This window comes from Humidesulfovibrio idahonensis, from assembly GCF_054657715.1.
Genome location: NZ_BAAHYE010000002.1, coordinates 1136495 through 1192384, shown reverse-complemented (window position 1 = coordinate 1192384; position 55890 = coordinate 1136495). Strand labels below are relative to the sequence as shown.

Annotated in this window: 60 protein-coding genes (2 of these 60 only partly in view); 34 read left to right on the top strand and 26 right to left on the bottom strand. The window is 62.1% G+C overall.

Annotated features, from left to right (window positions below; translation table 11 throughout):
* From pyrG to ACYQ4W_RS05785, 15 genes are all read left to right on the top strand, one after another.
* Positions 1-1293 carry the 3' portion of a CTP synthase gene (gene pyrG, locus ACYQ4W_RS05855; RefSeq protein ID WP_459853940.1) on the top strand. The gene continues 348 nt to the left of window position 1, outside the view, so only the last 1293 of its 1641 coding nucleotides appear in the window; the start codon falls outside the window, past its left edge; its stop codon occupies positions 1291-1293.
* Between the two features lies 1 nt (position 1294).
* Entirely contained in the window at positions 1295-2113 is an 819-nt protein-coding gene (gene kdsA / locus ACYQ4W_RS05850) for a 3-deoxy-8-phosphooctulonate synthase (RefSeq protein WP_459853938.1), read from the top strand.
* Positions 2103-2633 carry a KdsC family phosphatase gene (locus ACYQ4W_RS05845; protein ID WP_459853935.1) on the top strand — a complete coding sequence of 177 codons (531 nt, stop codon included), beginning with the start codon at positions 2103-2105 and terminating at the stop codon, positions 2631-2633. Before kdsA ends, ACYQ4W_RS05845 begins: the two co-directional genes overlap by 11 nt.
* Positions 2634-3212, top strand: coding sequence for an LPS export ABC transporter periplasmic protein LptC (gene lptC / locus ACYQ4W_RS05840; RefSeq protein ID WP_459853933.1), 579 nt, complete (start codon positions 2634-2636; stop codon positions 3210-3212).
* Positions 3212-4105: an LptA/OstA family protein gene (locus tag ACYQ4W_RS05835; protein WP_459853931.1), complete on the top strand. Its 894-nt coding sequence runs from the start codon at positions 3212-3214 to the stop codon at positions 4103-4105. The genes lptC and ACYQ4W_RS05835 overlap by 1 nt, the downstream gene beginning before the upstream one ends.
* Before the next feature lies 1 nt (position 4106).
* Positions 4107-4829 carry an LPS export ABC transporter ATP-binding protein gene (lptB, locus tag ACYQ4W_RS05830; RefSeq protein WP_459853929.1) on the top strand — a complete coding sequence of 241 codons (723 nt, stop codon included), beginning with the start codon at positions 4107-4109 and terminating at the stop codon, positions 4827-4829.
* Between the two features lie 280 nt (positions 4830-5109).
* Positions 5110-6555, top strand: a complete 1446-nt coding sequence (gene rpoN / locus ACYQ4W_RS05825) for an RNA polymerase factor sigma-54 (protein WP_459853927.1) — start codon at positions 5110-5112, stop codon at positions 6553-6555.
* A gap of 39 nt (positions 6556-6594) precedes the next feature.
* Positions 6595-7137, top strand: a complete 543-nt coding sequence (gene hpf, locus ACYQ4W_RS05820; protein ID WP_459853924.1) for a ribosome hibernation-promoting factor, HPF/YfiA family — start codon at positions 6595-6597, stop codon at positions 7135-7137.
* Positions 7138-7139: 2 nt separating this feature from the next.
* Positions 7140-7589: a PTS sugar transporter subunit IIA gene (locus tag ACYQ4W_RS05815; RefSeq protein ID WP_459853922.1), complete on the top strand. Its 450-nt coding sequence runs from the start codon at positions 7140-7142 to the stop codon at positions 7587-7589.
* A gap of 11 nt (positions 7590-7600) precedes the next feature.
* Positions 7601-8488: an RNase adapter RapZ gene (gene rapZ / locus ACYQ4W_RS05810; protein ID WP_459853919.1), complete on the top strand. Its 888-nt coding sequence runs from the start codon at positions 7601-7603 to the stop codon at positions 8486-8488.
* Between the two features lie 51 nt (positions 8489-8539).
* Positions 8540-8977 (top strand): PTS sugar transporter subunit IIA, encoded by a 438-nt coding sequence (locus tag ACYQ4W_RS05805; protein WP_459853917.1) that lies wholly within the window; start codon positions 8540-8542, stop codon positions 8975-8977.
* A gap of 13 nt (positions 8978-8990) precedes the next feature.
* The gene (locus ACYQ4W_RS05800; protein WP_459853914.1) at positions 8991-9452 is read left to right on the top strand and encodes a PTS sugar transporter subunit IIB; all 462 of its coding nucleotides are present in this window, start codon (positions 8991-8993) and stop codon (positions 9450-9452) included.
* Positions 9453-9477: 25 nt separating this feature from the next.
* Positions 9478-10152, top strand: coding sequence for a PTS sugar transporter subunit IIC (locus tag ACYQ4W_RS05795; protein ID WP_459853912.1), 675 nt, complete (start codon positions 9478-9480; stop codon positions 10150-10152).
* A 92-nt stretch (positions 10153-10244) separates the two neighbouring features.
* Entirely contained in the window at positions 10245-11168 is a 924-nt protein-coding gene (locus ACYQ4W_RS05790) for a manganese-dependent inorganic pyrophosphatase (RefSeq protein WP_459853910.1), read from the top strand.
* Positions 11169-11282: 114 nt separating this feature from the next.
* A complete protein-coding gene (locus ACYQ4W_RS05785; RefSeq protein WP_459853907.1) occupies positions 11283-11522 on the top strand; it encodes a DUF2798 domain-containing protein in 240 nt (79 codons plus the stop codon).
* A 53-nt stretch (positions 11523-11575) separates the two neighbouring features.
* Here the strand turns inward: ACYQ4W_RS05785 and dapA are convergent, their stop codons facing one another.
* The 13 genes from dapA to ACYQ4W_RS05720 all read right to left on the bottom strand — a co-directional run bounded on the left by dapA (position 11576) and on the right by ACYQ4W_RS05720 (position 23824).
* A complete protein-coding gene (gene dapA, locus ACYQ4W_RS05780) occupies positions 11576-12454 on the bottom strand; it encodes a 4-hydroxy-tetrahydrodipicolinate synthase (RefSeq protein WP_459853905.1) in 879 nt (292 codons plus the stop codon).
* Positions 12455-12466: 12 nt separating this feature from the next.
* The gene (locus ACYQ4W_RS05775) at positions 12467-13354 is read right to left on the bottom strand and encodes a UshA-like (seleno)protein family 2 (RefSeq protein WP_459853903.1); all 888 of its coding nucleotides are present in this window, start codon (positions 13352-13354) and stop codon (positions 12467-12469) included.
* Complete coding sequence (locus ACYQ4W_RS05770) at positions 13355-13630, bottom strand: HU family DNA-binding protein (RefSeq protein WP_459853901.1); 276 nt, start codon at positions 13628-13630, stop codon at positions 13355-13357.
* A gap of 116 nt (positions 13631-13746) precedes the next feature.
* Positions 13747-14568: a MinD/ParA family protein gene (locus ACYQ4W_RS05765; RefSeq protein WP_459853899.1), complete on the bottom strand. Its 822-nt coding sequence runs from the start codon at positions 14566-14568 to the stop codon at positions 13747-13749.
* Positions 14569-14579: 11 nt separating this feature from the next.
* Positions 14580-15302 (bottom strand): hypothetical protein, encoded by a 723-nt coding sequence (locus ACYQ4W_RS05760; protein WP_459853897.1) that lies wholly within the window; start codon positions 15300-15302, stop codon positions 14580-14582.
* A protein-coding gene (prfB, locus tag ACYQ4W_RS05755; protein WP_459853895.1) for a peptide chain release factor 2 occupies positions 15295-16420 on the bottom strand; the annotation gives its coding sequence in 2 pieces (ribosomal slippage) (positions 15295-16344 and positions 16346-16420; 1125 coding nt in all). Before prfB ends, ACYQ4W_RS05760 begins: the two co-directional genes overlap by 8 nt.
* 21 nt (positions 16421-16441) lie before the next feature.
* Positions 16442-17968, bottom strand: coding sequence for an apolipoprotein N-acyltransferase (lnt, locus tag ACYQ4W_RS05750; protein ID WP_459853892.1), 1527 nt, complete (start codon positions 17966-17968; stop codon positions 16442-16444).
* A 9-nt stretch (positions 17969-17977) separates the two neighbouring features.
* A complete protein-coding gene (locus ACYQ4W_RS05745) occupies positions 17978-18793 on the bottom strand; it encodes a hemolysin family protein (RefSeq protein WP_459853890.1) in 816 nt (271 codons plus the stop codon).
* Positions 18794-18897: 104 nt separating this feature from the next.
* Entirely contained in the window at positions 18898-20811 is a 1914-nt protein-coding gene (gene mnmG, locus ACYQ4W_RS05740; protein WP_459853888.1) for a tRNA uridine-5-carboxymethylaminomethyl(34) synthesis enzyme MnmG, read from the bottom strand.
* 11 nt (positions 20812-20822) lie between these two features.
* Entirely contained in the window at positions 20823-22049 is a 1227-nt protein-coding gene (locus ACYQ4W_RS05735) for a M20 family metallo-hydrolase (protein WP_459853885.1), read from the bottom strand.
* An 87-nt stretch (positions 22050-22136) separates the two neighbouring features.
* Positions 22137-22427: a PxxKW family cysteine-rich protein gene (locus tag ACYQ4W_RS05730; RefSeq protein ID WP_459853883.1), complete on the bottom strand. Its 291-nt coding sequence runs from the start codon at positions 22425-22427 to the stop codon at positions 22137-22139.
* Between the two features lie 125 nt (positions 22428-22552).
* A complete protein-coding gene (locus ACYQ4W_RS05725) occupies positions 22553-23302 on the bottom strand; it encodes an MTAP family purine nucleoside phosphorylase (protein WP_459853880.1) in 750 nt (249 codons plus the stop codon).
* Positions 23303-23314: 12 nt separating this feature from the next.
* On the bottom strand, positions 23315-23824 hold the full coding sequence (locus tag ACYQ4W_RS05720; RefSeq protein ID WP_459853878.1) for an adenine phosphoribosyltransferase: 510 nt from the start codon (positions 23822-23824) through the stop codon (positions 23315-23317).
* 88 nt (positions 23825-23912) lie between these two features.
* Between ACYQ4W_RS05720 and rsmA the strand changes: the two genes are divergently transcribed.
* From rsmA to cbiB, 9 genes are all read left to right on the top strand, one after another.
* The gene (gene rsmA, locus ACYQ4W_RS05715) at positions 23913-24725 is read left to right on the top strand and encodes a 16S rRNA (adenine(1518)-N(6)/adenine(1519)-N(6))-dimethyltransferase RsmA (RefSeq protein WP_459853876.1); all 813 of its coding nucleotides are present in this window, start codon (positions 23913-23915) and stop codon (positions 24723-24725) included.
* Between the two features lie 208 nt (positions 24726-24933).
* A complete protein-coding gene (locus tag ACYQ4W_RS05710) occupies positions 24934-25206 on the top strand; it encodes an HU family DNA-binding protein (protein WP_305571986.1) in 273 nt (90 codons plus the stop codon).
* A gap of 15 nt (positions 25207-25221) precedes the next feature.
* Positions 25222-25401, top strand: coding sequence for a hypothetical protein (locus ACYQ4W_RS05705; RefSeq protein ID WP_459853872.1), 180 nt, complete (start codon positions 25222-25224; stop codon positions 25399-25401).
* A 161-nt stretch (positions 25402-25562) separates the two neighbouring features.
* On the top strand, positions 25563-25766 hold the full coding sequence (gene rpsU, locus ACYQ4W_RS05700; RefSeq protein ID WP_305571985.1) for a 30S ribosomal protein S21: 204 nt from the start codon (positions 25563-25565) through the stop codon (positions 25764-25766).
* Entirely contained in the window at positions 25763-26209 is a 447-nt protein-coding gene (locus tag ACYQ4W_RS05695) for a GatB/YqeY domain-containing protein (protein WP_459853870.1), read from the top strand. Before rpsU ends, ACYQ4W_RS05695 begins: the two co-directional genes overlap by 4 nt.
* A 13-nt stretch (positions 26210-26222) precedes the next feature.
* On the top strand, positions 26223-28529 hold the full coding sequence (locus ACYQ4W_RS05690; RefSeq protein WP_459853868.1) for an endonuclease MutS2: 2307 nt from the start codon (positions 26223-26225) through the stop codon (positions 28527-28529).
* A 27-nt stretch (positions 28530-28556) separates the two neighbouring features.
* Entirely contained in the window at positions 28557-30332 is a 1776-nt protein-coding gene (dnaG, locus tag ACYQ4W_RS05685) for a DNA primase (RefSeq protein ID WP_459853866.1), read from the top strand.
* Positions 30329-32089 carry an RNA polymerase sigma factor RpoD gene (gene rpoD, locus ACYQ4W_RS05680; protein WP_459853864.1) on the top strand — a complete coding sequence of 587 codons (1761 nt, stop codon included), beginning with the start codon at positions 30329-30331 and terminating at the stop codon, positions 32087-32089. Before dnaG ends, rpoD begins: the two co-directional genes overlap by 4 nt.
* A gap of 69 nt (positions 32090-32158) precedes the next feature.
* Positions 32159-33127, top strand: a complete 969-nt coding sequence (gene cbiB, locus ACYQ4W_RS05675; RefSeq protein WP_459853861.1) for an adenosylcobinamide-phosphate synthase CbiB — start codon at positions 32159-32161, stop codon at positions 33125-33127.
* Positions 33128-33238: 111 nt separating this feature from the next.
* Here the strand turns inward: cbiB and proC are convergent, their stop codons facing one another.
* The 11 genes from proC to dut form a co-directional block, all read right to left on the bottom strand.
* Positions 33239-34033 carry a pyrroline-5-carboxylate reductase gene (proC, locus tag ACYQ4W_RS05670; RefSeq protein WP_459853859.1) on the bottom strand — a complete coding sequence of 265 codons (795 nt, stop codon included), beginning with the start codon at positions 34031-34033 and terminating at the stop codon, positions 33239-33241.
* A gap of 4 nt (positions 34034-34037) precedes the next feature.
* Positions 34038-34457, bottom strand: a complete 420-nt coding sequence (ndk, locus tag ACYQ4W_RS05665; protein WP_459853857.1) for a nucleoside-diphosphate kinase — start codon at positions 34455-34457, stop codon at positions 34038-34040.
* 159 nt (positions 34458-34616) lie between these two features.
* Positions 34617-35594: a flagellar motor switch protein FliM gene (gene fliM / locus ACYQ4W_RS05660; RefSeq protein ID WP_459853854.1), complete on the bottom strand. Its 978-nt coding sequence runs from the start codon at positions 35592-35594 to the stop codon at positions 34617-34619.
* A 176-nt stretch (positions 35595-35770) separates the two neighbouring features.
* A complete protein-coding gene (locus tag ACYQ4W_RS05655) occupies positions 35771-36970 on the bottom strand; it encodes a divergent polysaccharide deacetylase family protein (protein ID WP_459853851.1) in 1200 nt (399 codons plus the stop codon).
* A gap of 12 nt (positions 36971-36982) precedes the next feature.
* The gene (locus ACYQ4W_RS05650) at positions 36983-38293 is read right to left on the bottom strand and encodes a S41 family peptidase (RefSeq protein WP_459853849.1); all 1311 of its coding nucleotides are present in this window, start codon (positions 38291-38293) and stop codon (positions 36983-36985) included.
* Between the two features lie 40 nt (positions 38294-38333).
* Positions 38334-39443 (bottom strand): murein hydrolase activator EnvC family protein, encoded by a 1110-nt coding sequence (locus ACYQ4W_RS05645; protein WP_459853846.1) that lies wholly within the window; start codon positions 39441-39443, stop codon positions 38334-38336.
* Entirely contained in the window at positions 39440-40114 is a 675-nt protein-coding gene (locus tag ACYQ4W_RS05640) for an endonuclease III domain-containing protein (protein WP_459853843.1), read from the bottom strand. Before ACYQ4W_RS05640 ends, ACYQ4W_RS05645 begins: the two co-directional genes overlap by 4 nt.
* A complete protein-coding gene (locus ACYQ4W_RS05635; protein WP_459853840.1) occupies positions 40114-41001 on the bottom strand; it encodes a 50S ribosomal protein L11 methyltransferase in 888 nt (295 codons plus the stop codon). The genes ACYQ4W_RS05640 and ACYQ4W_RS05635 overlap by 1 nt, the downstream gene beginning before the upstream one ends.
* 30 nt (positions 41002-41031) lie before the next feature.
* Entirely contained in the window at positions 41032-41217 is a 186-nt protein-coding gene (locus tag ACYQ4W_RS05630) for a hypothetical protein (RefSeq protein ID WP_459853837.1), read from the bottom strand.
* A 102-nt stretch (positions 41218-41319) separates the two neighbouring features.
* On the bottom strand, positions 41320-42528 hold the full coding sequence (locus tag ACYQ4W_RS05625; RefSeq protein WP_459853834.1) for an aspartate aminotransferase family protein: 1209 nt from the start codon (positions 42526-42528) through the stop codon (positions 41320-41322).
* A 35-nt stretch (positions 42529-42563) separates the two neighbouring features.
* Positions 42564-43049, bottom strand: coding sequence for a dUTP diphosphatase (gene dut, locus ACYQ4W_RS05620; RefSeq protein WP_459853832.1), 486 nt, complete (start codon positions 43047-43049; stop codon positions 42564-42566).
* A gap of 170 nt (positions 43050-43219) precedes the next feature.
* On the opposite strand from dut, the gene glgP reads away from it, so the two are divergent.
* The 10 genes from glgP to secF all read left to right on the top strand — a co-directional run bounded on the left by glgP (position 43220) and on the right by secF (position 54548).
* On the top strand, positions 43220-45787 hold the full coding sequence (glgP, locus tag ACYQ4W_RS05615; protein WP_459853830.1) for an alpha-glucan family phosphorylase: 2568 nt from the start codon (positions 43220-43222) through the stop codon (positions 45785-45787).
* A gap of 8 nt (positions 45788-45795) precedes the next feature.
* The gene (locus ACYQ4W_RS05610) at positions 45796-46089 is read left to right on the top strand and encodes a hypothetical protein (protein WP_459853828.1); all 294 of its coding nucleotides are present in this window, start codon (positions 45796-45798) and stop codon (positions 46087-46089) included.
* On the top strand, positions 46055-47581 hold the full coding sequence (locus tag ACYQ4W_RS05605) for a glutamate synthase-related protein (RefSeq protein ID WP_459853825.1): 1527 nt from the start codon (positions 46055-46057) through the stop codon (positions 47579-47581). The genes ACYQ4W_RS05610 and ACYQ4W_RS05605 overlap by 35 nt, the downstream gene beginning before the upstream one ends.
* An 18-nt stretch (positions 47582-47599) precedes the next feature.
* Entirely contained in the window at positions 47600-48046 is a 447-nt protein-coding gene (locus ACYQ4W_RS05600; RefSeq protein WP_459853823.1) for a 4Fe-4S dicluster domain-containing protein, read from the top strand.
* A gap of 42 nt (positions 48047-48088) precedes the next feature.
* Complete coding sequence (locus ACYQ4W_RS05595) at positions 48089-49378, top strand: NAD(P)/FAD-dependent oxidoreductase (protein ID WP_459853821.1); 1290 nt, start codon at positions 48089-48091, stop codon at positions 49376-49378.
* A 56-nt stretch (positions 49379-49434) separates the two neighbouring features.
* The gene (locus ACYQ4W_RS05590; RefSeq protein WP_459853818.1) at positions 49435-50532 is read left to right on the top strand and encodes a class II glutamine amidotransferase; all 1098 of its coding nucleotides are present in this window, start codon (positions 49435-49437) and stop codon (positions 50530-50532) included.
* Positions 50533-50536: 4 nt separating this feature from the next.
* Positions 50537-51289, top strand: a complete 753-nt coding sequence (locus ACYQ4W_RS05585) for a GltB/FmdC/FwdC-like GXGXG domain-containing protein (protein WP_459853816.1) — start codon at positions 50537-50539, stop codon at positions 51287-51289.
* 57 nt (positions 51290-51346) lie between these two features.
* A complete protein-coding gene (gene yajC, locus ACYQ4W_RS05580; protein ID WP_459853814.1) occupies positions 51347-51694 on the top strand; it encodes a preprotein translocase subunit YajC in 348 nt (115 codons plus the stop codon).
* A gap of 145 nt (positions 51695-51839) precedes the next feature.
* Positions 51840-53444 carry a protein translocase subunit SecD gene (gene secD / locus ACYQ4W_RS05575; protein WP_459853811.1) on the top strand — a complete coding sequence of 535 codons (1605 nt, stop codon included), beginning with the start codon at positions 51840-51842 and terminating at the stop codon, positions 53442-53444.
* Positions 53445-53453: 9 nt separating this feature from the next.
* Positions 53454-54548 carry a protein translocase subunit SecF gene (gene secF, locus ACYQ4W_RS05570; RefSeq protein WP_459853808.1) on the top strand — a complete coding sequence of 365 codons (1095 nt, stop codon included), beginning with the start codon at positions 53454-53456 and terminating at the stop codon, positions 54546-54548.
* A gap of 82 nt (positions 54549-54630) precedes the next feature.
* On the opposite strand, the gene ACYQ4W_RS05565 is transcribed toward secF, so the two are convergent.
* Together ACYQ4W_RS05565 and tilS are read right to left on the bottom strand one after the other, a co-directional pair.
* The gene (locus ACYQ4W_RS05565) at positions 54631-55299 is read right to left on the bottom strand and encodes an adenylate kinase (protein WP_459853806.1); all 669 of its coding nucleotides are present in this window, start codon (positions 55297-55299) and stop codon (positions 54631-54633) included.
* 52 nt (positions 55300-55351) lie between these two features.
* Positions 55352-55890 carry the 3' portion of a tRNA lysidine(34) synthetase TilS gene (gene tilS, locus ACYQ4W_RS05560; protein WP_459853803.1) on the bottom strand. The gene runs 508 nt beyond the window's last position, so only the last 539 of its 1047 coding nucleotides appear in the window; its start codon lies beyond the right edge, outside the window; the stop codon is at positions 55352-55354.

The window sequence follows — 55890 nt, the reverse complement described above, 5'->3', positions numbered from 1 at the left end:
CCGCACATCACCGACGAGATCAAGGCCGCCGTGCTGAACGCCCCCCAGAACGACGAGGACGTGGCGCTCATCGAAATCGGCGGCACCGTGGGCGACATCGAGGGTCTGCCGTTCCTGGAGGCCATCCGCCAGCTCAAGAACGACCTGGGCAAGGAAAACGTCCTGTACATCCACCTGACGCTGGTGCCGTACATGCGCGCGGCCGGCGAGCTCAAGACCAAGCCCACCCAGCACAGCGTCAAGGAACTGCGCGCCATCGGCATTCAGCCCGACATCATCCTGTGTCGCTCGGAAGTGCCTCTGCCCGCCGAGCTCAAGGCCAAGATCGCGCTGTTCTGCGACGTGGACCGTGACGCCGTGTTCTCCGCCATCGACGTGAAGAGCATTTACGAGGTTCCGCTGGAGTACTACCGCGAAGGCGTGGACCAGAAGATCGCCATCCTGCTCAAGCTGCCCGCCAAGAACGCGGAGCTGGACGCCTGGAAGGAATTGAACCGCCGCATCGCCAATCCCAAGAGCCGCGTCAAGGTCGGCATTGTCGGCAAGTACGTGGATTTGAAGGAAGCCTACAAGAGCCTGCACGAGGCCCTTGTCCATGGCGGCGTGGCCAATGAGGTCGCCCTTGACCTCGAATACGTGAACTCCGAGGAGATCACGGCCAAAAACGTGGAGAAGCGCCTCAAGGGGCTCGACGCCATCCTGGTGCCCGGCGGCTTCGGCTCGCGCGGCATCGAGGGCAAGATCCTTTCCATCAAATACGCGCGTGAGAAGCAGGTGCCGTTCTTCGGCATTTGCCTGGGCATGCAGTGCGCGGTCATCGAGTACTCGCGCAACGTGCTGGGGCTTGAAAAAGCCAACTCCCAGGAGTTCGACGAGTTCACGCCCGATCCGGTCATCTACCTCATGACGGAATGGTACGACTTCCGCAAAAAGAAGGTCGAGAAGCGCAACGAGGAGTCCAACAAGGGCGGCACCATGCGTCTGGGCTCTTATCCCTGCAAGCTGGTGAAGGACACCAAGGCCTTTGAAGCCTACGGCGAGCCCCGCATCGAGGAACGCCACCGCCACCGCTATGAGTTCAACAAGAAATACGCCGAGGCGTTGCAGCAGAAGGGGCTTGTGCTTTCCGGCCTTTCTCCGGACGAGGCTCTGGTGGAGATTGTGGAACTGCCCGGGCATCCCTGGTTTTTGGGCTGCCAGTTCCATCCGGAATTCAAGTCCGGCCCCATGAAGCCGCATCCGCTGTTCCGCGAATTCATCACCGCGGCCGTGAAATACGCCCAGAGCAAGTAAGATGGCCCAGGACTCCTCCGCCCTTTACGCCAAAAGCCTGACAGGTCCGTTCATCCTGGCCGGGCCGTGCGTGCTGGAAAGCCGACAGCTGGCCCTGGATGTGGCGCGCGAGCTCGCGGCCATATCCAAGCGCCTGGACCTGCCCATCGTGTTCAAGAGCTCCTACGACAAGGCCAACCGCACCTCGGTGACGAGCTTCCGTGGGCCGGGCATGGACATGGGCCTTTCCTGGCTGGCCGAGGTGCGCGAGACCACCGGCCTGCCCATCGTGACCGACATCCACCTGCCGGAGCAGGCCGAGCCTGTTTCGCAAGTGGCGGATGTGCTCCAGATTCCGGCCTTTTTGTGCCGCCAGACGGATTTGCTGGTGGCCGCGGCCGAGACGGGACGCATCGTCAACGTGAAGAAGGGGCAGTTCGTGGCCCCCTGGGACATGAAGAACGTGACCGAAAAGCTGCGCAGCACCGGCAACGGCCGCGTGTGGCTCACGGAGCGCGGCGCGAGCTTCGGCTACAACAACCTCGTGGTCGACATGCGCAGCATCCCGCTCATGCGCGGCTTCGGCGCTCCGGTGGTGTTCGACGCCACGCATTCCGTGCAGTTGCCGGGAGGGCAGGGCAGCACCTCGGGCGGCCAGCGCGAGTTCGTCATCCCCCTGGCCAGCGCCGCCGTGGCCGCCGGGGCGAATGGCGTGTTCCTCGAGGTCCACCCGGATCCGGACCACGCCCTGTGCGATGGTCCGAACAGCCTGCCTCTGGCGCAGCTCGAAGGGCTTCTTAAACGTCTGCTGGCCATTTGGAGCGTTCCCAGTGCCGGATAACACGCCGGAAAAACTGGGCGCAGCGGTCAAGCTGCTCATCCTGGACGTTGACGGCGTGTTGACGGACGGCGGGCTGTATTATGACCATGAAGGCAATGTAACCAAGCGCTTCCATGTGCAGGACGGCCTTGGAATCAAACTTGCACAATCCTGTGGGCTCGACGTCGCCGTCATCACCGGCCTCAAACATGGCGCGGTGGAAAAGCGGGTGCGCGAGCTTGGCATTACGGAATATCATGCAGGGCACGTCGACAAGGTGCCCTTGATGGATGCGATACGGGGAAGGCTGGGCCTGACGCGGCCGGAAGTCGCCTACCTGGGCGATGACTGGGTCGACGCGGGCGTTATGCAGGCCGTGGGCTTGCCCATGGCCGTGGCCAATGCCCAGCCCGAAATCCTCGCCTTGGCCAAGTGGGTCTCCCGGCTCTCTGGCGGGCAGGGGGCGGTCCGAGAGGCCGTCATGTTCCTCCTGCGCTGCCGCGGTCAGTTCGAAGCAGCCTGGGAGAAGTGGAGCGGATGAATGCGCAAGCCTTTTGTCACTGTGGTTGTCATCTTTCTGCTGGGGCTGGCCATCGGGCTCGTCGTGAACCAGCAGAGAGGCACCCGCAGCACCCCTGCTGAGAAAGCGCAAACCAAGGCCGAGCCGCAAGTGCAGGCCGAGGATTTGGAGCTGGTGCAGGGCAGCGACGGCAAGGAGCTGTGGCGCGTGCGGGCCAAAAGCGCGGAGTACAGCCTCGACCAGCGCGTCGTGCAGGTCATCCGGCCCCAGCTTTCGGCCTACATCGGCCCGGAGCGCGAGGAAGTGTTCATCAAGTCCGACACGGGCGAGATAAACCAGATGGGCAACACCCTGACCCTGCGCGACAACATCGCCGGCAGGTTTGGGGCTTTCGCCCTCACCTCGGATGTGTTTGACTACATCGGGGCCATGAAGAAGGCGTATTTCAAGGGGCGCGTCGTGGTCACCCGCCCGGATTTCACGGTCAACGCCACCACGGTGGAGATTAATTTGGAAACCAAGGAATTGACCGCCGCCGGCGGGGTTGCCGCGGAATTGACGCCGGCCAGCTTGAACGCCCTCAAGAAGGAGAAGAAATAGTGCGGCAGCGCAGGAATAGCCTTCTCTTCACGGCATGTGCGGCCGTGTTCCTGCTCTTGTTCTCCATGCAGGGATTTGCGCAAGCTCCGAACTGGGGCGACGTGCGCGTTGTGGAGCATCCCGTGAGCGTCCACCACAAGCCGGACGGCGCCTCTCCCCTGGTGCGCACCCTCAAGGTGGGCGACAAGGTCCGCGTGGACTTTGTGCAGCCCAATGGCTGGGGCGCCCTGTTCGACATGACCGAAACCCAGCGTGATGTAACCAAGGCCATCGGCTACGCCGAGGTGCGGCTTTTGACGCCGCTGGCCCAGGCCAAGATTCCGGCTGCGCAACCCCAGGCCGGTCCGCGCAAGGCCGAGGCCAAGTCCTCGAATACATCCGAGGTCAAGAGCGAGGTCAAGGACCCTCCGAGTCTGCTCTCCGGCCAGGCGCCCAGCGGCGGCGCGCAGGACCCCGTGCGCATCACCTCGGACAAGATGGTGTACAGCCAGAACGACAACGCCGTGGTGTTTCTGGGCAATGTCCATGGCACGCAGAAGGACATGGCCATCTGGGCCGCCAAGGTCACGGCGTACTTTGCGGACAAGAAGAAAGAGCAGAAGGGCGGGGCGGACAAAGCTCCCGGCGACTTCGGCGACAAGATCGAGCGCATCGTGGCCGAGGGCAGCGTGCGGCTTGTGGCGGGCAAGAACGAGGGCGCGTGCAGCACGCTTATCTACTACGTCGCGGACGGCGTCATGCGCATGGAGGGCAATCCCATCCTGCGCGAAGGGCAGAACACCGTGCGCGGCGACGTGATCAAGTTCTACATCCGCGAGAACCGCAGCGAGGTTCTGAGCGGCGCGCAGCGCAGGGTCGAGGCCATATTCTTCTCACCCAAGGACAAGAAATAGCATGTCCGAGCTCACCGCCACCAATCTTTCCAAACGCTATGGCGAACGCGAGGTCGTGCGCCACATCAATCTGTCCATCCGCGACCGCGAAGTGGTGGGACTGCTTGGCCCCAACGGCGCTGGCAAAACCACCACGTTCTACATGCTGGTGGGCGTGGTGAATCCGACCACGGGCAATGTCGTGCTCGACGGCCAGGACGTGACCGAAAGGCCCCTGCACGAGCGCGCGCGGCTCGGACTTTCGTACCTGCCGCAGGAAAGCTCCATCTTCAAGAAGCTCTCCGTGCGCAAGAATCTGGACGTGATTCTGGAGCAGATGCCCATGACGCGCGCCCAGCGCGAGGCGCGGGCCGTTGAGCTGCTGGAGATGTTCAACATCACCAAGCTGGCCAACCAGCCGGCCATGTTCCTCTCCGGCGGCGAGCGCCGGCGCCTGGAAATCGCCCGGGCGCTCATTTTGAATCCCAAGTTCATCCTCCTCGACGAGCCCTTTGCCGGCATCGATCCCATCGCTGTCATCGACATTCAGGAGATCATCTCCGTGCTCAAAAGAATGGGCATCGGTATCCTCATCTCCGACCACAATGTTCGTGAAACATTGAATATTTGCGACCGCGCCTATCTGGTGTACGAGGGCATGGTCATCCTTGACGGCAGCCCCACAGAAATCGTGCAGAGCAGCAAAGCCCGCAAACTCTACCTGGGCGAGTCCTTCAGTCTCTGATCCTTGGAAATCCTGTTTGAATCACGCCGGTTATAAGGGCCTTGCCCCATCCTGCCGTGCCGAACTTCAGTTTTGTGGATTTACACAAGAGCAGAAGGTTGGTACACTTTTTTCATGTCTTTCCCCCGCTCTGGAATTGTGCGTATATTTGCAGGGTTATCAGAAAAATCTTGCACAGGCCTTCTGCCTGTGGCACCCTGAACACGCAAAAGCCCGCATGGGGTAAGTAAAATTTCGGCGTCCTGTACGCCTGTTCCGATGGAGGCAGCAGTTATCGACTATGGGTCTTGAGCTTCGCCAACAACTCAAGCTGACGCAGCAGCTGGTCATGACGCCACAGCTGCAGCAGGCCATCAAGCTTTTGCAGCTCTCTCGGCTGGAGCTTGTGGAGACCATTCAGCAAGAGCTGATGGAAAATCCGTTTTTGGAGGAGCTTGATCCGGATGTGGTTGATACCGCGCCCTCCACAGATACTCTAGACGATTACGAGCATGCCCACACCGACTCTGAAAGCCGCGCCGAGGAAGACCTCATGCGCACGGCGGACTGGGAAAACTACCTGGGCGAATTTTCGAGCGTCACCAAGCAGGCCATGGGCCGCGACCTCGAAGTGCCGGAGGAGGGCCTCTCCTTCGAAGCCCGCCTGACCTCAAAGCCCAATCTGGACGGCCACCTCTCGTGGCAGATGCGCTTGTCGAACTTCTCCGACCGTGACCTCTCCATCGGCGAAATCATCATCGGCAACCTCGATTCGCGCGGGTATCTTCAGGCCACGGCCGAGGAGATCTGCGAGCAGCTGCCCGGTGTGCAGCCCGCCGATGTCGAAACGGTCATCCGGCGCATCCAGCGGCTCGATCCTGTTGGCGTGGCCGCGCGCAGCGTGCAGGAATGCCTGCTGGTGCAGATCGAAGTCCTGAAGTACGACCGCGACCCCATCCTGGTTTCCCTGGTGCGCGACCACCTGGAGGACCTGGAGAAGCATCGCTACAAGCCCCTCACCAAGAAGTTCCGCATCAGCATGGAGGACCTGAAGGAGTATCTGGACGTCATCCAGACCCTTGAGCCCATGCCCGGCGCGCATTTCTCCTCCAACGACCCACAGTTCGTGAGCCCGGACGTCTTCGTCTACAAGCACGGCCAGGACTTTGTCATCGTGCTCAACGAAGACGGCTTCCCCAGGCTGCAGCTCAACAGTTTTTATGTGGATAATTTGAAGGCCAAGACCTCGACGGAAAAGGATTATTTTCAAGACAAGGTGCGCAGCGCGGAGTGGCTGATGAAGAGCCTTTACCAGCGGCAGCGGACCTTGTACAAGGTGATGGAGAGCATCGTTCGGTTTCAGCGCGACTTTTTCGAGTTTGGCGTCACCAAGCTCAAACCGCTGATCCTGAAAGAGGTTGCGGAGGACATCGGCATGCACGAGTCCACGGTGAGCCGCATCACCACGAGCAAGTATGTCGCAACGCCGCACGGCATTTATGAGCTGAAGTTCTTTTTCAACAGCGCCCTAGACCTTGACGACGGCACCCAGGTCGGTTCCGAATCCGTCAAGGCGCTCATTAAACAACTGATAAACGAGGAGAACCCCAAAAGACCACTCAGCGATGAACAGATAGGCGAGATCCTCAAGCAGAAATTGGAGGTGAACATCGCGCGGCGCACGGTAGCCAAATACCGCACCGCGATGAACATCGAATCCTCCTCCAAGCGCAAGCAGGTCTTCTAAACAGGCGTCGCCCGCCATCAAGCATCACGGAGGTATTGCATGAACATTTCTTTCGCCTTCAAGAATTTCGAGCCCTCTGACCACTTGAAGGAATATGCCTCTTCCCGCTTTGAGAAGATGGGCAAGTTCATTGGCGATACCGTTGAGACGGAGCTGCAGATCAGCCTTTCCGTGGAGAAGTTCCGCCACAAGGCCGATGTTGTCCTGCTCTCGGACAACCTGCACATCTCCGCCTACGAAGAATCCGAGGACATGTACTCCACCATCGACCAGGTGCTGGACAAGCTGGAGGCGCAGCTGAAGCGCATGCGCGAGCGCCACAAGGAGCGCCGCCGCGGCGGCACTCCCCGGGCAGCCCGCATGGATGTCATCAGCTTTAGCGAAGAGCCCGGCGGCCGCACTCCGACCATCAAGGAGACGGACAACTTCGAGCCCAAGCCCATGAGCGTCGATGAAGCGGCCATGCAGCTTGAGAGCAGGAAGTTCGAGTTTCTCGTGTTCCGCAATGCGGACACCTCACGCGTCAATGTGCTTTACCGCACCAAGAACGGAGACTTCGGTCTCATCGACCCTGGAAACTAACGATGCGCCTTGACGAGTACCTTGACCGGGATCTGGTGCTGCCCGAGCTTGCCTCGACCACCAAGCCCGATGTGTTGCGGGAGATGACGGGCGCCATTGCGGCCCGCCATCCCCATTTGGACGCCGAACTCGCCCTCTCGGTCCTGCTGGACCGGGAGGGTCTCGGCACCACGGGCATTGGCGACGGGGTGGCCATTCCCCACGGCAAACTGCCCGCGCTTGAGAACATCATCGTGCTCGTGGCGCGCAGCAAAATGGGCGTGGACTTCGAAGCGCTGGACTTCAAGCCCTGCAACATCTTTTTCCTCGTGCTCGCCCCGGAGCAGATGACTGGAATACACCTGCGCATACTGGCGCACATTTCGCGCCTCATCAAAGACGAATCCTTCCGCAAGGACTTCTTCGACGCGCCTGACCGCGACGCGCTGTTCAAGCTCCTGCAATCCTATTAAAGGACAGGCTCGTGGCGCAGGCTCCTCAGGAATCGCTCTCCGTCGTGGTCGTTACCGGGCTTTCTGGCTCCGGTAAAAGTACCGCGCTCAATGTCTTTGAGGACTTGGGCTACTTCTGCGTCGATGGTTTGCCGGCCTCCATGCTGCCCAAGCTGGCCTCGCTGTTCTTGGGCAAAGATTCCAAACACCGGGGCTTGGCCCTGGGCATGGACCTGCGCCAGCATGATTTTTTGGAGCAGTGGAACGACGCCGTTCAGGAGCTTTCGGCCAAGGGCGTTTTTGTGCGCGTGCTTTTCGTGGAGGCCAAGTCGGCCGTCATCATGCGCCGCTATGCCACCACGCGCCGGCCGCACCCGCTGGAAAGCGGCGAGCTTGGCCTTGAGCAGGCCTTGGTGAAGGAACGGGCCATGCTTGCGCCCCTGCGCAAGGATGCCGAACTCGTCCTCGACACCAGCGAATGCTCCATCCACGACCTGCGCCGCCTGATCCAGGAACGCTTCATGGCCAAGGACCAGGCCTGCCACGGCATGCGCGTGCACGTCATCTCCTTCGGCTTCAAGTACGGCGTTCCGGCGGAAGCGGACCTTGTCTTCGACCTACGCTTCTTGCCCAATCCATATTTCGTGCCGGAGCTTCGCCCCTTGTCCGGCAAGGACGCCGCCGTGGCCGACTATGTGCTGAAGGGCGAGCCGGGCCTGACCTTCAAGCAAAAGCTTCTTGATTTTCTGCAGTACATTCTGCCTCTTTATGCGGCCGAGGGACGGTACCGCATTGCCGTGGCCATTGGCTGCACCGGTGGCCGTCACCGGTCCGTAGCCATGAGCGAGCTGCTGTTCGCCACTTTGCGCGACACCGGCTATTCCGTGACCCTGGAGCACCGGCACTTCGATCTGGGCTAACCGGTTCGTGCCAGAACATGTGCGCGTTTTGACGCGCATGCAGGCGAGACAATGGCTGAGACAAACGAAACGCAGGCGGATGTGAAGCAGATCGGCGTGCTCGTGGTCACCCACGGGGCTTTTGGCGCCGCCTTGCTCGACGCCGGAAAGATGATCGTCGGCCCTCAGGAGGGCACGGATTCCGTGAGCGTCCTCGTGTCACGCGGGGTGGACGAGATCGTCGCCGAGCTCAAGGCCGCGCTGACGCGACTGGAACGCGGCATGGGCGTCCTGGTGCTCACGGATCTTTTCGGCGGCACGCCGACAACCTTGAGCCTCTCCCTGCGCAAGCTCGGCAACATCGAAGTGGTGGCCGGCGTGAACCTGCCCATGCTGCTCAAAGTGCTGCAAGGCCGCAACACGACCCTTTCCGAACTGGCCGCGCAGGCCAAGGCCGCAGGGCTGCAGGGCATCGTTGTCCCTGGCGAAATGCTGCGCAAGAAATCCTAGGAGCCGGACGCAAGTGTTTTGGGTGCGAGTGGACAACAGACTCATCCACGGACAGGTGGTGGAAGCTTGGGTGCCGTACATCGGGGCGCACAACATACTTGTGGGCAACGACGACCTGGCCCAGGACGAGCTGCAGCAGGAGATCATGTCCCTGGCCATTCCGCGCGCCGTCGAAAGCGCCTTTCTGTCCATCGACGAACTACCGGGCGATCCGCGCCTTTCCGTTGCCGGGCGCGAAAACACGCTGCTTCTGTTTTCCACCTGCCTCGATGTGCGCCGCGCCTTTGAGAAGGGCCTGCGGCTGCCGGTGCTGAACGTGGGCAACCTGCATTACTCCACGGGCAAGCGCCAGCTTTCGCCCAGCGTCTCACTCGGACCGGAGGACGAAGCCTGCCTGCATTTTCTGCTGGAGCAGGGCGTTGAGTTGGATTTCCGCTGTGTGCCAAACGATCCCGTCACCGTGAGGTTCGCATGATGGAAGTGAGCATGACCGGCCCCGTGTGGTTCGCCACGGTCGGTTTTTTTTTGCCCTGTTCTCGCTTTTCCGCTTCTCCGTCAGCCTGGGGCTGATTGAACGCCCGCTGGTGATCGGCCTCTTCTGGGGGCTTTTTGTCGGCAATCTCGAATCCAGCCTGTTCATCGCCATCTTCTACGAGCTGCTCTGGCTCGACTTCATCCCGGTCGGCACGTTCATTCCGCCCCACATGACCGCGGCCTGCTTCACTGCGCTGGCCATCAGCAGCTATTGCGGGCTCGATTCCCTGCCGCTCATCGTGCTGCCGCTCGTGTTTGGTCTGCCCATGGCCTGGCTTGGCGCCAAGCTGGAGCGGACCATGCGCGACAGGCTCAACCGCTCCTACGGCGGGGTGCTGCAATGGGTGCGCAAGCCGCTGGACACCAACGTGCCCGGCAAGCTGCTCATGGGCAGCTTGGTGAGCAAGATCTTGGCGAATTGGTTGTTCTTTTTGGTCGGCGCCGGGGTTTTGACCTTGCTCTCCCGTTTTGTGCTCAGCCATTACGGCCCGCTTTTGGCTTCCATCAAAATTTCCTGGACACATTTGCTCATTGCCGCCAGCGTGGGCGGAATGCTGGCCCTGCGCCTGCGCAGCCTGTATGTATCCGTTGCGGCCGGGGCGGTTGTCCTCGGTATTTTACGCTTCATTGGCATCTTCTGACTTGGCAAAGCCCATGTCTTGTGATAAATGGAACAATCGTCCGTGACGAATGGACCTTTCCTGGCATACACATAATTTTGAGGAGGACTTACATGGCTATTATTGTTTGTGGTCACAAAAATCCCGATTGCGACTCCATCACCGCTGCCATCGCCGTTGCCGACCTGCTGAGCAAGCGCGGCATGGAAGCCACCCCTGTCGCTCAGGGGCCCGCCACCCCGGACGCCGCCTTCGTGCTGAACAAGTTCGGCCTGGCCGCTCCCGCCATCGAGACCGACGCCACCGGCAAGGACATCGCCCTTGTCGACCACTCCGATCTCGCTCAGGCCCTGGACAACCTCGACAAGGGCAAGGTCGTCTGCATCGTTGACCACCACAAGCTGGGCGACGTGACCACCCCGAATCCGCTTGAAATCTGGGTCATGCCCGTCGGCTGCTCCGGCACGGTCATCAAGGCCATGTACGACTTCTACAGCATCGCCATCCCCAAGGGCATCGCCGGCGCCCTGCTTTGCGCCATCCTGAACGACACCGTTCTGTTCAAGTCCCCCACCTGCACCGACGCCGACAAGGCCGCTTGCGAAGCCCTTGCCAAGATCGCCGGCGTGGCCGACTACAAGGCCCTGGGCATGGAAATGCTGAAGATCAAGGGCTCCGTCGAGGGCATCCCCGCGGTTGACCTGATGAATCGCGACTACAAGGACTTCAACATGGGCGGCAAGAAGGTCGGCATCGGCCAGGTCGAGGTTCTGGACCTCACCCTGCTCGACAAGATCAAGCCCGCTCTGGTTGAAGAGTGCAAGAAGCTGAAGTCCGACGGCCGTCACACCGTCCTTCTGCTCCTCACCGACATCATGAAGGAAGGCTCCGAGATCCTCGTGGTCTCCGACGACGCCTCCATGGTCGAGAAGGCCTTCGGCGGCAAGGTCGGCGGCGCGCTGGGCTCCATGTGGGTTGACGGCTGCATGAGCCGCAAGAAGCAGGTCGTGCCTCCCATGGAAAAGGCTTTCGCCTAATCCAGACCATCGCTTCGTTCATTCAGGCGGGTTCCTTCGAGAGCCCGCCTTTTTTTGCGCTTGCGGCCCAAGGGGTGTTGACACTGTGCGCACGCGGGCAATAGGAATGCGGATATGCGCTTCCTGCCGGCCAAATGCACCTGCGCCGCCGTGCCCCTTGTGGTCTCCGGCTGCATGACCTGCCTTGTTTCGGCCATCGCCACTGTGCGGGCCGTGCCGGTGGCGGCGTTTTGGGACACATGGCCCCTCTCGTGGCTGATCTCCTGGGCCGTGGCCTACCCGGTGATGCTCGCCATGCTTCCCCTTGCGCGTCGTCTCATTGCCGCCATCACGCTGCCCCCCGCAAACCAATAAAAAAACGCCCCGGTCTTGCGGCCAGGGCGTTCTTGATTCTTGCTAGAAGAGCTTTAGATGACTGCGGCGGCTTTCAAGGCCTGCTGCAACTGTTCCGCATGGGCTGCTTCCAGGGGAACCAGAGGCAGGCGGAACTCCAGGGGCATCTTGCCCATCAGGTGCAGGGCGGTCTTCACCGGAATGGGGTTGGTCTCCAGGAACATGGCCCTGTTCAGGGGCATGAGCTCCAGGTTCAGCGCCTGGGCGCGGGCCGTGTCACCCTTGAAGAACGCCTGGCACATGCCGGACATCTTGGCGGGCACGATGTTCGAGGTGACCGAGATGACGCCCGAGCCGCCGACGGAAAGCAGCGGCAGCACGGTGTAATCGTCGCCGGAGAGAACCATGAAGTCCTTACCCAGCGCCTCGATGACTTCCGTGCCCTGCTTCAGGTCGCCAGTGGCTTCCTTGCAGCCGATGACCTCGGGCACGGCCTTGGCGATGCGCGCCAGGGTCTTGGGCAGCAGATTGAGACCGGTGCGGCCCGGAACATTGTACACCACGTACGGCATGGAAGCCTCGGCGGCGATGGCTTTGAAATGCGCCACAAGGCCGTCTGGCGTCGGTTTGTTGTAATACGGAGTGATGAGCAGGGCGGCGTCGGCCCCGGCCTCTTTGGCCATGGCCACCAGCTCGATGGCCTCGCGGGTGTTGTTGGACCCGGCCCCGGCGATGACAGGCACACGGCCTTTGACCTGGTCCACGCAGATTTTGATGACCTGGCCCTGCTCCGTGTGGGAGAGGGTGGCCGCTTCGCCGGTGGTGCCGCAGGGCACAACGCCGTCGATGCCTTGTTCAATCTGCCATTCGATGAAGGCTCTGTATGCCTCCTCGTCCACGGCGCCGTTCTTGAACGGCGTCACCAGTGCGGTAAACGCGCCGCGAAAGCTCATTCAATCCTCCTTCTAATCGGTGCCCATGTGCTGCATGAGCGTCAGCATCTGCGGGTCTTCCTGATACTGATCAGTGAGCCCGAAGAGGCTCATACGAATATTTTTCTCTTCCGTCCATTTAAAAGTGGAACTGTGCTCCGGCCAAGCCAGAACCTCTACACGGAGGACGGACTTGCCCTCTGAAAACGAGCGGATCCACGCGGTTTTCCCCTCGGCCGCCAGGGTGCCCACAAGCCCCATGCCCGGTCCAGAACCGAGAAGAACATCAGGCAGGGCGCCTTTGTCGGCCCGGGTGAGCAGCTCGGACTCCTTGTTGTAGCCCCAGGGGCTCATGACCACCACGAGCTTGACCGAGCCGCGCAGCTTGCGCACGGCATTCTCCATTTGGTGGATGAGATTCTCCGGCACGGCAGGAGCGCTGTAGGCCACAGGAGGCAAAAGAATCACGCCGATCCTTGGGCCGCCTTCGCTGTGCAGAATGTGCTGCTCGAGCTTTTCGCCGCCTTTCCAGTATGCCCGCGTCTGAACACCGGCCTTGGCCAGGGAGGCTCGTTCCGCCGGGGTGACGAAGACCAGGTCGTGGCGCAGCTGGTCAAAAGCCTTGGCCATGAACTCCAGGCGCTTTTTCGAAGGCGGTTTGGCGGGCAGATCGCGGGTAAACTCGTAGCCCCCGGCCAAAAAGTAGGCCGGCGCTTCTCTGGTTGCCTCATGCTTGAGGGCTTTTTGCGCGCTGACCCGCCGGGCCAGTCCTCCGACCAGTTTCCCGCCTCAGGAAGGGCAGGGGCGGACTTCGCCTTCGGTATTGGCGCAAAAAAGCAGGGTGAGCCGAGGCCCACCCGCTATGGCTTGCGTGGCAAGCCCCAGAGTCAATGTCAGGATCAGGAGAAGGATGCGGACCATTTAATCGTTGATGAATTCCTTGAGTTCTTTGCCAGGGCGGAAGAAGGGAAGGCGCTTGGGGTGCACTTCGACCACGGTACCCGTCTTGGGGTTGCGGCCGGTGTAACCTTCGTAGTCCTTCACCTTGAAGCTTCCGAAGCCGCGAATCTCGACCCTGTCGCCGGCGACCAGGGCGTCTTTGATGGAATCGAAAAAGGCACTGACGACTTTGGTGGCGTCGTCGATATGCAGCTTCTTGTCATCCGCCAGCGCTTTGATAAGTTCACTCTTGTTCATTGACCGCTCCGTTAAGTTGGGCAGTTCGTGTCATCACGCCGCCGTACAGATGGGGGGTACTTGGCAGCATCTAATCAACCTATGCCGAAAAAGCAGCTATTCCGTCAAGGGTTTCGTTAGGTTGGGGAAGAAAGAATTTGCTTCAGCGCCATGCGCCCGGAAATGGCCTCAAGATTCTCCTCGCGGTAGCGGGCAACGCGGTTCGCCAGCACGGCAATGTCCTTGATGGCCGGGCATTGCGGGGCATGTCGGGCCAGGGGCGTCTGGTTGATGACCGCCTGCGTCATGGTGCGGTCCAGGCGCACATGCCCCAGGTTCACAAGCTCGAAGCCGAGAAAATTTCTGCACGCCATATTCAGGCGTTCAAAGGTTTCCTTGGCCTCTTTTGCTGTGGCCTGGTTCACCACGATGAGAAAGTCGCGCACGCCGAAGCGGGCGTTGAGCACCTTGATGATGGCGTAGCCATCGGTGAGGGAGGTCGGCTCAGGGGTCACCAGCACCACGCGCATTTGCGCCATGCGCGCCAGGGAAAGCACCGTGCCGCTGATGCCCGCGCCCAGATCCAGCACGAGAAATTCGTAGCCCGACACAAGGTCGTTCAGCTTGTCGAAAAGCGCGCCCTGCTGGTTCTGGTCCATCTCGACCATCTCGGGCACGCCGCTGGCCGCGGGGAGGATGTCCAGTCCCGGCTCAACGGTCTGCACGACCTCTGACGCATGCGCCGTGCCCGCGAGCATGTCCTGCATGTTCTTTTCCGGCGCAAGGCCAAGCAGCACATCGAGGTTGGCCAGTCCCAGGTCGCAGTCCATGAGCAGAAGCTTGTGCCCCATGTCGCGCAGGGCGAAGCCAAGGTTCAGCGAAAGATTGGTTTTGCCCACGCCGCCCTTGCCGCTCATGATGCAGAGGCTGACGGTCTTGCCGGGGTTGATGGCGTTCATATATGTCCCTGTTACTCTGGCAATTTCTTGCCGGTGAAGAGGAAATGCTTTTCGCTTGCGCGCACAAGGGTCTCGCGCGAGGCCAGAACGGCATCAACGCAGGGGGCGACTTCCAGCCTGTTGCCGCCCATGCGCCGGGCCTCGGCCAGGGCTTCTTCAGCGCGCTCGACAAGGGCGTTGGTGTTGAGCTCGACCAGACCGCCATAGCCCACAAGCCCGGCCGAACACACCAGGCCCGGATCGCTGACTTGCCGGATGCGCCGCAGCATGGCGCCGAGCAGGCGTTCCGCAGCGGCCAGCGGCGTGCCCGAGAGCACAACGGCCACGGGTCCGGCATTGAGCCGTGTGACGTGGTCGAAGCGGCGCAGCTGCGCCCGCGTGAGGTCGAAGACCGTGTCCAGGGCGTCGCCGTCCTCCGGTTCTATGAGCGCCAAGGCAAGGGGCTGCTGGCAGAGCCGGGCGCGCTCCATCTCGCACACGAGAAAATGGTGGAGCAGGGCGTCCGCCGCCTCGCGCACGATGTCGCCCATGTCTTGGGCCAGTGCGGAGACAGAGGCCGCGCGCCATTTGTTCAAGTCGAGTTCGGAGCGGATGGTGCGCCAGGATTCTGCGTCCAGGCCCTTGAAGACCCGGATGAGGCAGTAGGAGCCGCCGTCGTTTTCTGCCGCAGCGTTGGCAGACTGGCATGCGGCCTCAATATCGGCCAACCGCCTCCGCAGGGTGTTCTCAGCCATTGCCGGATTTCCTTTCGCCGTGAACATGCAGCAGGGTGGCGCGCAGGAATTCGTCCAAGCGGCCGTCGAGCACGGCGTCTACGCCGCTGTCCTCGAAGCTGCTGCGATGGTCCTTCACCAGCCGGTAGGGTTGCAGGGTATAGGTGCGGATCTGGCTGCCGAAGGCGATGGCGTCCTTTGTGGAATAGTCAGCTTTTTTAGTTGCTTCCAGTTCCTTGAGTTCGCGTTCATAAAGTCGGGCTTTAAGAACCTTCATGGCGAAGATCTTGTTCTTCAACTGCGACTTTTCGTTTTGGCACTGCACAACGATGTTCGTGGGCAAGTGGGTTATGCGCACAGCGGAGTTGGTGCGGTTCACGTGCTGGCCGCCGGGACCGCTGGCGCGGAACACATCGATGCGCAGATCCTCGTCCTTCACGTCAATCTCGATGTTCGTGTCGATGTCCGGGTACACGTCCACCGAGGCAAAGGCGGTGTGCCTGCGGCCGGAGGCGTCGAAGGGGGAAATGCGGATGAGCCGGTGGATGCCCGCCTCGCCCTTGAGCAGCCCGTAGGCGTAAGGGCCGGTTATCTGCAGGGTGACGCTCTTGATGCCCGCTTCGTCGCCGTACAGGCGGTCCAGCTCCGCGACCTGGAAGCCGCGCGACTCTGCCCAGCGCAGGTACATGCGCAAAAGCATCTCCGCCCAGTCCTGGGCGTCAACGCCGCCGGCGCCGGGGTGGATCTCCAGAATGGCCGGGCTGTTGTCGTCGGGGCCGCTCAGCAGGGTGGCTAGCTCGGTCTCGTCAAGTCGCTTCTGCAGCTCGGTCAGGTTCTCCGCCAGGGCCTCGAAGGCATCCTGGCCTTGGTCCTCCTGCGCGAGCTCCAGCCATTCGTCCACGTTGCTCTTGGCTTGCGAAAGGGCGTCGTACATGCCCAAGCGGAATTCCAGGGCGCTTTTCTCGCGCAAGACAGGCGTCAATTCCTCGGGCTTGTCCCAGGCGCCGGGTTTGGACAGCTGGGCTTCAATCTCCTTCAGGCGCTCCTGTGACTCGGCCGAGTCAAAGCCGCCCCCAAAGGGTTTGGAACTGTTCGAGCAAGGACTGGCCCTGCGTTTTAAGATCAGCGAATTGCAGCATGTTTGTATCTGTACCGCCAGACTAAATCTGGCCGAGGTTTGAGGTGGAGTCGCGTCCACCGATGATGAGCAGGAACGTGAAGAGCGCCAGCAGTCCGGCAAGACCTATGAGCAGGTAATTGTAGAACTGGTGGAAAACCGTGAACTCCGAGTGGGCATGCACCATGCCCGCGGCTGCCAGCTCCTGAAATTGCGGACCGGCGATCTTGATGCGCCCAAGGGGATCGATGAAGGCCGATATGCCGGTATTGGTGCTGCGCACGATGTAACGGCCCTGTTCAATGGCCCGAAGCGCGGTCAATTGCAAGTGCTGATGCGGGGCGCTCGTGTTTCCGAACCAGGCGTCGTTGCTGATGTTGATGAGCAGGTTCGCGCCCTGGCTCACGCGGTCCTGTGCGAGCCCGGCGAATATGGCCTCGTAACAGACCAGCACGCCCAGGGAAAGATCGCCGGATTTGAGCGCGCGCTCATTCTTGCCCGGCACAAAGTCGCCCACGCCGGAAACCAGCTTTTGTATGGGGAGGACGCTCGCCAGCGGCGTGTATTCGCCAAAGGGAACGAGATGCTCCTTGTCGTACCAGGAGGGCGCCTGGTTGCGGTTATCAAGCAGAAAAGCCCGGTTGAACAGGATGAAGGAGCCAGGGCCGTCGACTTGCTGATAGGCGGGAGAGCCCAGCACCAGTGCGGCCTTGCCCTTGCGCACAAAGTCGATCACCGGGGTGCGCAGGGGCGAGTTGTCCTGAAAATAGAACGGCATGGCGGTTTCAGGCCAGACAATGAGCTCCGGCTCGGACGAGTCCGCAATCTGTTTGCTCAGGCGCAGGTATTTTTGCACCGTGGCCTGCTGATACTCCGGGTCCCACTTGATGCTTTGGTCGATGTTGCCCTGCACCACGGCAATGCTGTGGGCGGGGGAGGTTTCCGCATAATTTGCCAAGCGTTGCCAGCCGATGCCGAGCACGCTGGCCGCCGCCAGCAGCGAAAGAAGAAGGCAGGCCTTGTTCCGCCCGCTCAAAACCACGCCGGCGATGCTCAGCACGATGAGGCCCGACAGGCCGTAAGCGCCCACATAGGCCGCCGCCTGCACCACAATGGGCCAGGCCACGAAGGCCGAGGATAGCGTGAGCCAGGAAAAGCCCGAGAGCAGCGAGGCCTGGGCCAGCTCCATGGTCGTCCAGGCGATGCCGATGAAGAGCGTGGCCAGGAGGGGATGGAGCCGGTTGGAAAGGTGGGCCGCGATGCCGAACAAGCCATAATAGCAGCCCATGGCCATGGACAGCAGCACCGGCACCGGCAGGGCCAGGGCCCAGTGGATGTCGCCGAAGTGCTCAATGGGCCAGAACACCCAGTATAAGGTTGCCAGCGACGCCAGTGATCCCGCCTGCCACGCGTATTTGAAGGCCAGCTTGGCCGAAGGGGCTGCGAGCCCCAGCAGAACGATGCCAAGCGGCAGCAGCAAGGCCGCGGCGGGAAATTGCACCCAGGGGCTGGCATAGCCCAAAAGCGCTCCCAAGGCGGCGACGATGGCCCAAAGCAGGGGGTTCAGCACGGAGCTGTCCTATTCCGCGCGCAGCACGCGCAGGCTTTCAATATGTTTCGCGTCGGCCTCGTGCACCTGGAAGCGCCAGCCGCCCAGGTCGAAGCTCTCGCCCTTTTCAGGGATATGCCCGGCGATTTCGCTCAAGTGCCCGCCGATGCTTTCCACAAGGTCGGAGGCGAGGTCCAGGCCGAAGCGCTCATTGATCTCGTCGAGGGAGACGCGGCCGGACACGATCTGGCTGCCATCGGGCATTTCCTGAACGTCCTCCGGGCGCAGCGCGTCGTATTCGTCGCCGATTTCGCCGACGATCTGCTCCAGAATGTCCTCCATGGTGAGCATGCCCGCGGTGCCGCCGTACTCGTCCAGGGCGATGACAAGATGGATCTTGCGCGACTGCATGTCGTGCAGCAGGCTCTTCAGATTCGTCGTTTCCGGCACGAAATGCACAGGGCGCATGATGCTGGTGACGGGCGGCTGTTCCCCCAGCGGCAGCAGCAAGGGGCCGAGCACATCCTTGGCGTGCACCACACCCACCATGTGGTCGCGGTTGTCGCGATAGATGGGGATGCGCGAGTGCCCGTGCTCGATGATGAGCGCGGCGACCTCGGCCAGGGTGCTGTCCTGCTCCGCGCAGAAAATATCCGGCCTGGGGATCATGATCTCGCTGACGCGCCGTTCTTCCAGCTCGATGACGTTTTGCAGAATGCGCACGTCGTCGCTTTTTATCTCGCCTTCGGCCACCGCATCCTTGAACATTTCGTCAAGGGGTGAATCGCTTCTGCGGAACAGGCTGCGGATGGCCGAAAGTATTGTGCCGTTTGACCCTTCGTCCAAGACTGGGCTCCTCGTCTGTGCGGTCCTCGAAGACCGTTTTTGCAGGTTCTGCGCTGATATTGAGACTGCGCAATGTTTGAAATTAGTGGTCCGGAGCGGTAATGTCAATAATCCCCGCTGGACGAGACATCTTGTTCCTTGCGCCCGCGCTTGCGCAGGGCGATCTCCAGGCAGCACACCGCGGCGGGAGTGATGCCGGAAATGCGTCCAGCCTGGCCCAGGGTCGCGGGACGTATGCGCGTGAGCTTTTCAACCGCCTCTGTCGTCAGGCCGGACACAAGACCATACGCCATGTCCTGCGGCAAGGCCGTGTCCTCCATGTCACGACTGCGTGACACCCGGTCGGCTTCACGGGTCAGATAGCTCTCGTAGCGGATCTGCGTCTCCACCTCGCGCAGCACTTCCGGCGATTCCTGCGCAATGGCGGGCAGAAAGGGCTCCAAGGCCTCGATGGACAGCTGGTGCTGGCGCAGCAGGGCGGAAAGGCTCACGGCCTTGCCCGGGATGGCCGCGCCGATTTGCGCCAGCAACTCCCTGGTGGGCGCATCGGGCCGCACATGCACGGCCTCGAAGGCTTCGAGCAGCATGGCGATGCGCCGCGCCTTGGCCGCAAACCGCGCCTGCCGCGCTTCGTCCACAAGGCCCAATTCCCGGCCGATGGGCGTGAGGCGCGCATCGGCGTTGCCCTCGCGCAGCAAGAGCCGGTATTCCGCGCGCGAGGTGAACATGCGGTAGGGCTCCTGGGTGCCCATGGTCACCAGGTCGTCCACAAGCACGGCCATGTAGGCCTGGTCGCGCCGCAGCAGAAAAGGCGGCAGGCCGGCAAGGGCGCAATACGCGTTCAGCGCGGCCCAAAGCCCCTGCGCGGCCGCTTCCTCGTAGCCGCTGGTGCCGTTGATCTGCCCGGCCATGTAGAGTCCTGGCAAGGGTTTCGACTCCAGGGTGGGCAGAAGCTGCGTCGGCGGCGAAAAATCATATTCGATGGCATAGCCGGGCCGGGCGATGACGGCGCGCTCCAGGCCGGGAATGGTCGTGAGCAGCAGCTTCTGGATGTCCAGCGGCAGGCTTGTGGAAATGCCGTTGGGATAGACCTCCGGACTGTGCAGCCCCTCGGGCTCGATGAAGATCTGATGCCGTTCCTTGTCCGGAAAGCGCGCGACTTTGTCCTCGACCGAGGGGCAGTAGCGCGCGCCGGTGCCCTGGATGACGCCGGAGAACAGCGGCGAGCGCTCGAACCCGGTGCGGATGGCCGCGTGGGTGGCCGCATTCGTATAGGTCAAATGGCAGGGAACCTGGGGCAGGGGCACGCGGTCGCTGAGAAAGCTGAAGGGCGTGGGCGGATTGTCGCCATGCTGGGGCGTCATGGCCGCAAAGTCGACGCTGCTTTTGAGCAACCGGGGCGGCGTGCCGGTTTTCAGCCGGCCAAGCTCGAACCCGTGGCCGCGCAGGGAGTCGGAAAGCCCGGTGGCCGGGGCATCGCCCAACCTTCCGCCGGAAAAATGCGCCAGGCCGATGTGGATGAGGCCGGACAGGAAGGTGCCGGTGGTCAGCAGCACCGCGCGGGACCGGAACTCCTGGCCCATGCGCGTGTGCACGCCGCTGGCCCGGCCCTTGTGCGCAAGCACCTCGGTGGCCATGTCTTGGATGATCCAGAGGTTCGGCTGGGCGAAGAGATCGGCCTGGACCACGCGCAGGTATTCCGCGCGGTCGATCTGTGCGCGGGTGGAGCGCACTGCCGGGCCTTTGCTCTGGTTCAGCTGCCGGAACTGAATGCCCGCAGCGTCGGCCCAGAGGCCCATGCGACCGCCCAGGGCGTCGATCTCGCGCACCATGTGGCCTTTGGCCAAGCCGCCGATGGCCGGATTGCACGAGAGATGCCCGATGCGGTCGAGGTTGCTGGTGAGGAGCAGGGTTGCAAGGCCCAGCCGCGCACTCGCGCTTGCCGCCTCGCACCCGGCGTGGCCAGCGCCCACCACGATGAGGTCGAAAACCTCGGGCAGGGCTCGGGGAATGTCCATGGGCAGGGCCCCTACTCGTCGAAAAGCATGGCCGCCATGACCTTGGCGTCCTTGATGCTGCACGAGATGGACGAGCGCTCGTTGGGCTGATGCGCGTTGTGCATGAGCGTGGCCCACACCGCGGCCTTGTGCCCGGCGCGGCGCAGGTATGCGGCCACAGTGCCGCCGCCGATGCCCTGCAGCTTGGGCTCGTTGCCGAACACCTGGCGCACGCGGGACACGAGCCGGGTCACGATCTCGCTGTCCGCGGGCGTGGGGTCGGCGGCCTGTTCGCTCTGCACGTACTCGTAGCGGATGGCGACGCCGAATTCGCGCTCCACGTCGTCGCCGTATTCCTTGATGGCCGCAACAACGTCTTCCAGGTCATAGCCGGGCATGACGCGGCAATCCACGTAGAACACGTCGCGGCCGGGAATGGTGTTGATGTTCTCCACATTGGCTTCCTTCTTGGTCGGCTCGAAGGTGGAGTAGGGCGGATCGAAAAGCGGGTCCTGGCGGTCGAAGCGCTGGTGCAGTTCGGGAATTCTGGTGATGAGCTTGGCGGCCGCGACAAGGGAATTCTTGCCGGCCTTGGGCGTGGAGGCGTGGCACTGCTTGCCTTCCACGATGACCTTGAGCCAGAGCATGCTCTTCTCGGCAATCTCGATCATGGTGGAGGTGGGCTCGCCGAAGTCCGGCACCAGGAAAAGGTCGTCCGGTCCGAAGAGCTCCGGGTGCTTCTGTACCACATAGTCCAGGCCGTACTTGCTGCCGGTTTCTTCATCGGCCACAAGGAGCACGCCGTAGTTCATGTCCGGGGTGATGTTCAGCTCCAGCAGCGCCTTGGCCACGATGAGCGAGCAGACCACGCCCTGGTGGTTGTCCTCCACGCCGCGCCCGATGAGGATGTCGCCCTCGACCTTGAGCGTGTACGGATCCGAGTCCCACAAGGCCCGGTCTCCCGGAGGCACGATGTCCGTGTGCGAGATGACCCAGAAGGTCTTGGCCGTGTTGCGGCCGGGAATGACCGCAGCCAGGCTGGGCCGGTAGCCGCAGGGCACGGCGGGGTCCGGCGCGCGGAGCTCGCGCACCTCGGCGAATCCAAGATCCGTCAGGTAGGACTTGAGGTACGCCGTCTTCTCCGTTTCCCCGGGGCCGCCGTTCAGGGGGCCAAGGGCCGGAATGGCCACAAGCACGCGTTGCAGGTCGATGATGGTCTGGGCCGAGGACTCGAGGTGCCGATTTATTGCGGCGAGCATGGGAGGCTCCGTGGTGCCGGTTGCGGCATGTGCCGCGGGTTGAAAAAGAAAAGGCGGGGTTGCCCCCGCCTCGTCGTCTCAAATGGGCTAGCGACCCCTGGCGGCGCGCTTGGACGCCTTCAGCGGGTTGACCTTGGTCTTGCCTTCCTTGTCCACCGTGGCTTTCACGTGGGTGGCAAAGTTGCAAATGCCGCGCGTCCACTTCTTGGAGGGATCGGCATAGGTCGGGCAGTAGGTTTTGTCCTCAAAGGGGGTGACGCGCTCGCAGCCGGCGCAATTCTCCACCACGGGGGACATGATGAAGCCTTTGAAGGACAGGCCTTCAGCGGTCATGACAGCGCCGTCGAGGGCGCTGGCCTTCTTCTTTTCTTCAGCCATGGGAATGTTCCTCCTTGTCCGGCGAGCGCGGGCTGCCAGATTGTCATCAAAAAATAGAGAGCGGTTCTTTATTCACGGAAGGCACGGATTGTCAAGCGCCAGAAAGCCCTTTCCGGCGTGATTCTCTATGCCACCTTGCCAATGGCCTTGATGAGCACGTCGGTGACCTTCTGGGCGTTTTGGCGGAAAATGGCCAGGATGTCGTCCCAGGTCACGGGCGCCTCGTCGGTCTTCCAACAATCGTAGTCGGTGCTCATCGCCACAGAGGCATACGGGATTCCGGCCTCGTTGGCTAGGATGCATTCAGGGGCGACGCTCATATTGATGACGTCGGCTCCGAAGAGCCGGAACATGTTCGATTCGGCCCGCGTGCTGAAGCGCGGACCTTCGATGGTGATGACCGTGCCGCGCGTGTGGTGGCGGATGCCGAGTTCTTCGCAGGTGGCGTTGAGCAGGGCGCGCAGCGAGGCGTCGAACGGTTCGGCCATTGGGCAGTGGATGGGCTGGTGCGGTTCAAACGTCTCGTGGAAGGTCACGGCGCGGTGCCTTGTGAAGTCGATGAACTGGTCGAGCACCACGAGGTCGCCACGGCCGATCTCCTCACGCAGGGAGCCCACGGCCGTTGTGCTCAATATCGATGTGCAGCCGAGCTGCTTCAGGGTGTCGATGATGGCCCTGAAATTGACCTGGGAGGGCGGAACCGTGTGCTCGCGCCCATGCCGGGCAACGAGGCAGATGGTGTGTTCGCCTATTGACCCCACGCGCACGGGCGAAGGCAATTCGCCGTACGCGGTGGCAACGCGCTGATCTTTGGGATTCTTGAGGATGTCCGGGTTGTCGAGCCCGCTGCCGCCGATGATGCCGATGGTCGCCATGTACGTTCGTCCTTACAGCTTGAGCAGATATTCGTGGGGAATGCCTTCGAGCTTGCTCGGGCCGTCCAGAAAGCCCAGCTCGATGAGGAAGCCGATGCCCGCGACCTCGGCGCCGGAGCCCTGCACCAGCTTGATCATGCCGTTGGTGGTGCCGCCGGTGGCCAGCAGGTCGTCGATGATCAGCACGCGGTCACCGGGCTTCACCGCATCGACATGCATCTGCAGGCTGTCGGTGCCGTATTCCAGGTCATAGGTGACGGACTTGGTCTTGTAGGGCAGCTTGCCGGGCTTGCGCACGGGAATGAATCCGACATTGAGCTTGTATGCCAGCGGAGCGCCGAACAGGAATCCGCGGGCTTCGGCGGCGACGATCTTGTTCGCGCCGGCGTCCTTGTAGCGCTCGGCCAGGGCGTCGATGGCGTAGCGGAAGGCCGCCGGATTGGCCAGCAGGGGGGTGATGTCGAAAAAGGTGATGCCGGGTTTGAAATCCAGCACGTCGCGGATGTAGTCTCTCAGATCCATTACAGATGCTCCTTAATATGAGGATGCAGGGTTTTACCGATTGATTAAAGCGGTTGTCAACCGGCCCAGCTGTTGGTAGGTCAAGCTTATGAAGAATTCTGAACATGTTCCCGGCGCATTTGCTCCGGCCAAGCGAAGCCTGGGGCAGAATTTCCTGTGCGACCAGAATATCGCGAGGAAAATCGTCGATGCTCTCGATATCGCCCCGGGCGACAACGTGCTGGAGATCGGTCCCGGGCGCGGGGCCTTGTCCGAGCAGGTGGTGCTGCGCAAGCCCGGCCGTTATATTGTGCTTGAGATGGACGACGCCCTTGCCGGGGCGCTGGAATTGAAGCACCCGCAAATCGAAGTGGTGCGCGGCGACGCCCTGGAGTACGCGTGGTCCGGTCTTGCCGAGGCGGACAAGTGGAAGATCGTCGGCAACCTTCCTTATAACATCGCTTCGCCCCTCATTTGGGATATTGTCAGCTTGGCGCATTTTGAGCGCGCCGTGTTCATGGTTCAGCTCGAAGCGGGGCAGCGCCTGGTGGCCCACAGCGGCGGGCGCGACTACGGCGCGCTTTCGGTTTTTGTGCAAAGCCATGCCCGTGCCGAGATGCTGTTCAAGGTTCCGCCGCAGGTCTTCCGGCCCCAGCCAAAGGTCACCTCAGCCGTGTTGCGTTTTTTTTCGCATCCCGACAGGCCCTCCGCTCAAGAGGCGCAACGCTTATCGGCCACACTGCGCCTCTGCTTTCAGATGCGGCGCAAGCAACTCGGTACGATACTGAAATTAAAAGATTTTTCAAACTACGAAGCCCTGCTTCGCTCCCTCGATATAAACCCGATGCAACGCCCGGAGACGCTTGAACCAGAACGGTTTCGCGCTTTATCAAAAGTATTGCCGCTTGATTTTCTTGCTTGACTTGCCTTTTGCTTTGGTGTTTATCCAGGTTCAGTCGCATATCGAGGCGGGTGCTGGGTTTGGCACCTCCTGGCGGCAAATGAGGAAATGAGGAAGGAGCGCCCGGGTTACTCCGTCTGCCATAACGGACAAGACCACCATGAATTTCACGGCAGATTCGGATAATTCGGGCCGCAAACAGTGACCCACCAATGAGGAGGAAGGACACATGACGAAGGCTGAGCTGGTTGTCAAAATTGCTGAAAAGGCCAACCTTACTAAGGCCAATGCTGAACGCGCCCTGAATGCTTTCATCGGTGCTGTTGAGGACGTCCTGGTGAAAGAAGGCAAGCTGACCCTTACCGGTTTCGGCACCTTCCAGGTGGAGAAGCGCAAGGCTCGTGTCGGCCGCAATCCCCGCACCGGCAAAGAGATCAAGATTCCGGCCACCAAGGTTGTCAAGTTCCGCCCCGGCAAGCTGTTGAAGGACGCCGTAAAGTAAATCTGGAGGCCTCCTATGCTTCGCGGTGAAACTGTTCACAGCCCATTGCCCCAGGATCTTCCCTGGTTTCAGGCTGACCATGCGGTGTTTTTTGGTGTGTTGTACATCGTGCTGTTCGTTATCTGCGCCGGGATGGGCTACTGCATCCTGAAGAGCTGGTTCGACAGTTGCGGCGAAGGCCACCAGTCTCACTAGACCAGTCTGAAAAGCGGCTTCGATAGTGCGAATACGGACCCTTCCGGCGCAAGTCGGGAGGGTCCGGTTTGTTCTCTCCTAATTCCCTTGCAATCGTGAGGGCGTTGGGGTAGGGAATTCGTCTGCGTTTTTGATCAGCACCATTTGGGGAGGTGATTCATTTGCCCGGTATTTTGTTGGATGACAGCGACAACTTCGAAATCGCCCTGCGTCGTTTCAAGAAGCAGGTCGAAAAGGCCGGCGTCCTCTCCGAGCTGAAGAAGCGTCAGCACTACGAAAAGCCCAGCGTTCAGGAAAAGAAGAAAAAGGCGGCCGCCAAAAAGCGCCTCGTCAAAAAGATGCGCAAGTCCAGGATCGACGGATGACCATCCAAGGACGCATCGAGTCCGACTACATAGTGGCCTACAAGGCCAAAGATACGGTTCGGCTGGCTGTCTTGAGGCATCTCAAGACAGCCGCCAAAAACCGTGCGGTGGAGACCATGCGGCCTCTCACCGATGATGATCTTTTGGAGATCATCGCCCGCCAGATCAAGCAGCGCCGCGAATCCATCGACCAGTACGAAAAGCATGGCCGCGCCGAGCTTGCCAGCGTTGAAGCCGCTGAGCTTGTTGTACTGCAGGACTACATGCCCACCTCGCTCACCGATGCCGAACTTGCCGAAGCCATTGACCGCTTTGTCGCCGAGACGGGCGCCCAGGGGCCGAAGGACATGGGCATGGTCATGCAGGCTTTGACCCAAGCCTACAAGGGACGCTACGACGGCAAGAAGGCCAGCGAGGCCGTTCGCGCCAAACTTTCCTCGTAACCGGACGGCCCGCATGGAACCTAGAACCCTGCACTTGCTGGAGTTCCCGAAGGTCCTGCGGGAACTGTCGGGCTTTGCCGTTTCCGAACCCGGAGCCGCGGCCTGTCTCGCCTTGACGCCTTACCAGACCGCTGAGGCCGTGCGCAGCCAGTTGACGCTGCTTGATCAAGCCTTGCGCTGGATCCGCGAGTCCGGCTTCCGCCTTGCCGCATTTCCAGATTTCGCCAGCTTTTTCCCGGAGCTTGACGTTTCGCACCGCGTGCTTGAGCAGGATGCGCTGTATGCGCTCTCGCTGACGCTGGAGCAGGCGCGCCACGCCCGCGACTTGCTGGAGCCCTTTCAGGAGCGCGGCTGGGATGAGCTTTTCGACGCCGTAGCCGGCGCTCCCTGGCCGCAGGCCACATGGTCCGGCCTCAAGCGCTGCCTGGACCAGGACGGCCGGCTCAAAGACGAAAGCTCGCCCGGACTTTTCTCCGTCCGTCAGGAGATCCGCGGCATCCACCAGAAGTGCACCAAGCGCGTCAAGGACTTCGTTCTTGCGGAAAACATCTCGCAATATCTGCAAGATGAGTACATCACTATTTCTTCCGACCGCTATGTGCTGCCCCTCAAGGTCAACTTTAAGAACCGCTTTCCCGGCATCATCCACGACTACTCGCAAACCGGCGAGACCTGCTACTTTGAGCCTATGTTTTTGGTGGAGATCAACAACTCCCTGCAGGAGCTCAAGCGCGAGGAGCGGGCCGAAGAACGCAAGGTTCTGGAGTATCTGACCGGGCTCATCCGCCAGGAGCGCCCCGGCGTTGTGGCCAGCTACGACAGCCTGGTCCAGCTGGACCTGCTCATGGCCAAGGCCAGGCTGGCGGATGCGACAAACGCCCGCGCGCTGGACATCGGCGCGGACTTGCCCGCGCGGCTCATAAAGGCGCGGCATCCGCTCCTCGCCCTGCACAACCCGGATACCCAGCCGCTGGACATCAAGCTGCAGGAAGGCCAGCTGGCGCTCATCGTCAGCGGCGGCAACGCGGGCGGCAAAACCGTGTGCCTCAAGACCATGGGCCTCATCGCGCTCATGGCCTTTTCCGGTTTGCCGGTGCCCGTGGCCGAGGGCTCGTCCTTGCCGCTGTGGACCAACATCTTCGTTGTCCTGGGCGACGAGCAGAGCCTTGAGGAGCACGTCAGCACCTTCACGGCGCAGATCCAGTACATTGCCCGCGTGTGGGACCGCGTGGACGACAAGACGCTTTTCCTGCTCGACGAGTTCGGCGCCGGCACGGATCCCACCCAGGGCGCGGCCTTGGCCCAGGCCGTCATCGACGGCTTGCTCGACCGTGGCGCGGCCAGCTTTGCGGCAACGCACTTTCCGGCCCTCAAGGCCTACGCCCTGGCCACGGAGCGCGTGCGCGCCGCCAGCGTGCTGTTCGATCCCAAGACCAAGAAGCCGCTGTACCGCCTGGCCTACGACCAGGTCGGGGCCAGCATCGCCCTGGATGTGGCCCGGGAGCACGGCCTGCCGCGCGCCATTCTTTCCCGCGCCGAGCAGTATCTGCTCCTCGACGGCTCGGACACGAGCGCCGTGCTGGACCGCTTGAACACCCTGGCCGTGCGGCGCGAGCAGGAAAACGACGCCCTTGCCGACGAGCGCGCAGCCCTGCGCAAGAAGCGCGACAGTCTTGAGGCGCGCTATGAGAAGGAGCGCGTCAAAGTGCTTGCCGAGGTGCGCGAACAGGCGCAGAGCGTGTTGCGCGAGTGGAAGACCGAGCGCATCGGCCGCAAGCAGGCGCTGAAGAAGCTCGCCGAGGTGCGCGAACGTCTTGAGCCCACGGCGCGGGAGGAAGCGGAGCAGAGCGCGCCGATGCTCGAATGGGCTGATCTCGCTCCGGGCCAGCGCGTGAGCTACAAGGCCTGGAACAAGGCTGGCGTCGTTCTGGAAAAGGACGAGCGCAAGCGCCAGGTGAAGGTCGATTTTTCCGGCGTGGCCATGTGGGTGGCCTTTGCCGAGCTGACCCAGGACGGCAAGAGCCCGCGCAAGGCCGAACGGCAGCAAGGCGCGGGCGGCGTCAGCGCCGATCTGGGCTTTACGCCGCGCATCGACCTGCGCGGCCAGCGGGCCGATGAGGCCATCGCGGCCTTGGAGCAGTTCTTGGACGCCTCGCTTCTGCGCGGCGCCACCGGCGTTGAGATCATTCATGGCCGGGGCACGGGCGCCCTGCGCAAGGAGATCCATGCGTTTCTGCGCACGGCACCTGGCGTCGCCTCGTACACTTTGGCCAACGAAGACCGCGGCGGCGACGGCATGACCGAAGCGACGCTGAAATAGCGCCGGTTCACTGGGGAGAGAGGGCGAATGGACAAGCAGGTCATCCAGACGCTCAAGCAGCGGCTCAACATCGTGGACGTCGTGCGGCGCTACGTGTCGTTGCGTCCTGGCGGCGGGCGGCAAATGGGCCTGTGTCCGTTCCACCAGGAAAAGACGCCGTCCTTCAGCGTCAACGAGGCCGAAGGCTTTTTTTATTGCTTCGGGTGTCAGGCCGGTGGCGATGTCATTGATTTTTATCAGCGCGTCAACGGTCTGGAATTCAAGGACGCGCTCACGCAGCTTGCCGCGGAGGCGGGCATAGAGCTGACGGCCTTCAAGCCCGACCCGGAGTATGACGAGCGGCAGACGCTGAAGCGTCGCTGCCTGGAGATGCACGAGGCCGCGCAAGAGTATTATAGCCGGAACTTGAACGTGGCCACGGGCGATGTTTCGCGGGCCTATTTGCGCAAGCGCGGCATGACACCGGAGATCGTTGCCGCCTTTGGCCTGGGCGCAAGCTCGGACGACTGGCAGGGCTTGGCCACGTTCCTGAAGGGGCGGGGCTTTACGCCCGAAGAAGGCGCCCTTGCCGGACTGCTTTCAAAGAACGACCGCGGGAAGATTTACGACCGCTTTCGCAGCCGTCTCATTTTCCCAATTCAGAATTTATCAGGTCAGGTTATTGCCTTTGGTGGAAGAATACTTACAGATGGTGAACCCAAGTATTTAAACAGCAGCGACACGCCCATCTATAAAAAGGGGGAACACCTCTACGGCCTCTTCCAGGCCCGCCAGGCCATGACCCGCAGCAAGCGGGCAATATTGACGGAAGGGTACATGGATGTGCTGTCGCTGCACCAGTTTGGATACACGGACGCCTGCGGAGTCCTCGGCACCGCGCTCACGCAAGACCAAGTGAAGCGCGTGGCTGGTTTTTGCTCGCGCATGGTTTTGATCTTTGACGGAGACACGGCCGGCCGCAAGGCGGCATTGCGCAGCGCGGAAATGATCCTGCAATACGGCGTTTCGTGCAGCGTTGTGCTTATGCCCGATGGCGAGGATGTGGACAGCCTGCTGCAAAGCAAAGGCAACGAGGGCCTGGATGCCTGCCTCAACGCCGCGCCAGACGGACTCGACTATTGTCTTTCCGTGGTGCGTGAGGGCTATGCCCCGCGAGAAATTGTCGGCTGGGCTAATGGGTTTTTGGCGCATTTGGCCGATAACTCCTTGCGGCCGTTCTACATACCGCGTCTGGCCCAGGGACTTGGCCTTGCCGAGTCCGACCTGCGCCGCTTTGGCGGAGGACAGGGCAGGCTTGGCAACGCGGCGGAGCCGACGCAGCGGACGCAGGCACAGCCGCGATCCGGCGGCTTCACAACTCCGGCCGCCACGCAGCAGCGTCAGCCGGCAGTGGGACGCGACGAACGGGACGACCGCTATTTTCTGCGCTTTCCCATCCAGTACCCGGAATACATACCGGAGCTGGTGAAACGCGGATTTGAACGCCTGTTCGTGACGGACTTCGGCCAGGATCTTTGGAAGAAGCTTGCCCAGGCCAGAAACGGGGACGTGGTGCCTCTTTTGGACGAAGCGGAAAAAAGCTTCTGGGCCAGGACGAGAAGCGAGGAGAAGCCGGAAGGCGACGACCTTGCGCAAGAGTGGGAACACGTGTGCGAACGCATCGCCCAGGCGGGCGTGAAGCATACGCGTGAACAACTTATGGAACAAATCCGCCTTGCCAGCCAAAACGGCGATGCGGAAGAATTAAAACGGCTCATGGCTGCCTTGACTGATCTCAATGCCCCCAGCAGGGAGGAAGAATGAATAATCTCAAAGAAATCCAGCAAATCAAGCTCCTGATCGCCAAGGGCAAGAAAAACGGATTTCTGACATTTGAGGAAGTGGGCAAAACGCTCCCCACGGAGATGAACACCCCCGACCAGCTCGAAGAAGTGATGAGCATCTTCGACCAGATGAACATCGTCATCGTGGATTCGGAGGAGAACGGCAAGAAGCTGACCTCTGAAACCGCGGACACGGACGAGGAACTCGATCTGGTTCCGAGCGAGGGCGACGATGCTGCTGACTATTCCTCCCGCAGCACCGACCCCGTGCGCATGTATCTGCGCGAAATGGGCGCCGTGCCGCTTCTCGACCGCGAGGGCGAGGTCGTCATCGCCAAGAAGATCGAAAACGGCGAAATGGAAGTCCTCTACGCCTTGGTCGAGGTGCCTGTCGCCATTGAGGAGCTCGTCCAGGTGGGCGAGGACCTCAAGAACATGCGCATCAAGCTCAAGGACGTGGTCAAGACCATTGAGGAGGACGACCCCACCGAGGACGAGATGAACCAGCGTCAGCGGGTCATCTTCCTGCTCGACGAGGTCAAGGCGCTATTCAAGAAAAAGCGTAAGATCTACGAGAAGCTGGACGCCTGTGCGCAGCTCGACCGCCGCGTTACCGGCGTGCAGAACGAGATCCTCTCGTATAAAGAGGAGATCGTCACCCGCCTGCGCGACATCAAGATCGAAAAGACGCTCATCGACCGCATCATTGAGACGGTTTCCGACTACGTGCGCCAGATGCACAACTGCCAGCGCGACCTCTCGGCCTACATCCTCTCCGTGGGCAAGAACCGCGACGAAATCGTGCGCATCTTCCACGGCGTGGACGACCGCGACATCAATCCGGTCAACGCGGCCGACATGCTGGGCATGACCGTTGAGGAGTTCTTCTCCTTCAAGGAAATGCTCTCCGGCAAGATGGAGATCATCACGCGGCTGCAAGACAAATGCTGCCACAACGTGGACGACCTTGAGGAAGTGCTCTGGCGCATCAAGCGCGGCAACTTGGCCGCCATGCGCGCCAAGCAGGAGCTCATCCGCGCCAACCTGCGCCTGGTCGTGTCCATCGCCAAAAAGTACACCAACCGCGGCCTGCAGTTCCTCGACCTCATCCAGGAAGGCAACATCGGCCTCATGAAGGCCGTGGACAAGTTCGAGTACCAGCGCGGCTACAAGTTCAGCACCTACGCCACGTGGTGGATCCGCCAGGCCATCACCCGCGCCATCGCCGACCAGGCCCGCACCATCCGCATCCCGGTGCACATGATCGAGACCATCAACAAGCTCATCCGCACCTCGCGCTATCTGGTGCAGGAGCTCGGCCGCGACCCCTCGCCGGAAGAAATCGCCGAGCGCATGGACTACCCGGTGGAGAAGGTCAAGAAGGTGCTCAAGATCGCCAAGGAGCCCATCTCGCTCGAAACGCCCATCGGCGACGAGGAAGATTCGAACCTCGGCGATTTCATCGAGGACAAGAAGGCCACGGCCCCGGCGGAAGAAGTGGTGAGCACCAAGCTCTCCGAGCAGATAGCCAAGGTGCTGGCCGACCTGACCCCGCGCGAGGAGCAGGTGCTGCGCAAGCGCTTCGGCATCGGCGAGAAGAGCGACCATACCCTCGAGGAAGTGGGCAAGCTCTTCAACGTCACCCGTGAGCGCATCCGCCAGATCGAAGCCAAGGCCCTGCGCAAACTCCGCCATCCGGTGCGCAGTTCCGTTCTGCGCTCCTACTTCGAAAGCTAGACAATCCCGCCTGGCGGGGATGGCAATCACGCCGTCCCCGCCTTTTTTCACACCCACACGGAGATCCCCGTGAAAATCCTTATTTGGACGCTGTTCAGCCTTCCGGCTCTCGCCTTTGTTCTTGATCTGCTTTTGGGCGACCCGCGCCGCCTGCCGCATCCCGTCCGGCTCATTGGCCGTTGGCTGGAGTGGCTGGAACCGCGCGCGCGCGGCTTCAAAATGAGCCTGCGGGCCTCCGGCGCGGTCTGCGTCGCCCTGACAGCCGGGCTTTCGGCCGCGGCCGTGTTCGGGCTCATGGAGCTCAAGCTCATCGGTATGGTCTTCATGGTCTACTTCGCCTACGCGGGCCTGGCCCTGGGCGAGCTGCTCGACAGCGCCCGCGACGTCGTGGAGATGCTGGAGGAGGGCAGCCTAGAGGAAGCGCGCGACGCCGTGGGCGAGCTTGTCAGCCGCACCACCACCTACATGAGCGAGCGCGAGATACGCCGCACCCTGGCGGAGACCGTGAGCGAAAACCTGTGCGACGGCTTTGTCGCACCGCTGTTCTATCTGGTCCTTGGCGGGCCCGCGCTCATGTGGGCCTACAAGGCGGTGAGCACCATGGACTCCATGTGGGGCTACAAGACCGACGAGTATAGGGAATTCGGCTGGGCCTCGGCCCGGGCGGACGACCTGCTGGCCTATGTTCCGGCGCGCCTCACGGCCTGGATGCTCATCGGCGTCGGTCGGCTCATGAAGCTGAACTGGAGGGAAGCGCGCACGCGTTTTCGCGCCGACGCCGTGAAGATGGAAAGCCCCAACGCGGGCTGGCCCATGGCGGCAACGGCTTGGCTCATGCAGGGCACCATGGGCGGCCCGGCCGTGTACTTCGGCACCGCCAAGGACAAGCCGCATCTCGGTCCGGATGACCAGGAATGGACGTTAGAGAAACTCAAGAGAATGTTTAGACTCGTTCTCTTCACCGGCATTGCGAGCGTTTTCCTGTTCCAGATGCTCAAGGTGTGCGTGACGAGCCTGCTCGGTCTGGCTGGAGTGTAGCCACCTGGGAGACGATGTTTCACGAAGCGTTTCACGCTCCTCGCCGGACAAGAAAAAGGCCGAAGGGTTTCCCCTCCGGCCTTTTTTAATGCATCGCTTGAAGCGTCGGAATCAGCCAAGCTCCACGTTGCGGTCGTATGCTTCGCGCACGGCGTCCACGATGATGCCGCGCATGGCCATGCGGTCGAAGTGCATGGTGGCGCGGATGGTGGAGCCGGCGGGGGAGGTGACCATCTCGCGCAGTTCCGCGAGGTGCAGGCCGCCTTCCTCGGCCAGTTTGGCCGAACCGCTGAAGAGCGCCTTGACGATCTCCGTGGTCTGGGCGCGCGGCAGGCCCAGGTTCACCCCGGCCTCCACAACGGCGTCCATGACGTAGAACACATAGGCCGGGCCACAGCCCGCTATGCTTGTGAAGGCGTCAAAGAGCTTCTCGGGCAGCTCGTGCACCTGCCCCAGGGGAGCAATGAGCGCACGGACGAAGTCGCGGCGCTCGGCGTCCAGGCTGGGGTCGTCGAAGCAGAGCGCGAACACGCCCGCGCCCACGAGCACCGGGGTGTTGGGCATGATGCGCACCACAGGGCAGCGCGAGCCAGAAAGCTCCATGAGCCGTTTCTGCGTCACGCCCGCGGCGATGGACAGCAGGCAATGCTCCTGCGTGAGCAGCGGGGCGATTTCCTCGACAACCGGCGCCAAATGCTGCGGCTTCATGGCCAGCAGCACGTAGCGGCAGTTTTTCACCAAGTCGGCGGGAGTGGCCTCCATCTTGAGGCCGATCTCCTGGGCCAGCTTGGACAGTCGTTCCGCGTTCGGATCACATCCATGGACCTCGATATTATGGGCGGCCAGTCTTGTGACGATGGCCGAACCCATATTCCCGACCCCGATGAAGCCGACGCTCTGTTTCATGGCGTTAGCCCACCAGTTCCAGGGAGCTGAAGAAGTAGGAGACTTCGACCTTGGCGGTTTCGGGGGCGTCGGAGCCGTGGCAGGCATTGGCCTCGATGCTCTTGCCGAAACGCTTGCGGATGGTGCCCTCGGCGGCCTTGGCCGGGTCTGTGGCGCCCATGAGGTCGCGGTAGCGGGCGATGGCGTTCTCGCCTTCCAGGCAGGACACGACCACCGGGCCGGAGATCATGTACTCGACCAGGTCCTTGAAGAAGGGGCGGGCGCTGTGCACAGCGTAGAAGCCTTCGGCCTGGGCGCGGGTCAGCTGGATCATCTTCATGCCTTTGACGGTCAGGCCAGCGTCAAGAATCATCTGGATGATGGCGCCGGTCTGTTTGGCGGCAACGGCGTCGGGCTTGACGATGGAGAAAGTGCGTTCAGTCATGGGAATGTCCTCCGAGGGAATGAGTGTAGAAAGCGGACCTTGTGATCCGCTTATTGTCGTGTGCAGGGGAAATGCACCGGTATGGCGCCTCAAGTCAAGGGCTTTGACGGAAAAGGGCCGCGCATGGCGGCCCTGAGGTGTTTTCGTGCGCGGCAGGAGCTAGAAATGCAGCTGCTCGTCCTTGATGATCTTGAAGCTTTTGTTGCCCTTCACGCGGCCGGGGATGCCGTGGAATTTGCGCACGCCTTCGATTTCGACCTCGAGCAGGTCCTCGGCGTCGGTATCAAGCAGCATGATGTCGCCCACTTCAAGGTTCAGCAACTGGCGGCCCGTGATGCGCGTGCGGCCCAGGCGCACCAGAAACTCCACCGGCGTCTCGAAAAGGCGCTCCTTGAAGCGGCTGATCCAGACATGGTCCACTTCCAGGCGTTCCGACTGGAAGGAGGCGTGCAGCTTGGAGCGAATGGGCTCCATGGTGGCGTATGGCAGGCAGCAAATGAGCGAGCCGATGGCGTTTTCAAGCTCGACTTCAAAGGTGATGACGATGACCACGTCACTCGGCGGCACGATGGCCGCGAACTGGGGGTTGACCTCGGAGCGCACGACCTCGATGTGCACCTCGTGCACCGGCTTCCACGACTCCTCCATGTTCGACAGGGCCACCTTGACGACCTTGTCGACGATGGCCTGTTCAATGGGCGTGAAGTCGCGTCCTTCCACCTTGGGCTGCGAGCCCGCGCCGCCGAAGAAATTCTCCACAAGGGCGAAAACGAGGCGCGAGTCGACCACGAGCAGGGCGTTGCCGCGCAGGGGCTCCATTTTGAAGATGGAGATGCTGGTGGGCACCGGCAGCGAGCGCATGAAGTCGCCGAACTTGCTCATGTCGATGGAGATGGGATTGATGTCGACGCGCTTGCGCATGGTGTTGGCCAGCGCGTTCGTGCACAACCGCGCAAAGCGGTCGTTGACGATTTCCAGGACCGGCATGCGGCCGCGGATGATGCGGTCCTGGTTGGTCAGGTCAAAAGGTACAATGCCGGAGTCGTCTTCGGGAATATCCGGCGTGGTTTCCACCTCGCCGCCGGAAAGACCGCGTAAGAGGGCATCTACTTCATCTTGTTCGAGAATTTTACTCATGTCCGCGATTCCTCGTGGGCCGCATGGTCAATCGGGTGGGACGAAACGTCCTGTCGGAATTGTTAAGCAAAAATCGGACCGATTCGTCACAAGCTTTAGCCTGATTCCAGGCGGACTTGACGATAGCCCGAGGGGGAAGCCTTGGCAAGCCGTGATGCGCCCGTGACCGAATCGGCTCAGAGCGGCGGCAGAGAGGTCAGCGTCACCACATGCACGGAGGGATCTTTTTCCTTCAACCAGCGCTTGAGGGCCGCAAGGGTTTCCTTGTGCGGGTGGCCGATGGCGATGGCGTGGCCGCGCTCCTGCGCGATCTTTTCGACCTGGCGCAACTGCTTCATGATGGCGGCGACGTTCTGGTCGTTGTCCAAAAACACGTCGCGTTGCTGCACGCGCAAGCCCAGGTGCTTGGCCTCGGCCACGCCGACGGTGCCGGCCGTGGTGCGGCTGTCGAGGAAGAACAGGCCGTCCTCGCGCATGGCGGAAAGGGCGGCGCGCATTCCGGCCGTCGATTCCGTGAACTGCGAACCCATGTGGTTGTTCAGGCCGATGGCTCCATGCACGCGCTTGACCGCGCGGCCCACCTCGGCCTTGATCTGCTCGGCGGTCATGGTGACGAGCAGGGGGTGCGGCCCGGGCGCGACCTTCGGGTAGCCCTTGGGCTGCATGGGCAGATGGATGAGGATTTCGCGACCCGAGGATTTGGCGATCTTGAGCACCTCTTCCCGGTGCCCGCTGTCCGGCCAGATGGAGAAGGCCACGGGAGCGCCAAGCTGAGAAAGCTCTCGCGCCATGGCGACGTCCTCGCCCATGTCGTCGATGACGATGGCCACGCGGCCCTTGGCGGACTTGGCCGGCGGTTCCGGACGGGCAGGCGGTTCGGCGGGCACGTTCAGGCGATGCGTGGGCAAGCCGTCGATGGCGATGTCCCAGATCTCCGGTCCCACGCGGGTGAGCTTGGCCGAAGGCACCAGCGCCGCCAGTTCCTTGACGAAGCGCTCGTGCAGGGCGCGGCTGTCCACTTGCGGCAGGCGCAGGGTGGTGAAGGTGTATTGCTGCTTGTTGTGCTCGCGCTGCTCCGTGGAGACGACCTGCAACGAGGCGAGGTCAGCCTGCTGGGCCTTGAGGGCCCGGTGCAGCGCCTCCTCCACAAGGGCCACGCGGTGCTCCAGCTCGCCCGCGCGGGGGGATGGCTTTGTGGCGTTCTCCGTGGGCGGCGGTGGCGTGGGCTGGAACAGACGGCCGAGAAAGAAGCCCCCGGCCAAACTGAGGATCAGGGCCAGTGCGATCCAGACCGGAGCGTTGCCTTTGCGCTTTGAAGAAGAAGGACCAGGCCGGGAGCTTCCAGCCTGGTCCTTTTTGTCCTTGTGGGTGGTCATGCGGTCTTTGGGTTACCGGATGTCTCGAATCTTGGGCAGGGTCTTGACCATTTCCAGACCGAGACGAAGCTGATTGTCCTTTTCCAGCATGGTGCGGGCGGTTTCGCTTTCCGCGGCCGCGCCGGCCTTGGAGCCCTTCTTGCCCTTCTTCGGGGTGCCGTTCTCCAGGTGGCGGGAGAAGTCCTTCTCGCGGAAGGTGAAGCGGTCCTTCATGTTCTTGTCGTCGTCGGACGGCGGAGCCACAAAGGGAATGGCCAGGTCGGGCACGATGCCCTCGGCCTGGATGGAGCGGCCGTTGGGCGTGTAGTAAAGCGCCGTGGTGAGCTTGATGCCGGAGCCGTCGGAAAGTGGCACGACTTCCTGCACAGACCCCTTGCCGAAGGACTTTTCGCCGATGAGCAGCGAACGCTTGCGGTCCTGCAGGGCGCCGGCGACGATTTCAGAGGCCGAGGCGGACCCGGCGTTGACGAGCGTCACCAGGGGAACGTCGACAAAGTCGCCCGCTTCCTTGTGGCCGGTGAAGTCGCGGCGGGACTGCGGGTTCCTGCCCTGGATGTAGACAATGAGGCCATCGCCCAGGAAGGTGTCTGCAACGGAAACGGCCTGGTCGAGCAGACCGCCGGGGTTGTTGCGCAGATCAAGCACGATGCCCTGGATGGGCGTCTTCTTGCCGTATTCGGCCAGCTTCTCGCGCAGCTCCTTGGTGGTGTGCTCGTTGAAGCGGGTGATGCGGCACATGAGGTAGCCCTTTTCGAGCTCCTGGGTCTTCACGCTCACGATGGGGATGGTGCCGCGGGCGATGGTGACGTCCACCGGCTGCTGCGCACCCTTGTGCAAAATGGTCAGGGTGACGCTGGTGCCCTGGGCGCCGCGGATCTTCTTCACGGCGTCATTGAGGCCCAGTTCGATGGTGGGCTCGCCGTCGATCTCCAAAATGGTGTCGCCGCTCTTGAGGCCGGCCTTGTCCGCCGGGGTGTCCTCGATGGGGGAGACGACGATGAGCCGGCCGTTCTCGGCGCTGATCTCGATGCCGATGCCCTGGAAGGCGCCGCTGGAGGAAACCTGCAGCTCCTTGAATTCCTCGGGAGACAGGAACGCCGAGTGCGGGTCAAGCTGCTCCAGCATGCCCTTGATCGAGTTCTGGATAAGCTCGGTCTTGGTCACAGGCTTAACGTAACGGGTCTCAACCATATCAATAACCTGGCTGAATCTGCGCAGGGCATCGAACTGGTCGTCTTTGCCAGCGGCCGCGCCCAGCGGTGCCGGGGCGATGGTCAGAGTCAAAAGCATTGTGAAACAGACAAACCAGATGCCTACGCGCATAGTCCCTCCGGAAAACCTTACAGGCCGGGCACCCCGTCCGCTATTGGGCGGGCATGAGCCACAGCAGGGGATTAATGGGTTTCTGATGAAAACGCAATTCGAAATAGAGCCCGTTTCCGTGTGCTTCCGGGTAATAGCCCGCGTGCCCGATGGCTTCGTCCTTCTCCACATCCTGTCCGGTCTGCACCGTTGTGTCGGAGAGATAGGCGTACAGGGTGTAATAGTCGCCGCCGTGGTACAGGATCACGACCTTGCCCAGGCCGCGCAGCACGTCGTTGTGCACCACCTTGCCCCAGAACACGCTGCGCACGGTTGCGCCTTCGCCAGTCGAGATGCCGATGCCCCGGCGGGGCGTTTTGGCGTCCGGCGCGAACCCGGCGGCCATGCGCCCGGCAACGGGCCAGGGCAGCGCGCCCTTGAAGGCGTCGAACTTGCGGCTGCGCTGGATCACAAGCTGGTAGTTCAATTGCTGGATGGTCTTGATGATCGACTGCAATTCGCTTTCAAGATCGCGGCGCTGGGTGCTGACCTGGTTCATGCGCGCGTTGACGGCCAGACGGTCACGCAGCAGGGCGTCCTTATCGGCGTTGATGGCTACAAGCTGGTGGTCGACCTGCGCCTCCAGCTCCTTTTGCCTGGCCAGCACGCCGGCAAGCTCCTGCTCCTGGCGACGCACGTTGTCCAGCATTGCCCTGGCGTGGTTGTAGGCCGCGCTGTTCCACTGGAAGCGGCGGTCGGCGTTGTCCCAGCTGTCGGTCAAACGCGCGCCCTCGTGCATGCCCTGGGCGTTGATGGGCCAGAGAAGCTCCAGGATGCGCCGCAACTCGCGCACGGCCTGCTCCCGCTTCTGGCGCACAACGTCATACTGCGCAGCGTACTTGGACTCCTCCTTGCGGATGACGTCCAAGGCTTCTTCCTGCTTCTGGATATGCCCTTCAGCGGCGCGCATGCGGGTTTCGATCTCGCCAAGTTTTCCGGCCAGGGCGCGCTCGCGGTCCGCAAGCTTCTGCACCGCGCCTTTGCGCTCATCAGCTTTCTGGCGCTCCGTCTGCAACGCCTTTTCCAGGTGCGCCGGCTGGGCGTACGCGAGCGCCGGCAGCAGGGCGAGCCCGAAGACGAGGAGGGCGGCGGTGCGGATGGCGGGTTTCATTGGGGCAGGCGCTCCGGGTCGGGCAGCAGGTGTCGGGCCGGGCACTCGGCGCAGCGTGGCTTGCTTTTGCTGCACCACTGCTTGGCCGCGCGCACGATGAGCGCATGGAATTCGTTCACGTCGGCCAGTTCTTTCGGCAAGGCCGATTGGCCGATATCCTGAACCTCGTCGTAATCCGTAACCTCTGGAATAAGCCCATGCCTGCCGAACATGCGCAGGGTGTACGCGTCGACGACGAAGACCGGCTTTTCCAAGGCATAGCACAGAATGCAGTCCGCTGTCTCCGGTCCGATGCCGCGCACGGCGAGCAGCTTGGGGCGCAGATTCTCAAGGCTTTGCTCGCGCAGAGCCATGATGTCCAAGCCGGATTCCTGCTCAAGAAAGTCGAGAAAGTTTAGCAACCTTGCTGTTTTTATACGAAAATGCCCAGCAGGGCGGATAAGCTCCTCGATCCTCTCCGGCGGCAGGGCGCGCAGGCCCTGTTCCGTCAGCCCGCCAGCGGACTTCAGCCCGGCAATGGCTTTCTCGACGTTCTTCCAGTTGGTGTTCTGCGTCAGAATGGCCCCGACAGCCACCTCGAAAGGCGTCTCGCCCGGCCACCAATGACTGGGGCCGAGAGCATCGGCGAAGGCCTTGTACAGCCCCCGGACGGTATCGCCCCATTGTGACATCAGGCCTCCGCGGAAGGGGCGCCCTGCTCGATGTTGGTCCACAGCAGGCCACACCAGTCGCCGTCGTCGCGCTGCACGGGTTCGGGCAGGCCAAGGCGCACATAGGCGCGGATGACATCCGGAGCCTGCTCGACCAAAATGCCGGACAAGGCCAGGCAGCCGCCCGGCGCCACGTGGCGCAGAATGTCCGGGGCCATGAAAATAAGCGGCTTGGACAGGATGTTGGCCACCACCACCTGGAACTTCTTGTTCTCCGGCAGGGTGTTGATGCCGCCCACGGCGACCTTCATGGCCTCCGAGACGTTGTTGATCTTGGTGTTCTCGTCCGCGCAGGCGATGGCTTGGGGGTCGATGTCCAGCCCGAGGCCGGTGAGGCCGAGCTTGGCCAGGCCGATGCCCAGGATGCCGGAGCCCGTGCCCAGGTCGAGGAACTCCATGCCCTGCTTGATGGCCCCGGAACGGTTCAAGTCCGCGATGCAGGTGAGGCACAGGGCGGTGGTGGGGTGGTGCCCGGTGCCGAAGGCCATCTTGGGCTCGATGATGATGGGCGTGAACTCGGCCTTCTGGTCATCCGCAAGCCAGGGCGGCAGGATTTCAAAGCGGCCGCCGCATTCGATGGGCGTGAAGAACTCGCGCCAGGAATGCCCCCAGTCCTGGCTCTGGGCTTCCTCGGTGCGGATGCCGGAGTGGGGCCAGCGTTCTCCGATCTGCCGGGCCACTTCCTTGCCGGCCTCGTGGTTCTCCAGATAGGTGCTGAAATGGGTGGTGCCGTCCACGGCCTGGGATTCCTCCCAGCCATGCTGGATGGCGGAGGAAAGAAACACCACGCCGTCTTCATAGTCGGCGGCGGGCAGGGAAAATTCAATCTTGAGCAGGTCCTGGGTCATGTCGCTCTCTGTTTTCATATGGTTTGAGGTTCAGGCGATGACGTCGACGAGACTGCCGGTTCCGGTCAGTTCCGCGCGCAGCTGCGCCACATGCAGGCGCTTGGCGTTGTCGTCCACCACGGTTTGCCCGGTCGGCGTGGCGGTGATGATGGGCGTGGGATGCGGCTGCACGGAGGTCAGCGCCTTGCCCGCGGGCAGGCGCGGCTCTTCCGGCATGGAAACCTTCGGCTCCGTGTTCGCAAAAGCCGCGCCTTTGGAAAGAGGAGTAATCTCCATCAGTCCCGCCACTGGGGCAGCCAGGTGCCCGGAATAGTCGGCCTATGCCTTGTTCCTGGTCAATATATCGTCCAGAGCCGCGGCAAAGGCAAGCAGGTCGTCCGCGCTGATGACAAGGGGCGGCAGAAGCCGGAGCACCTTGCCGTGGGCCAGGTTGCACACGAAGCCCCGGTCGCGCAGCTCCGCGTGGACCTTGTCGCCGCCGCTGGCGAGCTCGACGCCGATCATGAGCCCAAGCCCGCGCACGATGACGATGTCCTCCGGGTGCTTGGCCTGCAGTTTCCGGAAGGCGTCCAGCGCCAGCTTGCCAAGATCGCGCGCCCGGCCGGCGATGTCGTCGCGCAGCATGATCTCCACAGTCTTGGCCGCCACGGCGGAAACCACACCGCCGCCGCCGAAGGTTGTGGCGTGCGCGCCGGGCACAAAGCCCCGCGCCACGTGCTCCTTGGCCAGCATGGCCCCCATGGGCAGGCCGTTGGCCAGGGCCTTGGAGCAGGTGAAGATGTCCGGCTCGATGCCGTAGTGCTGGTGCGCCCAGAATTTGCCCGTGCGACACATGCCGGTCTGCACCTCATCGACGATGAGCAGGCAGTTCTCGGCCTTGCACAGTGCGGCGATCTCGCGCACGTAGTCCTCGGGCATGGGCAGCACGCCGCCCTCGCCTTGGATCATTTCGAGCATCACCGCCGCGGTTTTGCCGGTGACCGCGGCGCGCATGGCGGCCATGTCTCCGGCGGGCACATGGGTGAAGCCTTCGGGCAGGGGCTCAAAACCTTCCTTGATGCGTCCGCCCTGGCCGGTGGCCGTCAGGGTGCCCAAGGTCCGGCCGTGGAACGAACCCGTGAGGGTGATGACCTCGCCCGCGTCCTTGTAGCGCACGGTGCGCATGTACCGCCGGGCCAGCTTGATGGCGGCCTCGTTGGCCTCCGCCCCGGAATTGCAAAAGAAGACCCGATCGCACGCGCAGGTGGTCACGAGCTTTTCGGCCAGCTCCACCTGCTTGGGCTGATAGAAGAGGTTGCTGATGTGGACGAGGTTCTGGGCCTGCTCGGCCATGACGGCCGTCAGCTCCGGGTGGCAGTGGCCCAGGTTGGCCACGGCGATGCCCGCCAGAAGATCGACGTATTCCTTGCCGTCCAGATCGAACATGCGCGCGCCCACGGCCTTTTCGATGGCCAGGGGATAGCGGCCGTAGGTCTGGCAAAGAACTTTCTTTTCCCGGGCCACCAATGCGTCATATTTCGTGCTCATGAGCTTCAACTCCTTAACGTGAGAAAATCGTGTGCCTACACCTTGCCTGTATGCCCGAATCCGCCCGCGCCGCGCGCGGTGTCGCCCAGCGCATCCACAGCGGTGAGCCTGGCCGTGAAGACCGGCATGAACACCAGCTGCGCGATGCGCTGTCCTCGCTCGATTCGTCGAAGCTGGCCGGAGGTGTTCAACAGCGACACGATGATCTCGCCCCGGTAGTCGGGGTCGATGACACCCACGCCCTGGCTGACGGTGAGGCCTTCCTTGGTGCCCAGCCCGCTGCGCGAGTATATGAACCCGGCAATGCCGGGCCGAGTGATCTCAATGGCCAGCCCGGCGGGGACGGCCGCGCGGCCGCCGGCGGGAATCTCGAGGGTTTCCGCGTCGATGCAGGCGCGCAGGTCAAGACCGGCCGAATGGTCCGTGGCGTAGGCCAGGGCGTGCTCGGTCCACACGGGATGCAGAAAGCGCACCCGCACGTCGAGGGGCTCAAGGCCGGTCTTGCTGTTTTGGTCCGTCATGAGTGGCTATCCTCCTCATACCTGAAGCGGTTTTCTTTCCACCGAATCGGCCGTCCTGTCAATGAATCTGACCGCCCCGGAAATGTAACGGAACGAGCCTTGCATTTTCTCGGTGGGCTTTATAGGCTGTAGACAGAAGAAGTCCCCCATCCCTCTTTCAAGGAGTCTCCATGCAGGCCTTGCGCGTATTCAGCGTCGTCCCCAAGCTTCCGCCCAAGCTCGAAGTCCTGTGGGACATCGCGTTCAACCTTTGGTTCTCATGGAACGATGAACTCACCAACATCTTTACAACAATAGACCACAGCCTGTGGGTGGAGTGCGACCAGAACCCGGTGGCCCTTTTGAACAGGCTGCCGCAGCGGCGCATCGAAGAACTTGCCCGCGACGATTTCTTCCTGCAGCGCCTAGCCGACGCCAAGCGCTCCCTTGAGCACTACCTGGCGCGCCGGCACACGCCCTTCAAATTCCCCACGCTGCCAGACCGCAACATGGCCGTGGCCTATTTCAGCCTGGAATACGGCATCGCCATGTGCCTGCCCATCTATTCCGGCGGCCTGGGCGTGCTGGCGGGCGACCACCTGAAAAGCGCCAGCGATTTGAACGTGCCCCTGGTGGCCGTGGGGCTTTTGTACCGCGAGGGCTACTTCCGCCAGTACATGACCCCGGACGGCTGGCAGCAGGAGCGCTACCCGGACCATGACTTCGAGCAGATGCCGCTCAAGCCCGCGCAGGACAGTCTCGGCAACCAGGTACGCATCTGCGTCGACCTGGCCGGGCAGACCCTGTGCGCGCGCATCTGGGAAGCCCATGTGGGCAAGGTGCGCCTGTATTTGCTGGACACCAACCTGCCGGACAACTCGCCGGAGTTCCGCCAGGTCACCGCGCGCCTGTACGGCGGCGGGCTGGAGATGCGCCTGTGGCAGGAGATCCTCCTGGGCATCGGCGGCATAAAGGCTCTGGCCGCCCTCGGCATCGAGCCCATGGTCATCCATATGAATGAGGGGCACTCGGCCTTTGCCGGGTTGGAGCGCATCCGCGTGTACATGCAGGAGCACGGCCTCAGTTTTGAGGCCGCCACGGAGCTGACCGCGTCCTCCAGCGTGTTCACCACGCATACCCCGGTGCCCGCCGGCAACGACCGCTTTCCGCCCGAGCTGATGCAGAAGTATTTCGAGACCTACGCGGGCAAGCTGGGCCTTGCGTTCAAGGTGTTCATGGCCCTGGGGCGAGAGGACCAGCGCGACGACGCGGAGCAGTTCTGCATGACCGTTCTCGCCCTGCGCCTTTCGCGCTTCAACAACGGCGTGTCCAAGCTGCACGGCGAGGTTTCGCGCCGCATGTGGCAGAAGGTGTGGCCCAAGAACCCCATCGAGGACGTGCCCATCGGCTCCATCACCAACGGCATCCACGCCGCCACCTGGGTCGCCACGGACATGTCCATTCTCTATGACCGCTACCTGGGCAACTGGCGCGAGGACCCGGATTGCGGCCGCATATGGGAGCAGGCCGAGGCCATCCCCGATTCCGAACTGTGGCGCACCCACGAGCGCCTGCGCGAACGCCTTGTGGACTTCGTTCGCAAACGCCTGCGTAAGCAGTACATGGAGAAGGGCGCCCGCCACAAGGAATTGCAGCTTGCCGATGAAGTGCTGGACCCGCAGGCCCTGACCATCGGCTTTGCCAGACGCTTCGCCACCTACAAGCGCGCCAACCTGCTGCTCATGGACAAGGAGCGGCTGGTGAAGCTTTTGACGGACACCAAACGCCGCGTGCAGTTCATCTTCGCCGGCAAGGCCCACCCCAACGACAACGAGGGCAAGAAGATCATCCAAGAGCTGCAGCAGCTTTGCCGACGCGAGGACTGCCGCCTGAGCATGGTCTTTTTGGAGGACTACGACGTCAAGATCGCCAGCCGCATGGTGCAGGGCTGCGACGTGTGGCTCAACAACCCCCGCCGCCCCCTTGAGGCCTGCGGCACCAGCGGCATGAAGGCCATGGCCAACGGCGTGCTTCAGGTGTCCACCCTGGACGGCTGGTGGGACGAGGCCTACCGGGCCGACAACAGCCTGGGCTGGGCCATCGGCAGGGGAGAGGAGTACGACGACCTCGCCTATCAGGACTTTGTGGAAAGCCAGACCCTGTTCAACCTGCTTGAAAATGACATTTTGACGGAATTCTACGACCGCGGACGCGGTAACCTGCCGCGCACCTGGATCCGCAAGATGAAGTCGGCCCTGCGCGAGTTGGGGCCCGTCTTCAACGCCCACCGCATGGTGGAGGACTATGTCGACAAGGCGTATCTGCCTTCGTGCCGCAACTACGTGAGCCTGGTGAAGGACAACTTCCGCGCCGCCAAGGATCTTGCCGAATGGCGCATGCGGCTCATGACGCGCTGGAGCAATCTGGCCATCGCCGACATCCGCACCGAGACGCATGCGACGGTCTTCGTGGAGGAGCCTATATTAGTGGAGGCGCGGGTGCACCTGGACGGCCTGGCCCCAACGGACGTGCGCGTGGAGATATACCACGGGCCGGTGAGCCAGGACAGCGTGTTCACCCGCCGCCGCACCACGCTCATGACCCCGGAAAAGGACCTTGGCGACGGCTGGCACATGTACCGGGGCGAGGTGATGCCGCCGGAGGCCGGGCGTTTCGGCTTCACCGTCAGGATTTTGCCCCACCACCCGCTTTTGCTTGATAGTCACGCCCTGGGACTCATCCACTGGGCAAACGTCTAAGGATGACCATGATGGCCGCTTTTTGTTCTGGAAAGCGGCCCTTTTTTGGCACAATTATCGTCGAATCGGGTCATTCCCAACTGCGAAATTGTCAGCCAAAAATGACAATTTTCGAAATTTCGCACCATTTTGTCATTCAATTGTTGACAGCCTTTGGCTGTTATGATTTTCTGGCGACCCCCTGCCAGCCGGGCTTACTGGCTGATAGGCAGGTGGCCCACGGCCCCGTGCGCGTTCATCCAAACCAATTGGAGCGAGGTAACGGTTTTGCTTTTCCAGCCGATCAACCGAAACTATCATGATTTCTCCATTGTCCGCGACAAGGACCTTTGCATCAATTGCAAGGTCTGTGTGCGCCAGTGCTCGTACGAGGCCCACTACTGGGACGAAACGCGCCAGAAGGTAATGCACGACAACGCCAAGTGCGTCGGCTGTCACCGTTGTGAAGCCCTGTGCCCGACCTCCGCGATTCTGATCCAGAAGAAGCACTCGGACTTCAAGGACAACGCCCTGTGGCGTCCTGAATTCCTTAAATACATCTATAAACAGGCCGATACCGGCGGCGTGCTGCTGACCGGCATGGGCAGCCCGGTGAACATCCCGATTTATTGGGATAAGCTCCTGCTCGACGCCAGCCAGGTGACCAACCCCTCCATCGACCCCCTGCGCGAGCCCATGGAGCTGAAGACCTTCCTTGGCTCCAAGCCGGACAAGCTGGAGTTCTCCAAGACCAAGGACGGCAGCCCCAAGCTGAAGACCAAGCTCGCGCCGCAGATCGAGTTGAACTACCCCCTCATGTTCTCCGCCATGAGCTTCGGGTCCATCAACTTCAATCTGCACATCGCCATGGCGCGCGCCGCCACGGAGTTGGGCATTTGCTACAACACCGGTGAGGGCGGGCTGCACAAGAGCCTGTACCAGTACGGCAAAAACACCATCGTTCAGGTCGCCTCGGGCCGCTTCGGCGTCCACCGCGACTTCCTGAACGCGGGCGCGGGCATCGAGATCAAGGTCGGCCAGGGCGCCAAGCCCGGCATCGGCGGGCACCTGCCCGGCGAGAAGATCAACGAGATGGTCTCCGAAACGCGCATGGTTCCGCTCGGGTCCGACGCCATTTCCCCGGCGCCGCACCACGACATCTACTCCATTGAAGACCTGCACCAGCTCATCTACGCCTTGAAGGAAGCCAGCGAGTACCGCGTTCCCGTGAGCGTGAAGATCGCGGCCGTGCACAACGTGGCCGCCATCGCCTCTGGCGTGGTGCGCGCCGGTGCGGACATCGTCGCCATCGACGGCATCCGCGGCGGCACGGGCGCTGCTCCCGGTATGATCCGCGACAACGTGGGCATTCCCATCGAGCTCGCCCTCGCCCAGGTCGACCAGCGTCTGCGCGACGAAGGCATCCGTAACCGCGCCTCCATCGTGGCCGCGGGCGGCACGCGCTGCAGCGCCGACGTGATCAAGGCCATCGCCCTTGGCGCCGACGCCTGCTACATCGCCACCTCGGTGCTGCTGGCCGTGGGCTGCACGCTGTGCGCCAAATGCTACACCGGCAAATGCCCCTGGGGCATCGCCACCAATGACGCCCGCCTGGCCAAGCGCCAGAACCCGGACGTCGCCGCCCAGAAGATGGTCAACCTCGTTCATGCCTGGGGCCATGAGATCGAGGAAATGCTCGGCGGCATGGGCCTCAACTCCATCGAAAGCCTGCGCGGCAACCGCGACAAGCTGCGCGCCGTTGGACTGTCCGATACCGAGATGGACATCCTTGGCGTCAAGCACGCCGGTCGCTAACAAGGGGGCGAGAAGATAATGAAACGCGTCTACCCCAACAAAGACTTCTGCATCGGCTGCCACATCTGTGAGCTGGCCTGCCTGACCGCACACTCCCAGAGCAAGGATCTCATCCTGGCGTATACTGTGGAGCGCGGGCAGAGCGGCGTGTCCTCGTGCAAGCATGTGCACGAGGCCGGTCCCACCTGCGTGGCCCTTTCCTGCCGTCATTGCGACGAGCCCTCCTGCGTTGCCGCGTGCATCTCCGGCGCGCTGCAGAAGGACCCGGAAACCGGCCGCACCGTTTACGACCGCGAAAAGTGCGTGGGCTGCTGGTCCTGCCTTATGGCTTGCCCGTATGGCGCCATCGCCCGCCACCCGCTGGAGCAGAAGATCGTCAAGTGCGACCTGTGCCACGACCGCCCCGGCGGACCGGCCTGTGTGGCCGCCTGCCCCAACAAGGCGCTGAAGCAAGAGGAACGTTAGGGCATGTGCCCGGCACGAAACGTGAAGCCTCATGAGGACGCTATGACTTACGTGATTATCGGCAACGGCGTGGCCTCCATCGGCGCCATCGAGGGCATCCGGCGGCACGACCCGAAAGGGCAGATCGTCATCATCGGCGCGGAAGAAACCGCCGCCTATGGACGTCCGCTCATTTCGTATCTGCTGGCTGGCAAGATCGGCCCCGAGCGCCTGGCGCTGCGCGGCGAGGACTACTACGCCAAGAACGGCGTCGAGCTGAAGCTCGGCACCACGGCCACCAATATCGACACGGCAAAGAAGACCGTCACCACCGACAAGGGTGAGACGATCAAATTCGACCGGCTGCTCATCGCCACCGGCGGCATTCCCTTTGTGCCGCCCATTCCCGGCGTGCAGGGAGCCGACATCTATTCCTTCACCACCCTGGCCCACGCCAACACGCTCATCGAGCTCTCGAGCAAGATCAAGCGCGCCGTGGTCATCGGCGGCGGCCTCATCGGCCTGAAGGCCGCGGAAAGCCTGCACGACCGCGGCGTTGCCGTGACCATCGTGGAGCTGGCTCCGCGCATCCTCTCCGGCGGCTTTGACGAAAAGGCGGGCAAGCTTGCCGCCAATCGTCTGAAGAAGGTCGGCATCGAGGTGAACTGCGGCGTGACGGCCAAGGAGATTCAGCGTACCAAGGACGGCCACGTCAAGGGCGTGCTCCTGACCGACGGCCGTTTCCTCGAGACCGAGGTGGTCGTGGTCGCCATCGGCGTCGTGCCCCACAGCGCCGTGGCCAAAGAGGCCGGCATCAAGGTCGAGCGCGGCATCATCGTCGACGGCAAGCTGATGACCAGCGCCAAGGACGTGTACGCCGCGGGCGACGTGGCCCAGGCCATGGACATGCTCTCCGGCGAGCACCGCGTGGTGCCCATTTGGCCCAACGCCTACAATCAGGGCTACGCATCCGGCCGCAACATGGCCGGCGCCAAGCAGCCTTACATGGGCGGTCTGCCCATGAACTCCATCAGCTTCTACGGTCTGCCCACCATCTCGGTCGGCACCGTGAACCCGCCTGAGGGAGACAAGAACTTCGAGGTCCACGCCTTCCTCGACGAGGAAAAGGAAACCTACCGCAAGCTCGTCTTCCGCGACGAGAAGCTGGTGGGCTACGTGCTCGTGGGCGACATCGACAAGGGCGGCATGTACACCGCCTTCATCAAGTTCGAGATGCCGCTTGCCGGCGAGGCCAAGGACAAGCTCATCAACGCCGGCCCCGAGGTTTTCCTCTGGCCAGCCGAGCTGTTCGACGAGACCTGGAACCCAGAGCCGGCCAAGGCTGCCCGCTAAGTAAGTCCGCGGTTGATCAGAACATCGTAGAACATCCGCGTAGGAGCACGAGTAGGATGAAAGCACCTGAACGGTATTACGACTTCCAAAAAGACATCTCCGGTTGCGGCGTCTTCGGAGTGATCCACAAGAAGCGTGGACTCATTCCCGGCGACATGCCCATCCGGTCCATGGCCTGCATGCACGATCGCGGCAACGGCCTGGGCGGCGGTTTCGCCGCGTACGGCATCTACCCCGATCTGGCCGACAAATACGCCTTCCACCTGATGTGCGACACCCAGGACGCCCAGGACAACGCCGAGGAAGTGCTCAAGCACTACTTTACGGTTCACCTGGCCGAGCCCATTCCCACGCGCAAGGTCGTGACCATCAAGAACCCGCCCATAATGTCCCGTTATTTCTTGACCATCAAGAAGGACCGGCCGCAGGAAGTGCGTGAACTTGGCGAGCAGGACTACGTGGTCAACGCGGTCATGCACATCAACCACAAGGTGCCGAACGCGTTCGTCTTCTCCAGCGGCAAGAACATGGGCGCCTTCAAGGGCGTGGGCTTCCCCGAAGACATCGCCGACTTCTTCCGCCTGGAAGAATACAAGGCGTACATCTGGACCGGCCACAACCGCTTCCCGACCAACACCCCGGGCTGGTGGGGCGGTGCGCACCCCTTCACGCTGCTCGACTGGTCCATTGTGCACAACGGCGAAATCTCCTCGTACGGCATCAACCGCCGCTACCTGTGCGAACACAACTACCTGTGCACGCTCATGACCGACACCGAGGTCGTGGCCTACGAGCTCGACCTGCTCATCCGCAAGCACGGCCTCTCCAAGGAGATGGCCTGCAAGGTCTTCGCGCCTCCCTTCTGGGACGAGATTGCCCGGATGCCCAAACAGGAAAAGGAAGCCTACACCGCTCTGCGCATGGTGTACGGCCAGGCTCTTCTGAACGGCCCCTTCGCCATTCTCGTGGCCGACAACACCGGGCTCTTCGGCCTCAACGACCGCATCAAGCTGCGGCCGCTGGTTGTTGCGGAAAAAGACGACATGATCTTCATGTCGAGCGAGGAGAGCGCCATCCGTGAAGTCCAGCCCGAGCTGGATCGCGTGTGGATGCCCAAGGCGGGCGAACCGGTCATCGTGCATCTGGAGGCGTAGGATAATGGCCAAGACTTTCACCCTTGACGCGAGCGGCATCTACTACCGACAGCTCAACGAGCAGATCCGCGAGGCTGTTGCCGGCGGCGCCACCAATATCGTTCTGAAAAACGTCAATGGCCAGCGCTACATAGCCGGCGCCATGGTCGGTGATCTCACCTTTGAGGTTCAGGGCGTGCCCGGGCAGGACATGTGCTCGTTCATGCGCGGGCCCAAGGTCCGCGTGAAGGCCAACGCCCAGGACGGCGTGGGCAACACCATGGACGACGGCCTTGTCGTCATCGAAGGCCTGGCGGGCGATGTTGTGGGCTACGCCATGCGCGGTGGCAAGATTTTTATCAAAGGCGACGTGGGTTATCGCGTCGGCATTCACATGAAAGCCTACATGGAAAAGCTTCCGACCATTGTCATTGGCGGCAAAGCGGGCGACTTCCTGGGCGAATATATGGCGGGCGGAATCCTTTTGCTTCTTGGCATGTTCTCTGATAAGCCGACGGAACCGATCGCCGGACGCAGCCTGGGAACTGGCATGCACGGCGGCGTGATTTATGTGCGCGGCGAAGTGCCCAAGGAGCAGATTGGTCCCGGCCTTTCCGCGCAGCCCGTTGATGAGGCCGACAAGGCCGTCATCGCGAAGCTGGTCGAGGAGTACGCCATGGAGCTCGGGCTGAACGCCAAGGAGATCCTGGCGGCCGACTTTGTTAAGATCAAGCCCTTCTCCCACCGTCCGTACGGCAATCTGTACGTGCCGGCCTAAAGAGGAGGGCAGACGCTGGGGCATTTCGCCCAGGGCGTCACTATCCAGGAGGACTCCATGCTTTTTGACAATCTCGCGTTCGCCATGGGCGGCGTCGGCGGAGCCGGCGGTGGCCAGGGCAACCCGCTGGGCGCCTTTGTGCCGCTCATTCTCATGTTCGCCATTTTCTATTTCCTGCTCATTCGTCCGCAGCAGAAAAAGGCCAAGCAGCACAAAGAGATGATCAGCAACCTCAAGATTGGTGATCGCATCGTCACCAACGGCGGGTTGTACGGGAACATCGTCCGCATGACGGACATGACCCTCATCGTTGAGATCGCCGACAAGGTGCAGGTGGAGATGCTCCGCAACACCGTTGCCGACAAGGCTGAGGCCTTTGAAAAATTGGAAAAGAAGGGAAAGTAAGCTTTTCCTTTTATTTTAAGCCGTAAGGCGGATACGCGGACCTGGGAATGCGCCTGGGTCCGCGCTTGTCTTTGTCAAAAGGCCCGCCTCGGGGGTGATGACGCCCTCGATTTCGTGAAGTCATCGGACGCAACTGGGAGAGCACATGTACCGCAACCTGCGCTGGCGTTTACTTTTGACCCTCGCGGTGATGATCGTCGCCCTGGTCTTTTTGCTGCCCTCGGCACCAGGCATAAAGAACACCACCCTGGGCAAATACCTGCCTGATTCCGCCATCAATCTCGGCCTGGACCTCAAGGGCGGCATCCATCTCACCCTCGGTGTGGATGTCGACAAGGCCATTGAAAACAACATGTCCTCCTTGGGGCAGGACATAAAGGCCAGCGCCCGCGAGGAGAACCTCGCCGTGCTGAAGCCCAACGTGCTGCCCGGCCCCCGTCTCGAGGCCGTGCTTGTTGGCGCGGACAAGCAGGAGGCCTTCGAGAGCCTGCTCAAGAAGAGCTTCTCCTCCCTCAAGATCGACGCCAAGGAAACCCAGCCCGAAGACCGCGTGCGCTACGTGCTGTCCATGACTCCGGACTACAAGAAATATCTTTCCAAGCTCACCCTGGACCAGGCGGTCAAGACCATCCGCAACCGCATTGACCAGTTCGGCGTTTCCGAGCCGGACATCCGCCGCCAGGAAGGCAACCGCATCCAGGTGCAGCTGCCCGGCCTGACCGACCCCGAGCGCGCCATCGCCATCATCGGCAAGACCGCGCACCTTGAGTTCAAGATCGTGGACGACTCCGTCGACCCGGCGAGCGTGCAGCAGGGGCTTGTCGGTCCCGGCCGCGAGCTTTCGGTGATCAAGTCGCGCGGGCCCAAGGGCAACACCATCGACGCGCCCATCGTCCTCAAGAAGGACGCCGTGATGACCGGCGAGTACATCACCGACGCGCGCGCCACTATCGAATCGAACAACAACCAGTTCTCCGTCAGCATGACCTTCAACGCCCGCGGCGCCAAGGTCTTCGAGCGCGTCACCGAAGAGAACATCAAGAAGCGCCTCGCCATCGTCCTCGACGGCAAGTGCTATTCCGCTCCCGTCATCCAGGACAAGATCCCGGGCGGCAAGGCGCAGATCACCGGCAGCTTCACCCAGGACGAAGCGCGCGACTTGGCCATCGTGCTGCGCGCGGGCGCCTTGCCCGCTCCGGTCAACGTGCTTGAGCAGCGCACCGTCGGCCCCACCCTCGGACAGGAGTCCATCGACGCGGGCATGATGTCCACGCTCATCGCCGCCGCGGCCATCATCATCTTCATGGCTGTGTACTACGGCGTGGCCGGGCTCTTCGCCAACTGCGTGCTCATCCTGAACATCGTGCTGACCATGGCCGGGTTGGCCGCCTTTGGCGCAACCCTCACCCTGCCGGGCATCGCGGGCATCATCCTGACCATCGCCATGGCCGTCGACGCAAACGTGCTCATCTACGAACGCATCCGCGAGGAACTGCGGCTCGGTCTCAAGCCCGCCGACGCGGTCCACAAGGGCTACGACCTCGCCACCCTCGCCATTCTGGATTCGAACACCACCAACGTCCTGGTGGCCATCATCCTGTACCAGTTCGGCACCGGCCCCATCCGCGGCTTCGCCGTCACGCTGGTGCTCGGCATCATCATGAGCATGTTCACGGCAATCTTCGTCTCGCGGATCATGTTCGATCTGTACATCTCCAAGCGCCCGGCGGATGCCGCCGTGAGCATTTAAGGGGAAGCCATGGTTTTCCACATCATCAAACCCGACACCAAGATCAACTTCATCGGGCTTCGGTATTACGCCTTCGCCATCTCCGCGTTGATGATCATCCTCGGCGGCATTTCCCTGGTCATGAAGGGCGGCCCCCGTTACGGCATCGACTTCGCTGGCGGCGTCATCATCCAGGCCAAGTTTGAAACCGACACCAAACTCGATGCTGTCAAAAAAAGCCTTGAGGCCACAAATCTGCCCGGCTTGGTGGTGCAGCAGATGGGACCGGAGAAGGACAACGACTTCCTCATCCGCACCAGCACGACCGACAACTCCAGCGAGGTGGTGAAGAGCACAGTCGTGGCCGCCTTGGACAAAGACCTGGCTGGCAGCAAGTACACCTTCAAGCGCATCGAAATGGTCGGCCCGAAGGTGGGCGAGGACCTGCGGGGCAAGGCGCTTGAGGCCATGTACTTCGCCATCCTGCTCATAGCCATCTACATCTCCGGCCGCTTCGAGCACCGCTGGATGGCCGCGGGCATCATGGCCGCGGGTCTGTTCGCGGGCATCACGGCCCTGCAATACATCAACGCACCGCAAGTTTGGCTCGTGCTGGGGGCGCTGCTCATCACCCTTGTCTTGTGCTTCATGCTCAAGCTCAACTATGCGCTGGGGGCCATCGTCGCGCTCATCCACGACGTGCTGACGACGGTGGGCATCTTCTCCATCCTGAACAAGGAATTCGACCTCACCATCATTGCGGCGTTGTTGACCCTCATCGGCTTCTCGCTCAACGACACCATCATCGTCTACGACCGCATCCGCGAGACGCGCCGCCACAACACGGGCGACAGCCTCTCCAAGATCATCAACTACAGCGTCAACCAGACCCTGTCGCGCACGGTGCTCACCTCCGGTTTGGCCTTCCTGGCCGTGTTCAGCCTGTACCTCTTCGGCGGGCAGGTCATTCACGACTTCGCGCTGGCCATGCTCATCGGCATCGTCGTCGGCACCTATTCCTCGATCTACGTTGCCGCCCCGATCATCGTGAGCCTGAGCTCCGATGCGCACGAGACGCCTCCCGCCGTGCCGACCAAGGGTAAGGCCAAGACCGTCGAAGCCTAACCTCTCAAGACCATCCGCAAAAGGAAAGGCCCCGCATCCACGAAGGAAGCGGGGCCTTTTTATTGGCGTCTTCGGAAACGGCTTAGAGCTGGTCCAGCAGGGTCTTCTTGATGGAGTCGATGGAGCCTTCGCCGTTGAGCTCGATGTACTTGCAGGCGCCCTTGGCGGCCAGAGCCTTGTAGAAGTAGGCGGCGGCCATGGTGCCGGTCTTGTCGTCGTAGTAGATGTCGTGGCGCTTGTCGATGGCGCCCTCGTCCTGGTCGTCGGCGCGGGCGGTCAGAGCGCCGCCGCACACGCGGCACACGTCGCCGTTGGGCTTAATGGCGTCGATGAAGATGTTGTTCGGGTGGTTGTTGTCGTTGGCGCACAGGCGACGGCCCATGATGCGGTTCTTGGCGACCTGGCGGGGCAGCAGGATCTCGATGACGAAGTCGAGCTTTTCGCCGCCTTTCTGCAGGGCGTCCCACAACTTTTCAGCCTGCACCAGGGAGCGCGGGAAGCCGTCGAGCAGCCAGCCGTTCTTGCTGGCGTTCTTCAGCACGTCGAGCACCATGGGAATGGTGATGTCGTCGGGGACCAGTTCGCCGCGGTTGATGAATTCCTTGGCTTTCATGCCGAGCTCGGTGCCGCCGCCGATGTGCTTGCGGAAGATCGCGCCGGACTCGATGTGGTCGAGATTATACTTGGCTTTCACCAGGGTGCCCTGGGTGCCTTTGCCGCTGCCGTTGGGTCCGAAGATAAGAATATTCATGGTGCCTCCTAAGGGAATTTGCTTTTTGCTTGTGCAAAAGATTCACAAGGTCTTAGCCGCACTCTTTTTTCCTGTCAATGACTTGCAGAACCACGCCCGACTTGGCGATGCGCGCCTCCTTGTCGCCGGGAAAGCGCAAACGCTTGCCATTGGCGCGTTGCCGCCACAAATCATCCAGCCGGAACAAGCTGTCGGCCAGTGGTTGCCCAGGGCCGAGGCGCTCCAAAACCGCCTTGAAAAGACGCAAACGCAAGGGCGCGGGCGTGGTGTCGAGCACATGCCCCGTCAAGGTGAACGGTTCACCGGGAATGATGGCCGGAAGGGCGCTTACGAGCGGTTCCAACGCTTCGTCCCAGTGCGCGGCATCGAGCCTGGCCTGACGCCACAGCCGCGCCGCGGCGTTGAGATAGCCAGGGTTCTCGCGCAGCATGGCCGGCAGGATGTCCAGGCGCACGCGGTTGCGCGTGGTCACCGGCATAAAGTTGCTCTGATCGGTTTGCCAGCGCGTTCCACAGGCCTTGAGGAATCCTTCCAGTTCCACGCGCGGCGTCAGCAGCAGGGGACGCAGCAGGCTCCGGTCCGCATCAAAAG

Bases quoted from the DNA above. Each gene is read 5' to 3' on its own strand.
- kdsA (WP_459853938.1), top strand. From the start codon at position 1,295: ATGGCCCAGGACTCCTCCGCCCTTTACGCCAAAAGCCTGACAGGTCCG.
- lptC (WP_459853933.1), top strand. From the start codon at position 2,634: ATGCGCAAGCCTTTTGTCACTGTGGTTGTCATCTTTCTGCTGGGGCTG.
- lptB (WP_459853929.1), top strand. From the start codon at position 4,107: ATGTCCGAGCTCACCGCCACCAATCTTTCCAAACGCTATGGCGAACGC.
- rpoN (WP_459853927.1), top strand. From the start codon at position 5,110: ATGGGTCTTGAGCTTCGCCAACAACTCAAGCTGACGCAGCAGCTGGTC.
- hpf (WP_459853924.1), top strand. From the start codon at position 6,595: ATGAACATTTCTTTCGCCTTCAAGAATTTCGAGCCCTCTGACCACTTG.
- ACYQ4W_RS05815 (WP_459853922.1), top strand. From the start codon at position 7,140: ATGCGCCTTGACGAGTACCTTGACCGGGATCTGGTGCTGCCCGAGCTT.
- ACYQ4W_RS05805 (WP_459853917.1), top strand. From the start codon at position 8,540: ATGGCTGAGACAAACGAAACGCAGGCGGATGTGAAGCAGATCGGCGTG.
- ACYQ4W_RS05790 (WP_459853910.1), top strand. From the start codon at position 10,245: ATGGCTATTATTGTTTGTGGTCACAAAAATCCCGATTGCGACTCCATC.
- ACYQ4W_RS05785 (WP_459853907.1), top strand. From the start codon at position 11,283: ATGCGCTTCCTGCCGGCCAAATGCACCTGCGCCGCCGTGCCCCTTGTG.
- dapA (WP_459853905.1), bottom strand. From the start codon at position 12,454: ATGAGCTTTCGCGGCGCGTTTACCGCACTGGTGACGCCGTTCAAGAAC.
- ACYQ4W_RS05770 (WP_459853901.1), bottom strand. From the start codon at position 13,630: ATGAACAAGAGTGAACTTATCAAAGCGCTGGCGGATGACAAGAAGCTG.
- ACYQ4W_RS05765 (WP_459853899.1), bottom strand. From the start codon at position 14,568: ATGAACGCCATCAACCCCGGCAAGACCGTCAGCCTCTGCATCATGAGC.
- ACYQ4W_RS05760 (WP_459853897.1), bottom strand. From the start codon at position 15,302: ATGGCTGAGAACACCCTGCGGAGGCGGTTGGCCGATATTGAGGCCGCA.
- mnmG (WP_459853888.1), bottom strand. From the start codon at position 20,811: ATGGACATTCCCCGAGCCCTGCCCGAGGTTTTCGACCTCATCGTGGTG.
- ACYQ4W_RS05735 (WP_459853885.1), bottom strand. From the start codon at position 22,049: ATGCTCGCCGCAATAAATCGGCACCTCGAGTCCTCGGCCCAGACCATC.
- ACYQ4W_RS05730 (WP_459853883.1), bottom strand. From the start codon at position 22,427: ATGGCTGAAGAAAAGAAGAAGGCCAGCGCCCTCGACGGCGCTGTCATG.
- ACYQ4W_RS05725 (WP_459853880.1), bottom strand. From the start codon at position 23,302: ATGGCGACCATCGGCATCATCGGCGGCAGCGGGCTCGACAACCCGGAC.
- ACYQ4W_RS05720 (WP_459853878.1), bottom strand. From the start codon at position 23,824: ATGGATCTGAGAGACTACATCCGCGACGTGCTGGATTTCAAACCCGGC.
- rsmA (WP_459853876.1), top strand. From the start codon at position 23,913: ATGAAGAATTCTGAACATGTTCCCGGCGCATTTGCTCCGGCCAAGCGA.
- ACYQ4W_RS05710 (WP_305571986.1), top strand. From the start codon at position 24,934: ATGACGAAGGCTGAGCTGGTTGTCAAAATTGCTGAAAAGGCCAACCTT.
- ACYQ4W_RS05705 (WP_459853872.1), top strand. From the start codon at position 25,222: ATGCTTCGCGGTGAAACTGTTCACAGCCCATTGCCCCAGGATCTTCCC.
- ACYQ4W_RS05695 (WP_459853870.1), top strand. From the start codon at position 25,763: ATGACCATCCAAGGACGCATCGAGTCCGACTACATAGTGGCCTACAAG.
- ACYQ4W_RS05690 (WP_459853868.1), top strand. From the start codon at position 26,223: ATGGAACCTAGAACCCTGCACTTGCTGGAGTTCCCGAAGGTCCTGCGG.
- dnaG (WP_459853866.1), top strand. From the start codon at position 28,557: ATGGACAAGCAGGTCATCCAGACGCTCAAGCAGCGGCTCAACATCGTG.
- rpoD (WP_459853864.1), top strand. From the start codon at position 30,329: ATGAATAATCTCAAAGAAATCCAGCAAATCAAGCTCCTGATCGCCAAG.
- proC (WP_459853859.1), bottom strand. From the start codon at position 34,033: ATGAAACAGAGCGTCGGCTTCATCGGGGTCGGGAATATGGGTTCGGCC.
- ndk (WP_459853857.1), bottom strand. From the start codon at position 34,457: ATGACTGAACGCACTTTCTCCATCGTCAAGCCCGACGCCGTTGCCGCC.
- fliM (WP_459853854.1), bottom strand. From the start codon at position 35,594: ATGAGTAAAATTCTCGAACAAGATGAAGTAGATGCCCTCTTACGCGGT.
- ACYQ4W_RS05655 (WP_459853851.1), bottom strand. From the start codon at position 36,970: ATGACCACCCACAAGGACAAAAAGGACCAGGCTGGAAGCTCCCGGCCT.
- ACYQ4W_RS05650 (WP_459853849.1), bottom strand. From the start codon at position 38,293: ATGCGCGTAGGCATCTGGTTTGTCTGTTTCACAATGCTTTTGACTCTG.
- ACYQ4W_RS05645 (WP_459853846.1), bottom strand. From the start codon at position 39,443: ATGAAACCCGCCATCCGCACCGCCGCCCTCCTCGTCTTCGGGCTCGCC.
- ACYQ4W_RS05640 (WP_459853843.1), bottom strand. From the start codon at position 40,114: ATGTCACAATGGGGCGATACCGTCCGGGGGCTGTACAAGGCCTTCGCC.
- ACYQ4W_RS05635 (WP_459853840.1), bottom strand. From the start codon at position 41,001: ATGACCCAGGACCTGCTCAAGATTGAATTTTCCCTGCCCGCCGCCGAC.
- ACYQ4W_RS05630 (WP_459853837.1), bottom strand. From the start codon at position 41,217: ATGCCGGAAGAGCCGCGCCTGCCCGCGGGCAAGGCGCTGACCTCCGTG.
- ACYQ4W_RS05625 (WP_459853834.1), bottom strand. From the start codon at position 42,528: ATGAGCACGAAATATGACGCATTGGTGGCCCGGGAAAAGAAAGTTCTT.
- dut (WP_459853832.1), bottom strand. From the start codon at position 43,049: ATGACGGACCAAAACAGCAAGACCGGCCTTGAGCCCCTCGACGTGCGG.
- glgP (WP_459853830.1), top strand. From the start codon at position 43,220: ATGCAGGCCTTGCGCGTATTCAGCGTCGTCCCCAAGCTTCCGCCCAAG.
- ACYQ4W_RS05610 (WP_459853828.1), top strand. From the start codon at position 45,796: ATGATGGCCGCTTTTTGTTCTGGAAAGCGGCCCTTTTTTGGCACAATT.
- ACYQ4W_RS05600 (WP_459853823.1), top strand. From the start codon at position 47,600: ATGAAACGCGTCTACCCCAACAAAGACTTCTGCATCGGCTGCCACATC.
- ACYQ4W_RS05595 (WP_459853821.1), top strand. From the start codon at position 48,089: ATGACTTACGTGATTATCGGCAACGGCGTGGCCTCCATCGGCGCCATC.
- ACYQ4W_RS05590 (WP_459853818.1), top strand. From the start codon at position 49,435: ATGAAAGCACCTGAACGGTATTACGACTTCCAAAAAGACATCTCCGGT.
- ACYQ4W_RS05585 (WP_459853816.1), top strand. From the start codon at position 50,537: ATGGCCAAGACTTTCACCCTTGACGCGAGCGGCATCTACTACCGACAG.
- yajC (WP_459853814.1), top strand. From the start codon at position 51,347: ATGCTTTTTGACAATCTCGCGTTCGCCATGGGCGGCGTCGGCGGAGCC.
- secD (WP_459853811.1), top strand. From the start codon at position 51,840: ATGTACCGCAACCTGCGCTGGCGTTTACTTTTGACCCTCGCGGTGATG.
- secF (WP_459853808.1), top strand. From the start codon at position 53,454: ATGGTTTTCCACATCATCAAACCCGACACCAAGATCAACTTCATCGGG.
- ACYQ4W_RS05565 (WP_459853806.1), bottom strand. From the start codon at position 55,299: ATGAATATTCTTATCTTCGGACCCAACGGCAGCGGCAAAGGCACCCAG.